Raw genomic sequence first — 57,671 nt, forward strand, 5'->3', positions numbered from 1 at the left:
CATCTGTGTTTGTCAACTATTTTCTGGAGGTGCCGTCCATGAATCAGCAGGATAAAGAATGGAAGGAAGAGCAGTCAAGAATAGATGAGGTACTGCAGGAACTCGGCAAAAAAGAGCGGTTTCTCGAAACATCAGCAGGCGGGTTGAAGCATGATATTATCGGATTAAGAAAAAGCTTTTGGGAGGATGTTACGGTCAATTTTGATGATACCCATGAAGCCGTTGAAACGATGGCTAGCATGAAGCAGCAGGCGGAGCTGCTGTCTGATCGGGAACGGAATCACCGGCGCATGGATCAGCAGCTCAAACGAATTCATCAATTAAAAGCATCACCTTATTTCGGGCGGATTGATTTTATTGAAACCGGCGAAGAACAGGCGGAGCCAATTTATATCGGCTTAGCTTCTTGTATGGATGAGAAGGAAGAACACTTTTTGATATATGACTGGAGGGCGCCGATATCCAGTATGTACTACAATTATTCCCCAGGAAAAGCGGAGTATGAAGTGCCCGGTGAAACGATAGAAGGCGAAATGGTGCTGAAACGACAATTTATCATTAAAAACGGCGCTCTCAAGGCGATGTTTAATACTGATATGACGATTGGTGATGAAATGCTGCAAGAGGTCTTAAGCCATCAATCTGATACCCAAATGAAAAACATCGTGTCTACGATTCAGAAAGAACAAAATCAGATTATCCGTAATGAAAAAAGCAAATTCCTGATCGTGCAGGGAGCGGCCGGCAGCGGGAAAACCTCGGCAGCGCTTCAGCGTGTCGCTTATTTGTTATACAGGCACCGCGGTGTCATTGATGCCGGACAAATCGTTTTATTTTCTCCCAATTTTTTATTTAACAGCTACGTCTCTTCTGTTTTGCCCGAGTTAGGGGAAGAGAATATGGAGCAGGCGACGTTTCAGGAATATATCGAGCGCCGGCTTGGCCGCACGTTCCGATGTGAAAGCCCCTTTGATCAGCTCGAATATTGCCTGGCCAAATCAAAGGAAGGGGGTTTTCTATCAAGGCTTTCGGGAATCACATGGAAGGCGGGCTTATCTTTTCAGCAATTCATTGATGAATATGTCAGCTGGCTGTCCACCGAAGGGATGATCTTTAAAAATATCGTCTTCCGCGGACAAAAACTGATCACTAAGGAACACATTCAGTCCTATTTTTACTCACTGGATCAACGACAATCCATTCCGAACCGGATAGAGCAAACGGCAAAGTGGCTGCTGAGTGAGCTTCATACATTTGAGAAAAAGGAACGGCGCAAAGATTGGGTCATTCAGGAAGCTGAGCTGCTCGACAAAGAGGATTATCTGGACGTGTACAAAAAACTGCAGGAAAGGAAACGGTTCAGTGAGAGCACGTTTAACGATTATCAAAGAGAGCAGCAGCTGCTTGCCGCCATCATTGTGAAAAAGGCGTTTAACCCGCTCAAACAGGCAATCAGGCTCCTCGCATTTCTTGATGTGAAACAGCTGTATCTGCAATTGTTTTCCGGCTGGGGAGGGACATCTCAGCATGAGAAGACGGCGCCAATAGGGGAGCAGACCCGAGCGGCATTTGCGGAAAATCAATTGCTCTATGAGGACGCGGCGCCGTTTCTTTATTTGCAGGATTTGATCGAAGGCAGAAAGAAAAATATGAAAATCAAACACCTTTTTATCGACGAAGCCCAGGACTATTCACCGTTTCAGCTGGCGTATATGAGAAGCATTTTTCCGGCCGCCAGCATGACAGTGCTCGGCGATATCAATCAGTCCATCTACGCCCATACTATACATGGCCCAAAGCGTATGGATGCGAGCTTTGAAGATGAGCCGGCTGAATATGTTCGTTTAAAGAGAACGTACAGATCGACAAGGCAGATTGTCGAGTTAACAAAAGCGATTCTTGAGGATGGAGAGGACATTGAGCCTTTTAACAGAAACGGGGAAATGCCTCTCATTTTTAAAAGCGAAGGGCGTGAAGACCTTTGTCAAAAGCTTACGAAAGAAATGGAGAGGCTTAAGAAGCAAGGGCACGAAACAATAGCCATTATTTGCAAGACTGCGAGGCAATGTATACAGGCGCACGCAAATATAAGCGAATATATAGATGCCAGGCTGATTCATAAAGAAAATCAAACATTTCAAAAGGGAGTTTGTGTTATTCCAGTGTATTTAGCGAAGGGTATTGAGTTTGACGCAGTCCTTGTCTATGATGCTTCAGAAGAACATTATCATACCGAGCACGACCGCAGGCTCTTATACACTGCCTGCACACGGGCGATGCATTCGCTGACGGTGTTTTATACAGGTAAGGCAAGTCCGTTTGTAACGGCTATGCCGCCTCATTTATACCAGGATGCTGAATGAAGAGAAGGGGAGCCTTCTCTTTTTTAGCATGCCGATACCCCCGCGCATTGGTGATCACGTGAAAAAACTCTTCGGGTAAAAACCAGAGCATCCGGCCGAATGCCGCTCTCACCCATCGCCTGCCCCGTTGCTCGTCCTTCCTAAAACTATGTTTAGGGTTTTCTCTGCAATTTGAATGAAACAAAGCGGTTTTATCATTAGGAATCTTAATCGTTATCATCATGTAAATATATTTTACTTAAGCCTAGTATTCCGGTAAAGTTCAATTAGATGCAATTTTCGATCAGTTTATAACTTTGTGAGGTGGATACGTTGCAACTTCAGGTAATGAACAGTCCGTTTAATCAGGAGCAGGCAGAGCTCCTTAACCGCCTTCTGCCAACTTTGACCGAATCTCAGAAAATCTGGCTGAGCGGATATTTATCCGCACAATCTGTTTCCGCACAAGAAACCGAGGGGGCGCCTGCGGCTGCGGTGTCTGCAGAAGCGGCGGCACCGGCCGTTTCAAAAGAAGTGACCGTTCTTTACGGTTCACAGACGGGAAACGCACAGGGACTTGCAGAACATGCCGGCAAGCAGCTTGAGGAGCGCGGATTTCAAGTGACCGTCTCATCTATGAGCGATTTTAAGCCGAATCAGCTGAAGAAAATAAACAATCTTTTGATCGTTGTCAGCACGCACGGTGAAGGCGAGCCGCCTGATAACGCGCTGTCGTTTCATGAATTTCTGCATGGAAGACGGGCGCCTAAGCTTGAAGACCTTCGTTTTTCTGTTTTGGCGCTTGGTGACAGCTCGTACGAATTCTTCTGCCAGACAGGGAAGGAATTTGATCAGCGCTTAGAAGAACTCGGGGGAAAACGTATTTCTCCGCGCGTTGATTGCGATCTTGACTATGATGAGCCGGCAGCTGAATGGCTTGGGAGTGTATGTGAGGGCTTAAGTGAAGCCGGTGGCGGAAGCGCCGCGCCTGCGCCAGGAGCAGCTTCGCCTCAAAGCGGTGAGTCTTCTTACTCCAGAACAAACCCGTTTCGGGCTGAAGTGTTAGAAAACATAAATTTGAACGGCCGAGGATCAAATAAAGAAACACGCCATATCGAGCTATCTCTTGAAGGATCTGGCCTGACATACGAGCCTGGTGACAGCCTCGGCGTCTATCCGGAAAACGATCCGGAGCTTGTTGAGCTGCTGCTGAAGGAAATGAATTGGGACCCCGAAGAAATTGTGACGCTGAATAAGCAAGGTGATGTGCGCCCACTCAAAGAAGCGCTCATTTCTCACTATGAGATTACCGTTCTCACAAAACCGCTTCTTGAACAGGCTGCCCAGCTGTCGGGGAGCGATGAGCTTAGAGAGCTATTAGCCCCGGGAAATGAGGGTAACGTAAAAGCGTATCTTGAAGGACGCGATTTGCTTGATCTCGTTCGTGATTACGGACAGTTCAGCGTATCGGCGCAGGAGTTTGTTTCGATTCTGCGAAAAATGCCGGCCCGTCTCTATTCAATCGCGAGCAGTTTATCAGCAAATCCGGATGAAGTACATGTAACGATTGGCGCAGTCCGCTACGATGCGCACGGCCGTGAACGAAAAGGCGTCTGCTCGATTTTATGCGCGGAGCGTCTGCAGCCGGGAGACACGCTGCCTGTTTATGTCCAGCATAATCAAAACTTTAAGCTTCCGAATGATCCTGAAACACCAATTATCATGGTTGGCCCTGGGACAGGCGTCGCTCCGTTCCGTTCCTTTATGCAGGAGCGTGAGGAGACGGGAGCGGAAGGTAAAGCATGGATGTTCTTTGGCGATCAGCACTTTGTCACGGATTTCCTTTATCAGACAGAGTGGCAGAATTGGATCAAAGACGGCGTTTTGACAAAAATGGATGTGGCGTTCTCACGTGATACGGAAGAAAAAGTATATGTTCAGCACCGCATGCTTGAACAGAGCGCGGAATTGTTCGAATGGATTCAAGCTGGCGCGGCTGTCTACATTTGCGGTGATGAAAAGCACATGGCGCATGACGTCCATCACACATTACTTGATATTATCGAGAAAGAAGGCAATATGAGCCGCGAAGAAGCGGAAGCTTACCTTGCCGACATGCAGCAGCAAAAACGCTATCAGCGTGATGTATACTGATTTGACTTGAAAGGGGTTTTTTCAACATGGTGACCAAAATCTTAAAAGCACCGGACGGCTCTCCAAGTGATGTTGAACGCATAAAACAAGAAAGTGACTATTTGCGCGGGACACTGAAAGAAGTGATGCTGGACCGGATCAGTGCCGGAATTCCGGATGATGACAACCGCCTGATGAAACACCACGGCAGTTATTTGCAGGATGACCGTGACCTTCGCAATGAACGCCAAAAGCAAAAGCTTGAACCGGCATATCAGTTCATGCTGCGCGTGCGTATGCCAGGAGGCGTTTCAACACCGGAACAATGGCTTGTCATGGATGATCTTTCCCAGAAATACGGGAACGGCACATTAAAGCTGACGACCCGTGAAACATTCCAAATGCATGGAATTCTGAAATGGAACATGAAGAAAACCATTCAGACGATCCACTCCGCTCTGTTGGATACAATCGCGGCTTGCGGAGACGTAAACCGCAATGTGATGTGCGCATCGAATCCTTATCAGTCTGACATCCACTCAGAGGTATATGAGTGGTCTAAAAAATTAAGTGACGATCTGCTGCCGCGGACGAGAGCCTATCATGAAATTTGGCTGGACGAGGAGAGAGTGGCCGGCACGCCTGAGGAAGAAGTCGAGCCAATGTACGGCCCGCTCTATCTGCCGCGGAAATTTAAAATCGGTATTGCCGTTCCGCCGTCCAATGATATTGACGTCTTTTCACAAGATCTCGGATTCATTGCGATTGTCGAAGATGGCGAACTGATCGGTTTTAACGTGGCAATCGGCGGCGGTATGGGAATGACGCATGGCGACACAGCAACATATCCGCAATTAGCCAAGGTGATCGGCTTCTGCCGCCCTGAGCAAATGTATGACGTTGCTGAAAAAACGATTACGATTCAGCGTGATTACGGAAACCGTTCTGTCCGCAAAAATGCGCGGTTCAAGTACACCGTTGACCGCCTCGGTTTAGAAACTGTAAAAGAAGAATTGGAAAACCGTCTTGGCTGGAGTCTGGAAGAAGCAAAGCCTTATCATTTCGATCATAACGGCGACCGCTACGGCTGGGTGGAAGGCATTGAGGATAAATGGCATTTTACGCTGTTTGTCGAAGGCGGCCGTATAACGGATTACGATGATTATAAGCTGATGACAGGCTTGCGGGAAATCGCCAAAGTTCATACAGGCGAGTTTCGTCTGACATCTAATCAGAACTTGATTATCGCGAACGTTTCAAGCGATCAAAAAGATGAAATCAGTGCATTAATTGCGCAATACGGACTCACTGACGGCAAGCATCATTCAGCGCTCCGCCGCGGCTCTATGGCATGCGTGGCGCTTCCGACCTGCGGATTGGCAATGGCTGAAGCAGAACGTTATTTGCCGACCCTTTTAGATAAGGTTGAAGAGATCATTGACGAAAACGGCCTTCGTGATCAGGAAATCACCATTCGCATGACAGGGTGCCCGAACGGGTGTGCACGCCATGCACTCGGAGAGATCGGATTTATCGGAAAGGCGCCGGGCAAATACAATATGTATCTTGGCGCCGCATTTGACGGAAGCCGTTTAAGCAAAATGTACCGTGAAAATATCGGTGAAGCAGACATTTTAAGCGAGCTGCGCGTCCTTCTTTCCCGTTATGCGAAAGAACGCGAGGAAGGCGAGCACTTCGGTGACTTTGTCATACGCGCCGGCATTATTAAAGCGACAACGGACGGCACGAATTTTCATCATTGATAAAGAAAGACGAGAGACAGGGACGGCCCCCTGTCTCTTTTTGGTTGTGTTTTGCCCTGTTGCAAAAAAGTTCACTATGAGCATATCGTGAGAAATTATATCCTGAAAAGGGTACTATAAAAGAAGAGAAGTGGAGAGAACTCCTGCGGTATCACCTCTCGGATGTAAGGCCGTCCGAGATTCAGCCTCTTTTAGCCAAGCATTTACCGACGATCTATGGAACACAGCAGACGAAGGAGGTCATGTCTTTGGACATATTTTTAGTTGTTCTCGTTTTATTAACGATTATTGCGATATCCAATATCGTGAATCGGTTTATTCCGTTTATTCCCGTGCCTCTGATTCAAGTGGCGCTGGGGATTCTTGCGGCCTCATTTCAACAGGGGCTTCATTTTGAGTTAAACACCGAATTGTTTTTTGTTCTGTTTATCGCGCCTCTCCTATTTAATGATGGAAAGAGAACGCCGCGGGCGGAGCTTTGGAATTTACGCGCACCGATTTTATTGCTTGCACTCGGCCTTGTATTTGCGACTGTGATTGTAGGCGGATACACGATTCACTGGATGATTCCTGCTATTCCGCTGGCAGCGGCTTTTGGACTTGCGGCCATTCTTTCACCGACTGATGTCGTCGCTGTCAGCGCATTATCAGGAAGAGTGAAAATGCCAAAAGGGATTCTTCGCCTGCTTGAAGGGGAGGGGCTGATGAATGATGCATCAGGTCTGGTGGCCTTTAAGTTTGCGATTGCGGCAGCAGTGACCGGTACATTTTCATTAGCGCAAGCGGCTGTCAGCTTTGTCTTTATTTCTCTTGGGGGCTTGCTGTGCGGAGTTGTCATTTCATTCTTGATTATCCGCTTTCGCCTCTTTTTGCGCCGTCTCGGCATGCAGGATGTCACGATGCATATGCTGATTCAAATTCTGACGCCGTTTGTGATTTATTTGGCAGCGGAAGAAATCGGCGTTTCCGGTATTTTAGCTGTTGTGGCGGGTGGAATCATCCATGCGGTTGAACAGGATCGTCTGGAATCATCAGCGATGGCCAAACTGCAAATCGTCTCCTCGAGTACATGGAACATTATTTTATTTATTTTGAATGGCCTGGTCTTCGTTATCCTCGGGGCACAGATTCCGGACGTCATTTCTGTCATCTTTAATGACACCGCAGTGAGCAACATGCAGGTGATTAGCTATATCCTGGTGATCACATTTACGCTAATGCTGCTAAGATTTCTGTGGGTGCTGTTCTTCTGGAACGGGAAGTGGTTCTTTAATAAGGATCAAAACATTTATAAACCGGGTCTTCGTTCGACACTGTTGCTTTCGATTTCAGGGGTGCGCGGAGCTGTAACGCTTGCGGGTTCTTTCTCTATTCCCTATTTTCTGGAGGATGGCACACCGTTTCCGGAAAGAAATCTGATTCTCTTTTTAGCGGCCGGCGTCATCTTATGCACTTTAGCCATTGCCGCCGTTGTCCTGCCTCTTTTGGCGGAAAAAGAAGAAGAGGATGAGAAACGAAATGAAAAATGGCTGACGGCGAGACGCAAATTAATTAAAATAGCTCTCCAAACGATAAAAGAGGACATGAATGATACAAACAAAACAGCCTCTCTGGCGGTGATAGGGGAATACAATGAAAAGATGAAAAATCTTCGTTTTCAGCAGTATACATCATCCAATCGTATTAAAAAGCTAGAGCGAAAACTCAGGGCGCAAGCCATTATCGCTGAGCAAGAGGCGTTGATGGAAATGCGAGAGCGGGGAGACATTCCGGAAGAAACGGCAAACGTGCTGCAAGATCGGTTTAATGAATTAGAAATTTTGTATGGCAACCCATTTAAAGTCGGGTTATCAAAAACAAGGCTCAAGCGGCTGATGTATTGGATTTTCTTTGGTGAACATAAAAAGCCGGAGATGTCGATTTTAAATGAAGCGGGACTGATACAGGCAACGAGAGTGAAAACGGCGAAGGCAGCAATTGCATATCTTGAAAAACATAAGACGGAAGAACATAAAGAAGTGCTTTTATCTGTCATTGCGTTTTATAAACAGTTAATTTTCAGGCTGGAACACAGCCATCACGACCTGAAATCTAGTGCCCAATTTGAAGCTCAAAAACTGGAAGTGAAGTTGAAGGCTGTCCAGGCGATCAGAAATGAAATTCAAACACTCTTCGAGAAGCGGGAAATTTCCCGGGACATCTCCCACGAGCTTCGCCAATACATTAATGATGTGGAAGCCGCCATGCTTGAAGGCGGCGAATAGATGAAGCAAAAAAGCTGGCGCTAGAGCGTCAGCTTTTTTCTATATTAAGGACGATGGAATTCGACAGTGATGCCATCCCGATCAAACCAGCCTCTAAAGGCCCAGTTGATCCAGCCGCCATCACCTTTGTTTGTAAAGGTTCCATCTTCAAATACCCAAATGCCGTACGTCATGCCGTCGTAAACGGCTGAACCGTAAAATTGCACACCGTTTAAGTGATCTACATATTTCTGGCTCAAATTAAATACCATAACGTTGTATTTCTGGCCGGAAGCGTAGAAGGAAGACTCCATAAGGTTTTTCACAAATCCATCCCGGTTCTGTGCGGATTTAATAGCGTCAGCAATCTGATTGGCAATGCCAAGCACATCAAGGTTTACATGCAAACCGATCTCAGCGGCAGATGTTCCGGCCGTCGTGGTCTTCGGAGCGGGTTTTTTCTTCAGCTGAAGAAAAGGACAAAAGGGCAATTGTCAAAGCGGCACCGAGCGCGAGTGTCATTGGGATACGAATACGTTTCAAGTTGTTTCCTTTGTTTTTTATATGTGTTTACAATAATGGATTCCCACCTCATTCAAATAGGAAAAAATAGTGTGCGGCTGCCCTTGATGTGAGAAAAGAAACAGAAAGAGGATTTTAAGCGTATTATTGGTATCGGCTCGGAGGAGTGTGAGATAATATAGACGCTTATATTTCAATGAAAGGGTGGATGTTCAAGTGGCAACAAGTTTAAAAGATACTGTAAAGTTACATAACGGAGTTGAAATGCCTTGGTTCGGTCTAGGTGTTTTTAAAGTAGAAAACGGAAGTGAAGCGACTGAATCTGTGAAAGCGGCGATTAAAAACGGTTACCGCAGCATTGATACAGCAGCTGTCTACAAAAATGAAGAAGGCGTTGGCATTGGAATTAAAGAATCCGGTGTGGCAAGAGAAGAGCTCTTCATTACATCAAAAGTATGGAATGAAGACCAAGGCTACGAAACAACGCTTGCTGCCTTTGAAAAAAGCCTGGAAAGACTTCAGCTAGATTACTTAGATCTATATTTAATCCACTGGCCTGGCAAGGATAAATATAAAGATACGTGGCGCGCGCTTGAAAAGCTGTACAAGGACGGAAAAATCCGCGCGATCGGCGTCAGCAATTTCCAAGTTCATCATTTAGAAGAATTGCTGAAAGACGCTGAAATCAAACCGATGGTAAACCAAGTGGAATTTCACCCGCGTTTGACGCAAAAAGAATTAAGAGACTATTGTAAACATCAAGGCATCCAGCTGGAAGCATGGTCTCCGCTCATGCAGGGACAGCTTTTGGATAACGAAGTGCTTGCAGAGATTGCTGAAAAACACAATAAATCTGTGGCTCAAGTGATTTTGCGCTGGGATCTGCAGCACGAGGTTGTCACGATTCCGAAATCTATCAAAGAACACCGCATTATCGAAAATGCTGATATCTTTGATTTTGAATTGTCCCAGGAAGACATGGATAAAATCGACGCGTTAAACAAAGATGAGCGTGTCGGCCCAAATCCCGATGAGCTTCTGTTTTAATAAAAAACTCCCCAAGATGGGGAGTTTTTTAGTGTGTTTTTTTCTGCTGAATAAAAAACAGCATCAAAAAGGAAATGACGACAATACAGACGACCCACGCCCAAGCAAGGGTATTGTTGCCGGAATCCAATGCGACATAAATAGCTGTCGGCAATGTTTGCGTAACACCGGGGATGTTTCCTGCAAACATGAGTGTTGCGCCAAACTCTCCGAGCGCCCGTGCAAGGCTGAGGATGCTTCCGGTCAGCAATGAGGGATAGGTGAGCGGGATGGAAATATGGATAAATACCTTCCATCTGCCGGCGCCGTCTACCATTGCAGCTCCCTGTATATCGCGATCAATGTCAGCAAATCCGGTTTTGGCGGATTGATACATAAGCGGAAAGGCCACAACAGCCGAGGCGATTACAGCAGCCCACCAGGTGAAGATGACAGGCTGATGAAAGACCCACTCGATGGCCTGTCCGATAAAACTGTGCTTTCCGAAAATGACGATCAAGATAAAACCGACAACAGTAGGCGGAAGAACGAGCGGAAGCATAAACAATGTTTCGAGCGCCGTTTTTCCGAAAAATGTTGCCCGCGACATCCATGCCCCCGCCAGTGTTCCGAGAATAATGACAGCAATTCCGGCAACTGCCGCGACCTGAAAGGAAAGCACAATAGGTGTGAAAAACGCTGAAGCGCTTATGTTACTTAGCAGTAAAACCATATTTCTCAAATACTTTCATTGCTTCATCGGATTGCAGGTAATCGTAAAATTCCTTCGCTTCCTTACGGTGTTTTGTAGCTTTTACGATCCCTAGCGGATAGACAATCGGGCTGTGGGTATCTGCTTTTGCCTCGTCAATGATGTTGACTTTTTTTGAGATCAGGGCATCTGTTTTATAAACAATGCCTGCGTCCACATTGCCGGTTTCAACATAAGAAAGAACTTGGCGGACGTCTTTTCCGTAAACGATCTTATCCTTTACTTTGTCCCATAGAGACAGCTTTGTCAGTGATTCTTTCCCGTAAGCTCCTGCCGGCACGGATTCCGGCGTCCCGAGGGCGATTTTTTCTGAATTAGCCAGATTGCTGAAACTTGTCACAGGCGAATCTCCGTTTTTCGGCACGACCAGCACGATTTCATTGCCAACTAAATCAGTGCTGTCTTTTTTGGCGATATCGCCGTCATCCACCAGCTTTTGAAATTTATCCTCAGCAGCTGAGAAGAACAGATCTGCCCCTGCTCCTTGAGAAATCTGTTTTTGCAAGGCGCCTGATGAGCCATAGTTATTTTGGATTGTGATGTGTTGATGTTCTTTTTCATAGTTCTGTTGGATTTCCTCAAGCGCATCCTGTGCACTGGCAGCAGCTGAAATGGTTAACGTTACGTTTTTCTCGCTATCCGTTGAAGACTGGTTTGCGGTGCAGCCTGCTGAAAGCAGAATAGCCGTTAAGGCTGCTGTTAACATGAAATATTTTTTAAACATGATTGCACCCCTTATAATTAGTTATATCTAATTATAACTGATTATGTTTGGTTTATGTGGGTTTTTATACATTCGTTGAAAAGGTATAATAAAATAGGGAGGTGATGATAATGAATGAAACCTCTTCCTATACAATAGAAGAAGTTGCAGGTCTGCTGAAGGTATCAAAGCTGACCGTTTATGATTTAATTAAAAAAGGCGTGCTTCCTGCTTACCGTGTCGGAAGGCAGATGCGTGTTGACGAAGAAGATTTAAAGCAATACAAAACGAATATGAGAATGTCTCAGCCCATTGCCGTTGCCGAAGAGCCGAAACAGATGCAGGAGGCGGAACCGGATGGCAGAAAGAATGTCATGATCAGCGGACAGGACATTTCGATGGATCTGCTCAGCAAACATTTGGAGAATGCGATTCAGGAGACGCCGCTTAGGAAATACAAAGGGAGCTTAAACAGCCTGATTGATATGTATCAAGGCAAGTGTGACATTGTCAGCCTGCATTTGTATGATGCGGAAACGGGGCAATATAATGCGCCTTATGCAAAACGGATCTTGTCAGGCGAACCGTTTTGCCTGATCAACGCCGTTCTCCGCAAAGCCGGACTGTATGTGCAAAAAGGGAATCCAAAAAACATTCAAGGCTGGGATGACCTAAGAAGGGCAGATATTCGGATGATCAACAGGGAAAAGGGTTCGGGCGCCAGAGTGCTGCTTGATGAACAGCTTGGCTTACTTGGTGTGAATCCGGCTGACATAAAGGGATACGGCGATATCGTGACCGATCATTACGCAGTCGCTTCACAAGTCTCAAGCGGACAGGCTGACGCGGGAATCGGAGCGCAGCACGCGGCACATATGGGCAGTGTGGATTTTATCCCGCTCATCGACGAACAATATGATATCGTCGTTTTGAAAAAACAGGAGCAGCTGGTGAAAGCTGTGAAGGAGATCTTGAACTCTGAGGACTACAAAGCGAGTCTATCTCATTTAAACGGCTATCAAACGAATCTGACTGGAAAAGTGATGTTTGAAACGTGAAAAATCCCTCTGTAAAGAGGGATTTTGTCATTCAGAAAACCTGAGCAGGTCACCGTTTAAAATTTTATCAGAGAGAGACAGCTCTTCAGTTGCTTTCTCTTTATAAGGGAGGCATGCGTCCTGGTCTTCCAGCACTTTCCCTGTTTGTTGGCTGTAGCACGTGTTTTTTGTATAGATATAGTCGTTCGTAATAAAACTGCCGTTTCGCAGCACGGTGAATGGCGTTCGGTCGTTTGACAGCAAATCATTGCCGAATTGGATATCGCCCTTTGTCTCAATGCCGAGAAGATGCATCAGTGTCGGCCTAACGTCGACCTGTCCTCCGGCATCATGGATGGTTTCCGGCTTTTGATCTGTGATTCCCGGGATATGTATGATAAATGGCACCCGCTGGAGCTGAACGTTGTCATACGGCGTAATTTCATCTTTCCCTAAAAATGCTGCCATCGCCTCATTATGGGCTTCAGAAATGCCATAATGATCTCCCATGAATACAATCATCGAATTTTCGTATAAACCTTCATCCTTCAGTTTTTTGATAAAGTGCTTCAACGCCTCATCTTCATAGCGCACCGTGGTTACATAGCGGTTTAACAGGTCACTGCTTGAATCAAATTCATCTATCAGCTGATCCTTTTCATCAATCTCAAACGGAAAATGATTCGTCAGCGTGATGAAATTGCTGTAAAACGGCTGCGGCAGACTTTTGAGCTTGCCGGCTGACTGTTCTAAAAATTCCTTATCCTTCAGGCCCCAGCTTGTCGATGTCCCGGGAGTGACATGGAAATCATCAACATCAAAAAAGCGGTCAATCCCAAATGTCTCGTACATCACATCTCGGTTCCAAAATGTTTTATGGTTGGCGTGAAAAACAGCTGAGTAATAATCATGTTGTTTCAGCGATTTGTACATCGTGTGAAATTGATGGTCGCTTTTTGTGAAAAAGACGGCGCCGCTAAGGGAAGGATACAGCGAATTAGCGACGATGAATTCTGAATCGGATGTTTTGCCTTGTTCTGTTTGCTGATAGAAATGATCAAAGGAATAGCTTTTTTTGATGAAATCATTCATAAACGGGGTGATTTCTTTTCCATTTACCTTTTCATTCAAAACAAAGCTTTGGGTCGATTCAAGCGTTACAAAGATAACGTTGCGCCCCTTCGCCAGCCCGAATTTGCTTTGGTCAGGCTTGCTGTAATCAGCCTCTGTATAGTTTTTAATCGCAGTCATGCTGTCTTCATTGGCAAATGCCTTCGCGCTTACATTTACAGTCTGAGAAACCGTATCGTATATATGGAATTGAAACAGCCCGATGCTTTTGACGAGCATTTCCCGGTCAAAGGAATGTGACAAAAGCTTCGGCTGCTGTACTTCTGCAAGTGCCAGAGTGCAGAGAATCAAGCCGCAGGAAGCGGCATAGTACCGTTTAATCGTGCGGGGGGCTGCTTTTGTCTGCGGTTTCTTCTCTTTTCGGGCAAGCAGCAGCAAACAAACCATATCCGCAAACAGAGCGATAAACAAAGGGTTGAACAGTTCTTTTACACTGCTGCCCATATCGCTCATGTTACTGGCCTGAAACAAAACCGGGATGGTAATAAAATCGATATAAAAGCCGTAAAAAATCGTATTGGAGATCAAGATGGCAGTCAGAACCAAATTGGCAATCAGCAAAAAGACCCGCTGCTTGATATCTTTCAGGAGCAGGCCAATCCCGAATAAAGGAAGGATAAAGCTGAGCGGATTGATCAGCAGTATTAGCTCCTCCAATAGGGAATCAATCTGCAAATGAAAGCCGAGTTTATAAATCGCATACGTTTTCACCCACATGAATACGATTGAAATACATAAAAACCGCTGATTATGAAAAAAGGTTCCTTTCATTAATATGGCTCCTCACGTTTTCTTGGTCATCTGCATGAAATGCTTCTTATGTAAAATCTACTAAAAACAGCCCGTTAGAACAAGCGTCAGCACTCACGTTTAAATCATGCGTCCATGAAACAGCATATAAAAGTAGTAACATGAAGCAATTGTCAGGCCGGCTAACACAAGCTGCTCAGAAAAACTGCCTGTCTTCATATATAATGGGAGCCTCACGCGAATCGTTGATGGGAATAGCAGTTTAATTCCGTTCACCGTCCAAGCGTCAAGGATCAAGTGGCTCGCCATTCCGATCATCAGTCCGGTTGATATGTTTTGATCTGGAATATATGTGGCTGTGATAAAAAACATGATGAGCAGAAACAGCAGGCTGTGCGTAAACGTCCGATGGCCGAAAACGGAGCTGACGACTTTCGCAAGGATAGGAAATCTTCTCCCGATTTTGCTTTGCGTGTGGCAGATATCGGGAATCAATGCCCCAACCGCGCCGGACGCTGCCATAAGCGCAGGATCAAATCCATAATAATAAGCCGCTGCCGTACAAGAAGCGATGCCTCCCATGATGTGTGTTTTTCCTGTCATTTTCCGCTTCTCCTTTATCTTTTGCAAAAAATCTCTGAATTACAAATATAGCAAGAGAATGTATGTTTGATCAACAGGACTTTGAACGATAAAACATTTCTCGTATAATTTTTTGAGAAAAAGGCATCTTAATCATGTACCTATTTTCTAAAAGAGGTGATTCGAATGGATTTCTTTAATAAAGATAAAGGAAAACGTTCTGAAAAAGAAAAAAACGTCATTCAGGGAGCTCTTGAAGATGCGGGTTCAGCCTTAAAAGATGATCCGCTTCAAGAAGCAGTGCAAAAAAAGAAAAATAATCGATAATCACATGCGGATAGGGCTAGGGCTCTATCCGTATTTCCATCTGTTCCCTTTGACAGATCATCCTTTCTTTGATAACCTTCTGGGAGTAACTGAATCATTAAATCCTCACTCTTTCTCAGTGAGGTAGAGGTTGCGCGGATGATGAGTAGCACATGCCAGGCTGACAGGAGCTGTTTAACATGTGTAAAAGGCATCAGCGCCGAAGTGTGGAGAAAGCCGATCCTTTCTCTATGCTGGGACTGTATCTGAATAAGTGCAGGACTGCCGCGTGCTTTTTCGCGGAGGGCTATCCGGAGATCAAGGGTGTGTGTTTCTTTAAGCATGGACTTTTGTTCAGGCTTTTTTTGCGTTTACATGATCTCGGGGTCTGGTCCGTACAAAGAATCATGGAGGTACTGGAATGGAACAGACGAAAAAATGGGGTTTTTGGTTATTAACGGCGTTTGTCGTTGGAAATATGGTTGGATCGGGAATTTTCTCCTTGCCGAGCTCGCTTGCTTCAATCGCGAGTCCGTTTGGCGCCACGTCCGCTTGGCTTTTGACAGGTGCCGGCGTGCTGATGATTGCACTTGTCTTCGGACACTTGTCCATCCGCAAGCCTGAACTGAAAGCGGGACCGCAGAGTTATGCAAGGGCGCTGTTCTCTGATCCGAAAAAAGGGAACGCGGCCGGTTTCACAATGGTATGGGGCTACTGGGTGGCGAGCTGGATCAGTAACGTGGCGATTATCACAAGTCTCGCAGGTTACTTGACTTCGTTCTTCCCGATCCTGGTTGATAAACGTGAAATGTTTTCGATCGGCGGGCAAGAGGTGACTCTTGGCCAATTGCTGACGTTTGCTGTATGTACGGTCTTGTTATGGGGCACGCACACGATTCTCGTTACTAGCATTAACGGTGCAAGTAAATTGAACTTTGTCACGACGCTTTCTAAAGTATTAGGTTTTGTCTTCTTTATCGTTGCCGGATTGTTTGTGTTTCAAACGGCATTATTCGATCAATTTTATTTCCCGGTTCAAGGAGAAAACGGCACAAGCATTGGAATTGGCGGGCAGGTGCATAACGCCGCGATTTCTACACTGTGGGCGTTTGTCGGCATTGAATCAGCGGTTATTCTGTCAGGCCGTGCGCGCTCTCAGCGTGAGGTGAAACGCGCGACAATTACCGGATTATTGATTGCATTGAGCATTTATATTATTGTGACTTTGATTACCATGGGTGTTCTGCCGCATGATAAGCTTGTCGGTTCTGAAAAACCGTTTGTTGATGTGCTGTATGCGATTGTTGGAAACGCGGGAAGCGTGATTATGGCACTTTTGGCCATCCTTTGTTTATTCGGAACGATGCTCGGCTGGATTTTGCTCGGCTCTGAGGTTCCATATCAAGCGGCTAAAGCGGGAGATTTTCCGGCATTCTTTGCGAAAACGAATAAAAAGGGAAGTCCGGTTATCGCGCTTATCATTACAAATGTCATGTCACAAGTCTTCATTTTCTCGGTTATTTCCCGGACAATAAGTGACGCATTTACGTTTTTAACGACAGCGGCAACGCTTGCCTATTTAATTCCGTATTTAGTATCAGCGATTTACAGCTTGAAGCTTGTCATCAAAGGTGAAACGTATGACCAGCTGAGAGGCTCCCGTGTCAAAGACGGATTGATCGCGATATTAGCGTGCGCGTACTCATTGTTTGTCATCATAACAGGCACAGCGGATTTAACGACATTTATTCTCGGCATCGGTTTATTCTTTGTCGGATTGATCGTTTATCCATTTGTTGTTAAAAAGTTTCAGAAAGCATAAACAAAAGACACCTGATTCGCTTTGTCAGGTGTCTTTTGTTATAAAATCATCATTTCTCCCGTTAGTAATCCGATTGTTAAAACTGCTGACAGGAAAGCAGAAATTGAGAGAAAAATTTTGACTGATAATCGAATATGCAAAAATCGTTTTTTCAGCCTTTCCAGCAAATCAAACAGAACGAGCACTAAGATAAATACAAGAAGCACACTAGAAAAGGGTTTTCCGATATAGAGACCGTTAAAAAAACTGATCGCGATGATGATGAGGCTAAATATGAATTGCGAAAGAAAATATCCGATGTGGTTCAAAATGAGCCGCTCCTTATAGATGTGGCAAAAGAGCCGCGGGCAGGCGGCTCTTTTGTTATTTTGTTAAGCTTTCCGTAATAAATGTCAGCTGCCCTTCTAATGAGATCGGGTCAGAGAAGTAGAAGCCTATCGGGTCCATCTTATAGACATGGCCATGTTTAACGGCGTTTAGATTTTTCCAAATGGAGCTTTCAAATACGCCGCCATCGTCGCCGCCTGCTTGCCATGGACCTGCGAAAATATAATCTCCGGCGAAGTCAGGGAGCTTCTCTAATGAAATACTTGTATATCCCGGCCCTTGATCAATGGCTTTTTCCTTTGACAGCTTTGTGGCTTGCAAACCGAGATCTTTGTAAATGATGCTTCCGCCTCTTCCGAAATCTTTTCCGAATACGTAGATATCTTTTCCGTTCGATTGCATAATGGAGACTGTTTTGTCACCGACGGCTTTTTTGATTTTTGTTTTAGCCGCAGCAACTTTGTTATCCCACTCAGCCAGCCATTTTTCTGCTTTATCTTCAGTTCCCGTCATTTTTGCGAACTCTTTGAGCTGCTCAATATTGTCGAGCTTGTCGTATGTTACCGCGACGGTCGGCGCGATTTTTTCAAGTTTTTTAATATCAGCGCCTTGCGTTGTCCAAACGATAATCAAGTCAGGATTCAAATCAATGACTTTTTCAACGGAAGTACCGTCTCCGATGCTTGTGACACCGTCGGTTTTTCCTTTATAGTAAGGGTTTTTAAATACGTTCTCAGGCGCACCGACGACGTTGATGCCGAGTGTCTTGAAGTAGCCGTAGTAGCCGTCAGCCATGACAACCACCCGTTTAGGATGCTTAGGAATCTTCACATTGCCGTTTTCAGCCTTATATGTAACGGTTTCTCCGGCGTTTGAATCAGAGGAAGATCCTTTGCTTTCAGAGTGATTCCCGCAGGCTGCCAGTGCCGCAATCAATAGCAAGGCAAAAAACGCGGCTCCGAGTTTCTTGTATATATGGTTCATATCTCATACCTTCTTTCCAGAAAATAGATGATAAAGAGAATCATTATCAAATGTGATTATACCATTGCAGGAGCCAGTTGGACACGGTATTTTTTGCAATCATATGCTCATTTTGTTCAGAACGCTCTATTCCATTAGCAGAAAAATTGATATACTGGAACAATAATTGATAATCATTATCAGTATTAGAAAGGAAGTTCGGCTGTTGAGTCAAAGGAAAAATATACAGATGATATCAGAAGAAAACCAATGGACGTCCAGGTCTTTTGGCGCGGTCATTGTCCTTATTGCAGGGATAGGCTTACTATGTCTTGGCGCGCTTTTATCCATATCCCTCGGTGCGGCCGATATTCATTTGCGCACGGTGTGGGACGCCATTTTTCATTTTCAGCCGAAAGAGACCTCCCACCAAATTATACACGACCTTCGCCTGCCGAGAACGGCTGCCGCTGCGCTTGTCGGCGCTTTGTTGGCGGTGTCGGGCGCGATCATGCAGGGGATGACGAGAAACCCTTTGGCAGAACCTTCAATTATGGGGGTGACATCAGGCTCTGCGTTTGCCGTTTCGATTGCATTTGCTTTTTTTCCCGGACTTTCTATGATGGGGCTTGTGCTATGGTCCTTTGCAGGAGCGGGACTCGGGGCATCTACGGTAATGGGGATTGGCATGTTTTCAAGGGGCGGACTTACGCCGGTAAAGCTTGCGCTGGCAGGATCAGCAGTTTCTTATTTTTTTACAGGCATTTCAACCGCTGTTGCCATCCGCTTTGATGTCGCTCAAGATATCAGTTTTTGGTATGCTGGCGGGGTAGCGGGTGTGAAATGGTCAGGTGTCCATCTTTTGCTTCTCGCGGGGGCGGCCGGTTTAACGCTGGCGTTTATCATCGCCCGGTCTGTGACAGTGTTAAGTCTCGGTGACGAGCTGGCGAAAGGGCTTGGACAATATACATCGGCGGTGAAGGTGGTTGGCATGCTTGTCGTTGTGATTTTGACGGGAGCCGCTGTTTCTATTGCCGGCACCATCGCATTCATCGGGCTGATTATACCGCATATTACCCGCTTTTTGGTCGGTGTGGATTATCGATGGATCATTCCTTGTTCGGCGGTGCTTGGCGCCGTTTTGCTCGTGTTTGCTGACATTGCGGCAAGACTTGTAAACGCGCCCTTTGAAACACCTGTCGGCGCGCTGACCTCTCTCATCGGCGTTCCCTTTTTCTTTTACTTGGCACGCCGGGAAAGGAGAGGGCTGTAATGAAAACGAAAACGAAAAAACCGCTCGTTGTGATGGCTGTGACCTTTCTGCTGATCGTAATGGTCTTTTTTATCAGCTTGAATTTGGGTGTCATCAAAATTGCACCGCTTAAAACGCTCCAAGTTTTTTTCGGCCAAGGAACGGCGCGTGATGAACTTGTCTTATTTGAGTTCAGGCTGCCGCGGATCATCCTTTCATTGCTCGTTGGGGCAGGAATCGCTGTTGCCGGCGCCATTTTGCAAAGCGTGTCTCAAAATGATCTGGCTGAGCCCGGCATTCTCGGCATTAACGCCGGCGGCTCGCTTGCTGTTGTGCTTTTTATATACTTTTTTCAAGAATCAGCTTCAAATCTCAGCTTTTTCGGAACATTTATGCTTCCGTTCAGTGCTTTGGCGGGCGCATTCCTCGCCGCGTTTCTCATTTATCTTCTGGCTTGGAAAAAAGGTGTGACACCGATTCGGCTGATTTTAGTCGGTATTGGCGTGAATGCCGGATTTAATGCTCTGCTGCTGATTTTTCAGCTCAAGATGGACCCTCATGATTTTATGCAAGCCGCGGTTTGGATTTCCGGCTCGATCTGGGGGGCCAACTGGAATATGATCTGGGCGATTCTTCCTTGGATTGTGATCTTGCTTCCGTTTACTTTATATAAGGCACGCTATTTGAACATTTTGCAGCTCGGAGATCAATTAGCGACCGGACTGGGCACTGCTGTTGAAAGGGAAAGACGGATTCTCCTTCTGGCAGCGGTCACTCTTGCCGCTTCATGCGTGGCAGCAGCAGGGGGGATCGCGTTTCTCGGATTGATCGCGCCCCACGTGGCGAGAAGGCTTACCGGTCCCCGTCACCAGACGCTGATACCGGTCTCGGCCTTCATCGGCGCATTTCTGTTTTTGCTCGCTGACACGCTGGCGAGAAATGTATTGGCACCGTCAGAAATTCCGGTCGGCCTTGTTATCTCCGTGTTAGGCGCGCCTTATTTTATTTATTTATTGATGAAAACGAATTAGAGGAGGGGGCCGAATATGAATTCATTATCAACGGAACAGCTTGGAATCGGTTATGGTGACAGGGTGATTGTAGAAGATTTAAATATATCGGTTCCTAAAGGGAAAATCACTACCTTAATCGGCCCGAACGGTTGCGGGAAATCAACGATATTAAAAACAATGTCCAGAATTATGCGTTCACATACAGGTGCCGTCTATTTAAACGGTAAAGCGATTCATAAAATGCCTACAAAGGACATTGCGAAAGATATGGCGATTCTGCCGCAGACACCTGAAGCGCCAAGCGGTTTAACGGTGTATGAATTGGTGTCGTACGGCAGGTTTCCGCATCAATCAGGATTTGGCCGATTACATGATGAAGATCGCCGGATCATCAAATGGGCGCTAGAAGAAACAGGAATGGCTGAATACGCTGAACGGCCGATTGAGGCCCTGTCAGGCGGACAGCGTCAGCGCGTCTGGATTGCCATGGCGCTTGCGCAAGGGACGGAACTGTTGCTGTTGGATGAACCGACAACGTATCTTGATCTCGCACACCAGCTAGAAATTCTTCAGCTGCTTGACAGACTCAACAAAGAACAGGGACGGACGATTCTAATGGTCATTCATGACCTGAACCACGCAGCCCGTTTTTCTCATTATATGATCGCGCTCAAAAAAGGCGCGGTCATCAAGGAAGGCACAGCACTGGAGGTCATGACACCGGACATTTTGAAGCAGGTATTTCAAATTGATGCTGAAATCGTCACTGATCCCCGCACCAATAAACCTGTATGCTTGACCTATGATCTGATTAAAAAGGAAAAAACACTTGTTTCTGTGTAAGAAAACTCCCGGTTCAGAGCCGGGAGTTTTTATTTTCGGCCCTGAAAATACAATTTCACCATTTGATTGCTTCATTTTAATAAAAAGATTGCAAGTCTTTTTGAATTAATAGATAATATTGGTTAGAATGTTTCGAAAATATTACATAGTTTACAGAAAGAGGAGATCGTTGTGTCCAAGAAGAAAAAATGGCTTATTACCGGTGCGATATGTGCCGGTGTGCTTGTATTGGCAGGGATCGGCGCCGGCGGTGTTTACGTTTTTACCCACATGAACCAAATTGCCGTATCATCGGAACCCTATGCTGAATCGGTAGCGGTATACATGGGAGGAGACTCAGAATCAGGCCAAACCTTCTCGGGAAAGGTTGAACCTGAGAAACAGCAGAAAGTCTATATCGATTCAGAAAAAGGCAGCATTAAAAAAACATACGTCAAAGAAGGCGATCAGGTCAAAAAGGGCGATAAACTTTTTGAGTATGAGGGCGAGGATCACTCTGACGAAGTGGAGCAAGCCAATTTGCAAATCGAAATGACTAACCTGCAAATCAGCCGTTTGCAAAAATCAATAACGGAAACGGAAAAACAGCTGAAAACAGCCGGAAAAGAAGAGAAATCACAGCTGCAAGATGAGCTTGACCAGGCCAACTTCGATTTAAAAACAAGCCAGCTTGAGTTGAAGCAGCATCAAAAAGAGCTGTCAGCCCTTACGAAAAACAAAGGCTCCAATGTCATAACAAGCAAGCATGACGGGATCGTTCAAAGCGTCAATCAGGATATTGCTGACGGGGCAACGGGCGATCAGGCAGGAGGACCGTATATCCAGATTGTTTCCACGGGCAAATATCTAGTCAAAAGCCAAATCAACGAGCTGTTAATGGACACAATGAAAAAAGGCAGCAAAGTCAAAGTCACGCTGAAAACAGGCGGTGAAGGCGAGTGGAAAGGAAAGGTCACCTCGATCGGCAAGCTTCCAGCGGGAACAGGCGAGGGTGAGGAAGAAAGTTATGCTGAAGAAGAAATGAACCCTCAATCCTCTAACTATCCGTTCACTATTTTATTAGACAGCCATAAAGGTCTCGAAGTCGGCTATCATGTCAACATCGAGGTGATGAGCGATGAGGCTGATGCGGACGCGATTAAACTGCCGTCCGACATGGTCATTCAGGATGACGGCGAACCGTACGTGTGGAAAGCGGATGAGAATCAGAAAGCGGTCAAGCAGCCTGTTGAAATCGGGGACACTGATGAAAATGACATGGTGGAGATTAAGAGCGGCCTGACGCCGGACGATTATGTGATCTATCCTGATCCCGCGGTCAAGGAAGGAAAGCAGGTTACAGTCAATGCTGACACTGAATAATATTTCAAAATCGTACAAGCTGGGAAAAGAAGAAGTTCCGATCTTGAAACATATTAATCTGACGGTCCAAGCCGGCGAGTTTCTGGCGATTATGGGGCCTTCGGGTTCTGGAAAGTCAACGTTAATGAATATCATCGGCTGTTTGGACAGGCCAACCTCGGGAACCTATACGCTTGACCAGATCGATATTTTGAAAGGGAAAGACGGTGCCTTAGCCGAAATCCGCAACGAATCAATCGGGTTTGTGTTTCAAACCTTTCATCTGCTGCCGCGTCTCACCGCGCTGCAAAATGTCGAGCTGCCGATGATCTATAATAAAGTGAAGAAAAAAGATAGAAGGCAGAGAGCTTATGAAGCGCTGGAAAAGGTCGGGCTAAAAAACAGGGTCTCCTACAAGCCTCCGAAGCTGTCAGGCGGGCAAAAGCAACGGGTGGCGATCGCGAGAGCCTTAGTCAATCAGCCGAGATTTATTTTGGCTGATGAACCGACCGGGGCGCTTGATACCAAATCAAGCGAACAAATTTTGGCGCTGTTTTCTGAATTGCATCGGGAAGGCAAGACCATTATTATGATTACCCACGACCCGGATGTTGCCAAAAAAGCTGACAGAACCGTTTTTATCAGAGACGGAGAATTGGTATTAGACGAGAGAGGGGATATCAGCCATGCTTGAGCATATTCGAATCTCCTTTCAATCCATTTTCTCTCATAAATTAAGATCCATTCTGACCATGCTCGGTGTCATTATCGGCATAGCGGCAATTATTGCGATTGTGTCGATGCTGAAGGGACAAAGCGAACAATTAAAGCAAAGCATGATCGGCATGGGAAATAACGCGATCAATGTTGTCTACCAGCCGTCAGGCGGAGAAGAGGAGGGCATCGGCTATCAGGTTTCGTACACGTCCGCGCCGCCTGTCACTGACGAAACAGTAAAGGCAATTAAATCTGATCCTATGGTCAAAGGATTATCCTTATATTACTTGTCTGAAGGTTCGAGCGTCTTTCATTTGACAAACGTTTCGTACCCCCAAGTGTTCGGAGTTGACGGTGACTACTTTGATATGTTCCCAGTCCGTATAACCGAAGGGAGGAAGCTGGCGGAAAATGAATTGAACAGCACACGCCAAGTGGTGATGATCAATGAAGCCGCCAGAGATGAACTGTTTCCAGACGGAGACGCTCTGCATAAAAAGATTGAGATGAATGGTGTGCCGTTTAAGGTTGCCGGTGTTTTTACAGAAAAAAATCAGCAGGAAAGCATGTTTGAAGGTGATTACGCGAACCCGGTTTTGTACGTGCCGAAAAAGGTGTGGCCGCTCATCGAAGGATTTGACGCGCCGACACAGATCGCTGTGCAGGCCGATTCTTCTGAGCATATCCAAGAAGCCGGCGTGATGGCTGCTGATCTTTTAAACCAAGGGCTGTCAGATGCTGAGTTGGCAAAAGCAGAGTATAGTGTGATGGATCTTCAGGAGATCGCACAGGAAGTGGAGTCCTTTAATCAGTCATTTGCACTGCTGCTTGGCGGAATCGCCAGTATTTCACTATTGGTTGGCGGCATCGGCGTTATGAATATCATGCTCGTTTCCGTTACGGAGCGCACGAGGGAAATCGGAATTAAAAAAGCGCTCGGTGCTAAGCGGCGTGTGATTTTATTTCAATTTTTAACCGAGGCGGTCGTGCTGACAAGCATTGGCGGAATACTCGGTGTGCTGGCGGGCTTCGGCATCGCTAAGCTGCTGACGGTCGTTTTTCCAATGCCTTTTATCGTCTCCGTCCCGGCTGTGGTCGGAGCACTCATCTTTTCAATGGCAGTCGGCATTATTTTCGGCTTGCTTCCGTCCATCAAGGCATCGAAGCTTCAGCCTGTAGACGCGCTACGCTATGAATAAAAAGAACGCATCCATTTGGAATGCGTTCTTTTTTTAGCTTGGAAGAGCTGAGTTGCATTTGTCTAAAATCAGAAAAACGGCTGCGACGATCATTTCTTCTGTAGTGGACAGCCAAATGTCGCTCATCAATTGGTCTGTCGTATGGGCAGTCATCCACAAAAACAGCAGCTGTACGATGCCGGCAAGAAGAATGAATAAGCGTTTGTCTGTCTTGAAAAATGTAAAGCTATGTATCATCAGGCGTTCCAATGGTTCTAAGAATAGGCCGAGGACAAGAAACAACACGGTAAAAAGCAGGACATGAGCCGCTGAGCGGCAGCTCGTTCCTGCTATCGAAAACAATATATAGATGACGGCAAAATAGGTCAACACCACTGCCGCCGCGGCCAAACAGTATTTTATAGAGAGCCGCAATAATCGTTTTGAAGACATTTGATGTTTCACGGGTTTATCTCCTTATAAAGGCCTGCAGAGAACGAACGCTCTCTGCAGGCTGGCAGTTTTTTATTCATTGTATTTCTTTTTCACAACCGGATGTTTTTCTTTTGAAAGGATATCGGTAAAGTCCTTGCCTAATTCAAGATGCTGTTGAACAAGTGTCTCAGGAAGCATTGCAAGCCATTGGTTTAAAGATACATCGGCGTAGTGGTCGTCTTTGAAGATCTCTAAAAAGACTAGCGGTTCATCTCCAGTGTTTTCAACGTAATGCCCCATTGCAAACGGAACATACCCGACATCACCGGCTTGGTAGTCAAACGTTCTCGCATGGCCGTCAGATGCAAAAACGGTCATTCTTGCTTGGCCGGAGATGTAGTATTGCCACTCGTGCGTATTCGGATGCCAATGCAGCTCGCGAATGGCACCGGGTTCCACCGTCACGAGCGCGGATGCGATCGTTTTAGACACTTTGAAGTTTGTTGAATCTGCAATGTATACTTTTCCTCCTTCTGATTCAATTGGCTTCTGTTCAAGAAGGCGGTAAGTAAACGGATAAGGCGCTTCACCGTTCGGCCCTTTTACAATGTCATCTTTTAAACTTCCTGGGACTGGTTCTTCAAATATATATTTCTCTTTGCCTGGCAAATTGGCAATCTCTTCTTGTGTGACGCCAAAGTTTGCAGCAATGACTTCTTTAGGCGTGTGGGCAAGCCAGTCTGTCAGCTGGAACGTGCTGTTTTCAGAGAATGAGCCATCGTCAAACACGAGCAGGAACTCGGCTCCTTCATCCAGCGCTTGAATGGAGTGCGGCAGGCCTGACGGGAAGTACCAAAGATCTCCTTCGCCTACATCATCAATAAAGCTGCGGCCCTGTTCATCCACAAGGGTAACTCTTGCACGTCCGTAAATCATATAAGCCCACTCGGCTTCTTTATGCCAATGCAGCTCGCGAATGGCACCTGGTTTCAGCCGCATATTGACAGAAGCAAGGTTTTCTGAAATCGGCAGTTCACGTACGGTAACTTCACGGACATATCCGCCTTTTTCTAATCGGTTGTGAGTATCAGAGAATGAGAACTTCATATTGCTGACGGTGCCGTGATCGGTTTCCGGCGGAACAAGCATATCAGGATTTTGGCGGTCTCTTTCAATATTACGCGGGATTTTTACTGTTGCTCCTTTGTCTCCTCTGATTGGCTGCGGAATGTCGTTTTGTTTTTTCATGAATGTTTCCTCCTTAAAATTGTAATGTGATACTGAAAGAGAAGGTGAAAGGCCTTTCGTTTTCCCTTCTGTCTTGTTAAGTGAAAAAAAACAGTGAAAAGTCAACTTCGATTAAAAATTATTTTTTTGCTTTCTGATCTTTCAGTTCTGTCATCAGTTCGATAAGCTGATCGAACTTTTTCTCAAATCGGGTCAGCAGGTACATTGCAATCAGCGCAGGAAACCCTAGATTGCCAATCTGTTTTACGACTTCTTCTATAAAAACCTGATCCATGGAAAATACCTCCCTTCTTTTTTTGCAGTCATGTATGTAAGTGAAGGAAATCCATGAAAACGTAAACTGCGGCTGGCGTAATGAAGGCAAGCGCTAGTCAGAAAGTAGTAGTTTACTTTTTTTTGCTTTCTTTCATTTAATTTATAGGGAGGCGGTTTGATGGACTATCAAGGTCTTTTGCGATCAAAATGTAAGGAGATAATGAAGCATCCCATCGTGAAGCATTTTTTGAGCAATCCTCAGCATTACCGTTTGTTCAAAAACGTCATGGAAAGCCCGAACGAGAAAGATGCAAAATCATTGGACGAGCAATTCAAGCAATTTTATAAGGAAATCCGCATCGTTAAGTATATGAATTCAATGATTCGCATCTTTTCTATTGATTTTGATAAGCGGGTTCGTAAAAACCAAAAACGGTATCCGCTGACGGTCGATCATCCGGAAGTGGGGGAACGGCTTCCTTCTGAAACGGGAAGCGATGCGTTTGAAGCATTTTTAGACCGGCAGGATGATCTGAGCCAGCACGTCCAGGATTATCAGCTCTACCAAGCGATCCAGAAGCTGACTGACAAACAAAAAAGCGTGTTGACGAAAGTCTATCTTCACGGTGCTACGATGCAGGAGATTGCAGATTCGCTAGGGGAGTCCCGGCAAAACATCTCTAACATTCATAAAAAGGGGCTTGAGAATATCAGAAAGCAGCTAGCGGCGCAAAAAAAGGGGGAAAGTAAGCTGTGAACGGCCAGTTTGATCAAAAGAAACAAAAAGACGACATGTATGACATTGAACATCTGATTGCATGCTTTTCACCGATGATCAGAAAAAAACTCAGCAATACGTCCTTTCAAGAAAGAGAAGATTTAGAGCAAGAGCTGAGGATTAAGATGTTTGAAAAGGCTGATATGCTTTTGTGTCAGGACGTTCCGGGGTTTTGGGAGTTTATTTTGTATATGGTAGACGAGAACTCATAATCATTTATCATCTGAACATACGTAAAACGGGAACTGCCACGTTCCCGTTTTTTATTTGTCCTGCCAGGGCAAGACGACTCTATTCAAAAATGTACCAAAAATAATCGATATAATGATAAGATGAAAAAAACAGTGACAGAAAGGAACATAAAAGTGGAAAATGCATCAATTTTAATCGTAGACGATGAGAAAGCGATTGTGGATATGATCAAACGCGTTCTCGAAAAAGAAGGTTACCGAAATTTACTGGATGCGGCAAGCGCAGAGGAAGCGATTCCGGTTGTGAAGGCCAATAAGGTAGATTTGATCGTGCTGGATGTCATGATGGGCGGAATGTCCGGTTTTGAAGCCTGCACAATGATCAGAGAGTATTCAGAGGCTCCGATTTTTTTCCTGACGGCAAGATCATCTGACGCGGACAAATTGTCGGGCTTTGCGGTTGGGGCTGATGACTATATCACAAAACCATTTAATCCGCTGGAATTAGCGGCGCGGATCAGAGCGCATCTTAAGCGCACATATCAGTCGAAAGAAACGAAATCAAACCAAACCTATACATATGATTATTTTACATTTTCTCCGCAAAATGCCGAGCTGATTGTAGGCGGTGCAGCCGTCGCTTGTTCAGCCCAGCTTTTGCAGCTTTTGCAGTATTTTTGTGAACACCCTAATGTGGTGCTTTCGAAGGATCAAATTTATGAAAAAGTGTGGGGCTACCCTTCCTACGGTGACAACAACACCGTCATGGTTCATATCCGCAAGCTCAGGGAAAAAATTGAGCGTGATCCGAGCAATCCGGAGTATATTGTAACGGTTCGCGGTCTCGGATACCATTTTATCCCGAATCCTGAAGGCAAGCGGTCATGAGGTTAAGATGGAAGTTTTTGTTCCATTTTTTCGGGCAGATGCTGATTGTAATCCTGCTGCTCACGGTTATGCTGGTTGCTTCGTTTTTTTATTTAGATTCGCGATTTAGCGACGCGGAATCCAATTCAGGACTGACGAAGGCAACGACCGACACACTTGAGGCATATCTCGATGTAAGCGAAGACGGAACATGGGAAGTCGATAATTTTCTGAAGAAATCTGTCGATAAACAGGACGGCTGGATGCAAATCATTGATTCCAAAGGAAAGACCGTTTATTCCTACAGTGTGCCGAAAGACGTGCCCAAAACCCATGCCAAGAAAGAGCTTTTATCGATTTATAAAACCAAAAAGCTCAATCATTATAAGGTAAATTATTGGGCCATCAATATTGAAGACAAGTCCTATCTTTTATTATCGGGCTGGAAACTAAAAAGCGAACAGCTGCTGACTTCCATTGGAAAGCGTGAACAAGAAATAGACGCTCCAGCACATTATCAATCAAGTACCATCGACTATATCAAGAAGGAAAAAGGCGCCATTTACCTATTGGACAGCAATGGAAACATTCTGGACAGCGTCAACGGCACAAAAGGCGAAAGAAAAATGATGAACCAGCTGGAGCTGCTCAAATACAGCTCTAAACCATGGAACTATAAGCGGGAAATTTCCGTTAAGATCCTCGATAAAGACAGATGGATGGTCGCTACGGTGCCAAACCCTGTCTATGTCACCGATCAGGAGTTTAACAAATCATTTCTGAAGGTTGTTCTAAAGGCGATGTTCCTGATTATGGCTGTTCTGTTCCTGTATATCATTTGGATGACGGTTTGGTATATGTTCCGCTTCGGGCTGCCGATTTTTCACACCATTAAATGGCTGGTCAATCTATCAAAAGGAAAGCTCGAGGAGCCGAAAAACCGGAAAGGCCTTCCTGTCAGCAAAAACAAAAAGGGGAAAATCAAACAGCCGTACCGCTTCTTCGGTGAGATTTTTGAATCGATGGATCAGCTGACTGAAACGCTGAGACGGGATAAGCGAAATAGAGAAAAAATCCAGGCGACAAGAGAAGAATGGATTGCTGGTTTGTCGCACGATTTAAAAACGCCGCTCAGCAGCATTTACGGCTACAGCATGATGCTTGAATCTAAGCAATATGACTGGTCGCCGGAAGAAGTGAAAGAAATGGGACAGGTTGTCAGAGAAAAATCTGAATACATGTCCAAGCTGATTGAAGATTTAAATTTAACGTATCGGCTGAAAAATGATGCCCTTCCTATCAAGAGAAATCTGACAAGCCTGATCCCGTTTTTTAAAAATGTCATTGAAGATTTCAAGAAAAATCCGTTTTCTGAAGGGTATGATATCTCCTTTGTGTCCAAAGAAGAGCATATTGAATTTGCGCTGGATGAAGCGTGGTTCAGGCGTATATTAGAAAATCTCCTTGGGAATGCGGTAAAGCACAACGACAAAGGAACAGAGATTCAGGTTCTTCTCGAACAAACGAAAAATCATATTTCCTTGAAAGTGAAGGACAATGGGAAGGGAATGGATGAAGAAACGATCACCCATTTGTTTAACCGTTATTACAGGGGGACGAACACAAAAGATTCATCTGCCGGAACGGGCCTCGGACTCGCCATTGCCAAGGAGCTTGTCCATCTGCATAATGGGACGATTCATGTGAACAGCAGAATGAATATGGGAACGGTCATTACCATCCTTTTCGAAAAGCAATAAACATGTGGTTTGGCCGCCTCTTAGCCGGGAATAAGAATATATAGACTGAAGCTAAAGAGGTGTAAAACATGGATGCAGTATTGGAAGCAGACACTCGGGCAGTCATTGGTGAAGGCCCATTATGGGATGAAGAAAACGGACGTTTATATTGGGTTGATATCTTAGGGAGCGAGCTCCACATCTTCGACCCTGAAGAAAAAGTCAACCGGTCGATCAAGTTCAACTCCTTTGTGACGGCGCTTGCGAAATATTCAAAGGATGAACTGATGATGACGATGAAGGATGGGTTTTACCTATACCATCTTCAGGATGACAGCTTGAAGAAATTCAAACAGCCGAAGGACATGCATGAGAGCCTGCGTTTTAATGACGCGAAATGTGATCCGTACGGAAGGCTTTGGGCGGGGACGATGAGCATGGAAGGCGAACAAAAACAGGCCTCGCTATACCGCTTAGATCCAGATGGCAGTCTTGTCAAAATCAAAGGCCAAGTCTCAACCTCGAACGGTTTGGATTGGGATCGCGAGCGGAATTTGATGTATTACATCGACACGCCGACGCAGGAGGTTGTGCGCTACAGCTACGACCCTGAAAGCGGAGATATCTCAAACCCAGAATCCGTCTATCGGTTTGATCAAACGGACGGATTGCCGGACGGCATGACAATCGACAAAAACGGCATGCTGTGGGTGGCACTGTTTGGCGGAAGCCGCGTTGTTCACATTGACCCGTTTCAGCAGAAAGAAATCGATTCAATCAGCGTGCCGGCCAAATACGTCACATGCTGCGCGTTCGGCGGCAGAGACTTAAAAACCCTTTACATCACAACGGCGACTGAACAAATGACAGAGACGGAAAGATACGAGCAGCCTCACGCGGGAGGACTTTTTTCAGCAAAACTGGAAACAGGCGGATACCAGCCGGTTTCCTTCGCTGGAGATGTATAAAAGAACGCATCCGAAATGAAGTGACCCCCTAAAGTTAGACACGGGTTTTCATTAGGCAGTTTTTGAGGCATGAGTTCGGTATTGTACCGGACTCATGCCTTTTAGTTTTGCCTTTATTCGTTTTTGATTGTAGTAGTCAATATATCGTTCAAGTTCTTGCTTTAAGTGTTCGATACTTTCAAATTCTTTTAGGTACAGAAATTCAGACTTTAGGATGCCGAAGAAATTCTCGATCACTGCGTTATCGTAACAGTTGCCTTTTCGGGACATGCTTTGTGTAATCCCGCGTTCTTTTAAGGCTTGCCTATAATGCTTCATTTGGTAATGCCAGCCTTGGTCGGAATGCATAATGGGCTTGTCCCCATCTTTCAAATGCTTGAATGCCTGATCAAGCATCACCGAAACAAGAGAATAAACAGGCCTTAAACCAATCGTATAGGTAATGATCTCACCATTAAACAGATCTAATACGGGCGATACGTACAGCTTCTGCCCAAATAATTTGAACTCCGTCATGTCCGTGACCCATTTTTCATTTGGCTTTTCAGCTTTAAAGTTGCGCGCTAGAATGTTAGGCGCCACTTTGCCGGTTGTTCCTTTATATGAACGATATTTCTTCTTTCGAATCATACATTTTAGTCCGAGGGCTTTCATGATGCGCTGCACCTTCTTGTGATTGACCTTTCGTCCCCGATTCTTTAGTTCATCACGAATACGGCGGTATCCATACCGGCCTTGATGTTCTTTAAAAATAAGCTGAACCATCTTTTTTATGTCGGCATCTCGATCAGGGCGATCAAAATGCTTTACGCAGTAATAGTAGGTGCTGCGTGGGATACCTGCGAGCCTGAGAAGTGCTTTCACCGGATACTTATGCCTTAAATCATAGACTACTTGCGCTTTGTCTTGTTTGGTGATTGTTCCTTGTTTTGAACTAAGGCATTCAACTTTTTTAAATACTCATTCTCCATACGCAACCGTTCGTTTTCCGCCTGTAATGCTTCTATTGATCCTATAGCTGGTGCTTGCTTTCCTGTTTTCTTTTTCATGGACGGACGCCCCTTTTTCTTTGTTTTGAGGGCGTCTGCTCCTTGTGTTTGTACTACGTGCTGCCAGTTCCAAAGCGTTGAGTCAGAAGGCAAATTAAATATCGCAGCTGTTTCTAAGATAGACGTCCCATGTTCATTCATATAGTCAAGTACGTCTAGTTTATATTGGACTGGATAATTTGTATATGACTTTAAGAACGCTTTTTCACTGTGATATTGATATTTTCTCACCCAATATTGGAGTACCCTTTTATGCACTCCAATATGATTTGCGATCCCAAGCAAACTCTCGTTGCCGTTTATATAGCGTAAGACCGCGTTGATTTTTTCTTCGTTTTTAAATTTAGCCAAAAGAAAAAGCACCTCCAAATTTTAGACTGTGTCTAAAATTTGGGGTGCACTTCAAAACACGGATGCGTTTTTTGCATATTACAGAGAACGGATAATGCCGCCTTCTACACGCTGTGCCGTGCCGTTAATGGCGGATGCGGCGTCTGATGCGAGGAAGACGATTGTGTTGGCGACTTCTTCTGCTGTCGCGTATCGCTGAATAAGAGAAGTCGGCTCATTGACGTTAAAATAGTCTTTGATGAATGTATCTGTATCCTGCCCGGCAGCTTGTGCGGCGCCTTCCATGTAGGATGCCACGCCCTCTGTCCAAGTAGGTCCCGGAAGCACTGAGTTGACCGTCACATTCGTGCCTTTTGTCATTTCAGCCATGCCTCTTGAAAGGCTGATCAGCGCCGTTTTTGTCATGGAGTAGGGAATCATTGTTGGAAGCGGTTTGACGCCTGCTTCACTTGCGATATTTAGAATGCGGCCGCTGTTTTTGGCAAGCATTTTTGGAAGGAAGTAGCGGCTTGTCCGCACCGCGCTCATCACATTCACTTCAAAATATTGATTCCACTCTTCATCTGTCACATCGGCAAAGTCTTTTACCTCGAAGAAACCAAGGTTGTTGACAAGGATATCGATATCACCGATTTCATTAACTTTTTCAATAAGTGCCGCTGCTTCATCTGTTTTTGACAAATCGGCAGCCGCCCCGTGCACCGTTCCGTATTCAGAAAGCTCTTCCACCGTTCGATTGACAGTCTCCTGTTTGCGTCCGTTGACAATCACTGCCGCACCCTCTTGCAGAAAGCTTTTTGCCGTTGCTTTCCCGATGCCGGAAGTCGAGCCGGTGATGAAGACGAGTTTGTCTTTTAGTTGTAAATCCATAAGAAATCATTCCTTTTAATAGATGATGGTATTAAGTATACAAGAATAAATTTAGTGTTTACGAGGATTTTGCTTTCATACACATAACGGGGGGAAAGTCATTCAGGACGCATATACAAGCCTGTCAGTCATATAGTATAATTACTCCGAAAAAAGGATACGAATGTCGAATGGGTGCCGGTCCGTGAACAACAGCCGGCTTAATAGGGAAACCGGTAAAAGCCGGTGCGGTCCCGCCACTGTAATTGGCCATACGCCAAGAGCCAGAACACCTGCCTGTTTGATCAGCACGAAGTCTGCGAGGACAGATGATGTGTAAACAATAGGTTTTTTTGTGTTGTTTACAGCATCTTTACCATCGTAGGGATGCTTTTTTTAGTTCACTTAGGAGGAAAGATCATGAAAAAACTAGCTGGATTATGGACTGCGCTTCTGTTGGCTGCCGTTATGATGGCAGGCTGCGGGAATACGGCAGATCAGAAGGATTCCAAGGCAAAGCAACAGACAGAAGCGTTCCCTGTCACCATTGATGATGCGTCAAATCAAGATGTGACCATCAAAAAGGAGCCGGAAAAGATTGTTTCATTAATGCCGAGCAACACAGAAATCACATACGCTCTCGGTCTCGGTGAAAAAGTAGTCGGTGTCACCAAAAACGATACATATCCGAAAGAAGTCCAAAAGGTCGAGAAGGTCGGAGATATGAATGTAAACGTTGAGAAAGTCATTGCTCTTAAGCCGGATCTCGTTCTTGCCCACGAGTCTTCCATGTCAGCGTCAGCGGATGCCATCAAACAGCTGAAGGACGCGGGCATCACCGTGCTGACTGTCAATGATGCGCAATCATTTTCCGAGGTCTACAAATCAATCGAAATGATCGGAGAAGCTTCCGGGGCTGAGAAACAGGCCGATCAGCTCGTAAAAAGCATGAAATCGGATTTGCAGGATATTCAAGAAAAAGCGAAAACCATTTCAAAAGATGAGGAGAAAAGCGTATTTATCGAGGTTTCTCCTGCTCCCGACATTTACACAACAGGGAAAGACACGTTTATGCATGAAATGCTGAATGTCATCCATGCTAAAAACGCAGCGGCAGACCAAACAGGCTGGGTGCAAATGACAGACGAGGCGATCGTAAAACTCAATCCGGATGCTATCGTGACAACAGACGGAGTGGAAGCGAAAGCAGTGGAAAAGCGTGATGGCTGGAGCGAAATCAATGCTGTGAAACATCATCGCGTGTATGATGTGGATCCTGATCTCGTGACACGTTCCGGTCCCCGTCTGATCGAAGGGGTCGAAGAACTTGCGGAAAGCATTTACCCGGATACGTTTAAGGAATAACCGTTTTGCCGCATATATCATCAGTTTTTCATTTTTAGCTGTGAGCATCATGTTAGGCATTTCTTGCGGCAGCCTGCAAATTCCTATTTCCGCTATCCTTCGTGTCTTGTGGCATGAAGGTTTCGGCGGCTCTATCGGCCCTGATGACCCGATGTACACCAATATTATGATGAATATCAGACTGCCGAGAGTTGTGCTGGCCGCCCTTGTGGGGGCGGCTCTTTCTATCGCGGGGGCTGCTTTTCAGGGGCTGTTAAAAAATCCGCTTGCCGACCCATACACGCTCGGTGTATCATCCGGTGCTTCAGTCGGAGCGGTTGTGACCCTGTTCTTCGGCTTGCAGCTTCCTGTCATCGGAGGGTTTACACTCCCGCTTGTGAGTGTAGCCTCGGCACTTGTCACGATGGCGGCGGTTCTTTCCTTCAGCCGCCTCGTTCATGCTTCGATGTCTGTTTCCACCCTCATTTTGACCGGTGTCATCATCAATTCTTTTTTGGGCGCGTTTATTTCTCTTATCATTGCCCTGACAGGAGACAACCTGCTGCCGATTGTGCATTGGCTGCTTGGCAGCGTTTCGATGAGGGGCTGGAGCTATGTTGTTCTGTTCCTCCCGTTTTTTCTTTTGGGAACGATTTTACTGATCATAAACGGAAGGGAGCTGAACGTGATGACATATGGAGAAGACAAAGCAAAACTTCTCGGAGTCAGCGTTCAGCAGAAAAAAATGCAGATTTTAATAGCCGGCTCTCTCTTGACGGGAAGCGCCGTGGCTGTATCTGGCACGATCGGATTTGTCGGTCTTGTCATTCCTCATATCACAAGGCTTTTGTGGGGAACGGACCATCGGCATTTACTGCCGCTGTCCGCCTTGCTCGGAGCTGGTTTTCTCGTTTTAGCCGATCTGCTTTCCAGAACGATCATTGAGCCGGTTGAACTGCCGATCGGGATCATTACGTCCCTGGCGGGGGCGCCTGTTTTTGCCCTTATTTTAATTCGGCAGCATCGCGGAGGGAAAAGCTTATGATGAGAGCAGAAAGGCTGTCGGGAGGATACGGAGACAGGCGGCTGATCAACAATGTCAGCTTAACAGTAGATCAGGGCGAATTTCTCGGTATTCTCGGCCCTAATGGAAGCGGTAAAACGACGCTTCTGCACTTGCTGACAGGCACGCTGCCGGCCAAGGAAGGCAGCGTTTATTTGGCTGGCAAACTGCTGTCGGCCTATAAACCAAAGGAACTGGCGCAAATTATGGCCGTCCTGCCGCAAAAAACGGATCAAGCCTTTACCTTTACCGTTCAAGAAACGGTAGCCTTTGGCAGATACCCATTCCAGACAGGGCTGTTCAAACAGCAGACTGAAAAAGATCAAGCCATTGTACAGGAAGCAATGGAGCAAACAGGAGTGGCCGCTTTTGCGCAACAATCGATTCGTGATCTAAGCGGAGGAGAACAGCAGCGGGTGTATTTGGCCCAAGCTTTGGCACAGCAGCCGCGTATTTTATTTCTGGACGAGCCGACAAATTTTCTCGATCTGGCTTATCAAAAAGACCTGCTGGATCTCATCAAACGCCTGACAAAAGAAAACGGATTGACGGCTGTCAGCGTTTTTCATGATTTGAACACCGCAAGCCTGTACTGTGATGAGCTCTTGTTTATGAAAAACGGTACAGCCGGACCTAAGCAAAAACCGGAATATGCTGTCACAGAACCTCACATCAAGGCGGTGTACGATACAGATGTCACCGCTTTGGTCCATCACAGTTCACCTACACCGATGATTGCGATTCAGCCTGAACAAGACAGGGTGCAGCAGTTGTCTATCCCATTTGAGGCTTTGCTGCAAGCGAGGCGCGATGCCGTTCTGGTGCAAACGGAAATTCCGCTTCGCACCCTGTCCTCCGCGCCTGTCGGTGGAGGGTTTTCATGGAGCAGAACGCTGATCCATAAACGGCTTCCCGTTCAGGCAGATCCTATCGGAGGGCTTACAGCCTTCCTAACGGAAAACGGTTTTCATCTGCCTGAAACCTGTGCGATGGCTTCTTCGGGAAGGCTTGACCGTTTGGTGTATCGAACGTATGAGGATGGGGAGTTATCCGTATTTATTTGCGTCATGACTGGCTTTTCGATCTGGATTTTGGTCAATGGCTATGCGGCAGATCAATTCTTCGTCAAAGCTCTTATGGCTGCTGAAGCAGAACGTGTAAAAGTGTTGGGAGACAGACGGGCAGAGGGGGATATTCTCATCGCTGCGACACAAACTCAGCAATTTAAAAACACAGATCAACTGCTGAATCAATTGATACAGGTCGGCATAGCAGAATGTGTAAAAGAAGCTTCAAAGCTGTTTGAATAAGTCTGTAAAGGAGACATAAGCATGAAATTATATACAAAAACAGGCGATCAGGGCCAAACAAGCTTAGTCGGAGGCAGAACCGGCAAGGACAGCCTACGTGTCGAGAGCTATGGCACGATCGACGAACTGAACAGCTTTGTCGGGCTTGCTTTGGCAGAGCTATCCGGACAGGCCGGCTTTGAGGATTTGACAGCCGAGCTGCTCACCATCCAGCATGAGCTGTTTGACTGCGGTGGCGATCTGGCAATCGTCACAGAAAGAAAAGACTATACATTAACGGAAGAATCCGTTTTCTATTTAGAAACGCGCATTGATGCCTATACTGCAGAAGCGCCGGAACTAAAGAAATTTATTCTCCCGGGCGGAACGAAGGGCGCTGCGCTTCTCCATACGGCGCGCACCATTACGAGGCGGGCGGAACGCCGAGTGGCGGCGCTGATGAAATCGGAGGAGATTCATGAAACAGTGCTGCGTTATCTCAATCGTCTTTCCGATTATTTCTTTGCGGCTGCACGGGTTGTGAATGTGAGAAGCGGCATAGCCGATGTGGAATATGAAAGAAGCGCTATTGTGTTTCGGGATCGAAACAGCAGCGAATCATAAAAAGAGAAAACGGAAGCCGGCGTGTTCGATACATGCCGGTTTTTTTCATTCTGTCAATCTCCCATATTACGACAAAAAATGAACCTTATGAATTATTGACTCAAAAATGGAAAAATGAGATATTGTTAAAAATAGATGTAAAAAATAGGCAGTGGGGGGCTCTGATGGATGGTGAATTTAATTGAAAGTGATAGCATCTGGAAGAGAAATTTTAATTATCTTTTTTTCTCAAGAATAGTCAAGATATCCGGCGATATGTTCGCATTTAATTCGATATTATGGTTCTTAATTTATGGCGGCAAAGGCGCGATCGGAACTGCATTATTGATAGCTGTCACCTTTTTGCCGGAAGCTGTGCTGGCGCCTGTGACGGGTCCTTTCATGAAGCAGAATACGCTGAAATTTTGGATGTACTTTTCAGATCTGACAAGGGCTGCGATTGTCTTGATTATTCCTCTTTGTCATTTTGCGGGCTTTTCTCCGCTGTGGTTTGTCATGACGCTAATGATTGTGCATTCTGCTACAGGGGCTGCCTACAATCCCGCCTCCATAGCTTTAATTCCCCAAATTGTAAATGAACAGGGCATCCAAAAAGCAAATGCTGTGCTGCAGTCCTCCGCTCAGGTTGTCCGGCTCGGAGCTGTCACGTTATGCGGCGCTATTCTTACATTTGTCAGCCCTTCTTATACGATGCTGATCGCACTTGTACTTTATTTGGTTTCTGGCTTTCTCGTCCTTTTTATTAAGTACACTGCGGTTAAATCTCAGTCTGAGTCTGCTGCCGTTGCGCAGAGAGGCACATATATCGGCAGGCTGAAACGCGGTTTTACGCTCGTCAGAAAACATCAGATTTTATATCCGCTCGCCATTTACTGTATCTTTATGAATTTTGCGGCTGCCCCTTGGGAAGCTCTCTCAGCCGTTTACGTGGCGGAAGATTTAAACGGCCAGCCGATCGTTTACTCACTTTTAAAGGCCACCACCGCCGCAGGCGCGTTTTTATTGGGGTTTGTGCTGGCGAAAGTCAAAGTAAACAGGTACGGCCTGCTATTTGTAACTGCCGGCATTGTGGAAGGGATTGCATTCTCTATTACCGGGATGAATACCTTTTTGCCGCTCGTTTTTCTCGCTGCGTTTACCTTTGGCGCCGCAGTCAGTGCTGTTAATGTTCCTGAGTACACGATTATCCAGACATCTGTGGACAGTGAGGATCAGCCGCAAGTCTACGCCGTTATACATATGATCTCAAATATTTCGATTCCTGCCGGAGCTGTCATTTGCGGGTACGCCGCAAACGCTTTTGGTTCAGGACCTGTGATTGCAGCCGGAGGAATTGTCGAAATTATCGCGGGTATCGGCATATTGCTGTTTACAAAGCTGGCCAAAGCAGAACAGGCCGATTTGGTCAAAGAAAGAGAAGCAAGTGTTCATCTATAAAGGATTTTGTCAACAATCTGAACGCCATGCCTCGCGCATGGCGTATTTTTTATATCTATGGGTCCGGCACAAAATACGACTCCGGTCTTATATCAAAATCAATCTCTGATTCGTTTTGCGCAAATGCCAATTTGTTTAAGATGAAGACAAGGAAAACGAAAGGAGGATCTGCATGAAGATAAATATGAAAACGATCGGCGGATTCTTGTTCATTGTATTTGGGATCTCCGTCTTTTTTGGAGGAGGAAGCTTCGGCTTTATCATCCCGCTTGCCATCGGCGCCTTGATGACATACGCAGGAATCAAAAGATTTGCAGCAGGAAAAGCCATCACAGGAATCATTGTGGGCGGTATCGGAGCGATCATGCTCATCTGTTCACTTCCATTTATGGTCGGGCTCGCACTGGCGGCAGCAATGGTGTATTACGGCTGGAAGCTGATGAAAAACGGATCAGCTGATAACGATGCATCATCTTTTGGTTCTGAACCGTCTTCGGCTGCCTACCAATTTCACTTTGATGCCGAGTGGGAAGAATTTTTGAAGAAAAAATAATATCAGTGTATAAGGAGGAATCAGGTATGGTATTCAAAAGAATGAGAGATATGTTTGTTGCGTCAGTTCATGAAGGGCTTGATAAACTGGAGAACCCGAAGGTGATGCTGAATCAATATGTCCGTGATATGGAAAGTGACATTGCAAAAGCAAAACAAACCATTGTAAAACAGCACACGATTGCCTATCAATTTAAGAAAAAATATGAAGAAGCAGCTGAAGTGGCTGGCAAACGCAAAAACCAGGCGCAGCTCGCATTTGACGCAGGTGAAGAAGACCTGGCGAAAAAGGCGCTGACTGAAATGAAATATCTAGAAGGGAAGGCGGCTGAGCATAAAGCGTCGTATGAACAAGCGAACAGTCAGCTTGCTGACCTGAAAGAACAGCTGGCTGCGCTTGAAACTAAGCTGCAGGACGTAAAGGATAAAAAACAGGCGCTGATTGCCCGGGCCAATGCGGCAAAAGCAAAAGACCATATGAATACGACATTTGACAAAATGGATAGCGAAAGCGCGTATCGTGAATTTTTGCGCATTGAAAACCGCATTGAGGAAATGGAGATTCGCGCGAATGATTCAAAGTCAGCTGAAGCCGGCACAGAACTCACGCGCAAAGAATTTGCAGACGAAGTGGAGGCGGAGATTGAACATATGAGGGCGCTCTCACTGCAAAAATCAGATCAGACATCACAAGCAGCAAATGAATAAACAGGACGGGGAAGGATTCGCGGTCAAGTCCTTCCCTTCCGCACGTATCAATTCACAGGCTTTTCCTTTATAATAGAATGAATGAGAAGGATGAAATCGAATGAAAAAAATGCTGGGCAAACTGTTAATCACTGCCGGTATTCTTGTGTTTTTTGGCGTCATCGTAAAAGACGTGTTTGCTGCAGGCTTGGGAATCATAAGCGGCACTGAAGCCGATTCAGCCAGCGCATCGCCGCGGGACATCGATAGCGTGGTCATTGAGTCGGACACCAAGGATGTCCAAATCATAGCGGAAGAACGAAATGACATATCGGCAGGCATTTCAGGAGACTCCGGAAAATTATTTGTCACTGAAAGCAGAAGGAAACTGGAGCTGGACGCAAAGGAAAAAGAGTTTCAATTTTTGAGTGGATTTAACCGTTCTTTTCTTGTCGTCCGGCTTCCTTATGATTATAAAGGGGATCTGACGGTGCGAACCTCAAGCGGGGACATATCAGTGGACGGGAATCAGCGTCTGGCGCTTTCCGGGATGAACGCAGCATCTGCGAGCGGAAATATGAGCGTGACGAACGTCCGCCTTCAAGAGATGAAAGTAAAGGGATCATCCGGTGATGTCACCATGTCAAATACGGTCTCCAACACAGCCCGTATTGACTCAGCTTCCGGAGACGTCAATCTGGCTGATGTCTCCGGCTCTCTTGATGTGAAGCTGACTTCCGGAGACCTGGATGCCGCACTGAAAAAGGTATCGGGTCCTGTATCTGTCACGCTGACAAGCGGTGACGCTGATCTGAGCCTTCCCGAAAGCGGCAGCTTTACAGTCAACGCGAAATCATCGAGTGGTGACGTCAGTTCGCCGTATTCATTTGCTGATACAGCACATAAAGAAGAACATCACATCACAGGCTCGCAAGGAAGCGGCCGGCATCCAATCGATATCAAAACGGACAGCGGGGATCTAACGATACGGTAGCACCAGGCAGAAGAAAGGAGGCGGACACCAGGAATGACAAAAAAACAGCTTCTCGGATTGATCATTGCTTTATTCGGCATCAGCATGTTTTTGCAAATTATCGGAATAGGCGATCTGCTGTTTTGGCCGCTCTTTTTTCTGATTGCCGGCTATTTCTTGAAAAAATATTCCCGTGATTGGCTCGGTTCCGTCATGTACATCTTTGCCGCGTTCTTATTTTTGAAAAACCTCTTCAGCATCACCTTTAATTTATTCGGCTATGCGTTTGCCGCCTTTCTGATTTACGCCGGCTATAGGCTTATCAAAGGAAAACCGATATTTGAACCGAGTGAGAAACGGGTCGATCTCACTAAAAAAGAACGGCACGAGCCGCCAAAAGATGAGAAACATCCCGACATCCGCAGCTTTTTTATCGGGGAGCTGCAAATGATGAAGCAGCCGTTTGACCTGAATGATCTCAATATCTCCGGTTTTATCGGAGATATCAAAATCGACTTGTCTAAAGCGATGATTCCCGAAGGAGAAAGTACAATCGTCATTAGCGGCGTCATTGGAAACGTTGATGTTTATGTGCCATCAGACCTTGAAGTGGCTGTCAGCTCGGCCGTTTTTATCGGTGATATTAATCTGATCGGCTTGAAGAAAAGCGGTTTAAGCACGAAGGTATATGCCGTGTCACCTGATTTCAGCGAATCAAAGCGCCGAGTGAAGGTATCCGTCTCCTTATTTATCGGTGATGTGGATGTGAAGTACGTATGAGAAAAAAACAGCTTGCCAGCCTCCAGTGGCGCGCCATCCGCATGACAACGGGAATCAGCTTGCTCCTTTTTGCCTGCATGATCTCCTTTATGATGGTATATTATCGGCTCGATCCGCTTGTTTTGCTGTCTACAAGCTGGTTTGGAATTCCGTTTATCCTGATATTGCTGCTGATCAGTGTGACGGTTGGTTTTGCCTCGGGGTATATGTACGGCAACAGGCTGAAGACAAGGGTTGATACATTAGTCGAATCGATTTTAACCTATGAAAACGGCAATTTCGCTTATCGAATACCGCCGCTTGGAGATGATGAAATCGGCCTGGCCGCCGATCAGCTGAATGAAATGGCGAAGCGCGTGGAGCTTCAAGTCGCTTCCTTGCAAAAACTTTCCAATGAACGCGCGGAATGGCAGGCGCAAATGAAGAAATCTGTGATATCAGAAGAACGCCAGCGATTGGCAAGAGATCTTCATGACGCGGTCAGCCAGCAGCTCTTTGCGATATCGATGATGACATCGGCTGTATTGGAACACGTCAAGGATGCTGACGATAAAACGGTCAAACGGATCAAGCTGGTCGAGCATATGGCAGGGGAAGCCCAAAATGAAATGAGGGCGCTGCTGCTTCATTTAAGGCCTGTTACCCTGGAAGGAAAAGGATTGAAAGAGGGGCTTACGGAGCTTTTGGACGAGTTCCGGAAGAAACAGCCGCTGGAAATTGAGTGGGATATTCAGGACACGCCGATATCCAAGGGGATGGAAGACCATTTGTTCAGGATCGTTCAGGAGGCCCTTTCAAATGTATTCAGACATTCAAAAGCCTCAAAGGTATCCGTCATTCTGAACGTAAAGAACAGTCAGCTCAGGCTAAAGGTCATTGATAATGGAAAAGGCTTTACAATGGACCAGGTGAAAGCATCCTCATATGGCTTGAACTCTATGAAAGAACGCGCAAGCGAAATCGGCGGGGTTGCCGAAGTCATTTCAGTAGAAGGAAAAGGTACACAAATCGAAGTGAAGGTTCCGATTTTCCCGGAAGAAAAAGGAGAGAACGAACGTGATTCGAGTATTATTGATTGATGATCATGAAATGGTCAGAATGGGGCTAGCGGCTTTTTTAGAGGCGCAGCCTGATATTGAAGTCATCGGTGAAGCGTCTGACGGCCGCGAAGGCGTGCGGCTTGCTGCCGAACTGTCGCCTGATGTCATTTTAATGGATCTTGTTATGGAGGGCATGGATGGAATTGAAGCTACAAAGCAAATTTGCCGGGAGATTCCTGATCCAAAAATTATTGTGCTCACAAGCTTCATAGATGATGACAAAGTGTATCCGATCATTGAAGCGGGCGCGCTCAGCTATTTATTGAAAACCTCAAAAGCGGCGGATATCGCCGATGCGATCCGCGCCGCAAGCAAGGGAGAGCCAAAGCTGGAATCAAAAGTGGCGGGAAAAGTATTGTCCCGGCTGCGCCACTCTGGTGAACACACGCTCCCGCATGAATCACTGACAAAACGGGAGCTCGAAATTCTCCGCCTGATCGCAGAAGGAAAGACAAACAAAGAAATCGGCGAAGAACTGTTTATCACCATTAAAACAGTCAAAACCCATATCACCAATCTACTATCAAAGCTGGATGTCAGTGACCGGACGCAGGCCGCAGTGTACGCCCACCGAAACAATCTCGTCAAATAGGCGAATGCTATTTGGTCGCGCCTTTTGTCCCAAAGTCTCTGATAATGACATTGACGCGATAGTCGATTTCCGCATTGCTGAAATATTCATCGTCCCATTTTCTGGATATTTCTTTCCACTTTTGAGGATAATGAATCCTGACCTCGTTTCCCAGACCGGTTACGTCTGCTTTGATCTCTTTTTGAAGCTTGCCTGTAATAAACGACGTTACGGTTTGATTTAATCGTTTGACGACTGCCTTTTCAATTTCCTTTATATAGGAATCCTTAAACGAATCTTCATTGGGGTTCCAGTCCTCGGATAAACGCCCTTCAATATTGCGTGTCACGATAAATTTGAACTTTCCGTCTTTGTAGATTGTTTTGATCTTGCGATTACTTGAATACACTTCATAAGAAAAGAAGTTGCCTTTGTGCTTCAAGTCGATCACACCGCCTTCGACTGTGCCTGTAAATAAGTTAATATTTTGAACTTCTCCCGGTGTTAAATTTCGCACCCAAAATTTGTTTTTAATGATGGAAGCCCCGTTAATCGCAAGCTTGCCATTTTCCTCACCGACATGCGGGATGAGAAACGAATCATCAGATGTCAAATGCTCCGATACCTCCCCCAATGTAACAGGGTTCATCATTTTAATTGTCACGTTATTATTTCCTGTCAGATCATAAATCACATTAGATGCGGGCTCTCCTCCATCACTCATCTTAAATATATCCTTCGTGCGGCCATCGGTCACAAAGACATACGAGCTTCGCCGGGTCCCGTTGTCTCTGACAAACTGATTAATCAGCGCGTCCATACCGATATTGTCAGAAATGACGTCCTTGGAAAAAAGAATGACTCGCAAATGCTGAGGAAACGTAGGGTTATGCTTTAATGCAGATGTTCTGGTCATTTGATGGACAGTTTCACCCTTTGTGACAGAAAGCTGTGTTGGATCAGGTGGAGAGCCTTCCTGGGTGCTGATCTTTTTCGGCACGAGAATCTGCTGTGTCAGTTCTAAATTTTCATCATCCGGCTTATCTAAGCCCACACCAATCACCAAGCTTAATTCCTCGATGTTCCGGCTGTCCCAGCACCCGGACAGCAAAAGAACGCACATGACTATACTTAAAATCCGGATCTTCATTTTGCTGTAATCCTCCTTTTGAGAGCGACGATGAAAAAGAGAATGAAAGGGAGCACGAACAGGCCGACGAAAATGTACCCGAGATAATCGCTGTACATCATGACTTCGTTTGTGTCACCCGGCCAAAGCGAGAAGTAATAGACAGCTACGCCAATAAGAACCATGCTTTTTTTAGTTGATAGTCCAAACGTCTTCTTGAGCCCATTAGCGGCAAAATAGCCGTAAATGACAAACGTCGTGAAAAATTGAATAATCCAGACGATTAGTAAAAACGATTCAAACCGCTCAATGAATACGCCCTTGAGCTCAAAGGACTGAAAGAGAGAAATGGTCGGCCAGATCAGCGTCTTTACCTCAGGAGCGGTCAAAGCCCCGACAACGATAATATACGTAATGATATATAACACAATAGGAATCAAAAAGCCGAAAGATGCATATCTGAATGTATATTTCTTTTTTTTCATATGTTCGGGAAGAAACAGCATAATTTCCACACCTAAAAACGAGATGGAGACGACAGTAAGTGAATTGGCAATGGGGCCAAGTCCTTCACCTAAAACAGGCCGCAAATTATTAATGTCGAAAATTTTAAAGCTGATCCCGAATACAATCAGCAAAATAATAATCGTAACGGTTAAATAAAAGGGGAATAATCGCGATACATCACTTAATCCCCCGATGATTAAATAGATGCCGCAAGCGATAAACGTCAAAATAATCACCTGAACCGGCGTTCTCTCCAGCAGGAAAAATTTCACCATTTCAGCCATCGCACGACTTTCAAAGCTGGCTACCCCAGTAAAATAACAGCAGATCAAAAGGCTGATGATGCTGCCGAACCATTTCCCGAGCCCTTCCCGCAAATATTCAAACAGAGAAGAATACTGATGTTTTTTCTGAATAAGGGTATTTAAATAAATGAAAAAAATGAATATAACGCCTTCTAAAATGAGCGTAATCCAGCCGTCAGGGGTGTTGGCCTTAGTCGTCAGCGCTCTCGGCAATGTTAATAGACCGGCGCCTAGCATTGTATTCGCGATAATCGAAATTCCCTGGAAAGTATTAAGTTTCAGTGGAGTCTGTTTTTGGCTCATTTGGATTATTCGCCTCTTTTGGTTTGTTTTTAATTGGGAGACGGATAATGGAATCATCCGTATTTTTCAAACTGAAGAACCCGTTTGGAGAAAAATACGGAGATCCAAAGCTTGTTTGTCTCGTTAGGTGTGTATAAATGACAAGCATAAATAAAATGATTCCGTACAGCCCAAGAATAGCGGCGCAAAACATTGAAATAAAACGCAGCACCCGGAAAGACAGGCCCATCCCGTATTGAGGAACGGTAAAGGATGCAAGAGCAATGACACTGACTACGATCACCATAATCGAACTGACGAGACTCGCTTCTACCGCCGCCTGTCCGATAACAACACCCCCGACGAGGCCGATCGTCTGGCCGAGCGGATTGGGGAGGCGGAGCCCGGCTTCTCTTAACAGCTCGATGGTTACTTCCATCAGCAGAGCTTCAAATATCGGAGGGAACGGCACGTTTTCCCTATTTGCCGAAATCGTGACGGCGAGCGCGGTCGGCAGCAGCCCTTGATGGAAGGACACGAGCGCGATATAAATAGATGACAAAAACAAGGTAATGAAGATAGAAGCAAAACGCAGCAATCGGATCAGCGATGCTGATATCCAGCGCTCATAGTAGTCATCCGGGGATTGCATCAGTACGCCGAGAGAAACCGGCACCAGCAGGACAAATGGTGAACTATCGACCAAAATGGCCACCCGGCCGTTAAACAGGGCTGACGATACCTTATCAGGCCTTTCCGTATTTTGAATCTGCGGAAACGGCGAATATTTATTATCTTCAATAAGTTCCTCAAGTGTGCCGCTGTCCTGGATATCCTCCAGCTGGACATTTTTAAGCCGCGCTTTCACTTCTTTTATGACGGACTTTTTTGCTTTCCCCTCTATGTACATAATGGCTGCAGGTTTCAGCTTGTTATCGCCGATCATGATTTTTTTGGTGATTAACTTCGGATGAGGGGTTCTTTGTCTGATCAGCGCGAGATTTGTATTGAGATCTTCTACAAACGCCACTTTTGGGCCGCGAACGACTTTTTCAGTTGTCGGCTCTGCCAGACTTCTCGTTTTTTTCTTTCCTGTAGACAGAATATAGACATTGTCCAATCCGTTGATAAACACAGCGCAATTGCCGCTTAAAATAGATTCAACCGCTTTTTTCGCGGTTTTAACGGGTCTTGCATCTAGCTGGTCAAGTCGTTTTTTGACCTCGTCAAGCGTGAGAGTCTCCTCATCTTTGATTAAGATTTTTATCGATTCTGCAACCTTATGCTGATCATTCAATTCACTAAAATACAGATAGTAAAAAACAAGCCCGTTGGAGAGCATTTTTTTGTTTTTTACGAGATCATCGTTTTCTTTTAATTTAGGAAGCACCAATGCCAAATTATCGTGTATATATTCCTTAAACTCTGTTTGTTCCAACGAGGTCACCTCTTGTCTAAAACCTTAGTAGAGGTTATCTTTTCCTGTTAAAAAAATGATATACTGTGTTACAGTATTTCGTGGCAGAAGTTTTTTATGAAAGCGGAGGATATGAACAGTGGCACAGGTAAGACTTGCAGGAAAACAAGAAGAAATCGAACAGCTCATCAAATCTTTTGAAAAAAATTACGAGGTCTCCTATACATCAAAGGAGTACGGCAGGACGAATCCAAAGTACAAATATTCAAAGGATTCCCGCGTATATCTCGAATTAAAATTAAAATCAGCCAAGATAGAAAAATAAAAAAGGATTTTTTGTGTCACTGGCGAATTATGATCTAGTGAAGCAACCGTTATGGAGGGATACATAAATGGAATACAGAATTGAACGAGACACCATGGGAGAAGTGAAAGTTCCTGCTGATAAATTTTGGGGCGCCCAAACACAGCGAAGCAAGGAGAACTTCAAGATCGGTTCTGAAAAAATGCCGATGCGTGTTGTGAAGGCGTTTGCAATATTAAAACGAAGCACAGCGCTCGCTAATCAACGCCTTGGCAATTTGGATGCGGAAAAAGCGGAGGCGATTGCAGCGGTTTGTGATGATGTGCTCAAAGGCAAATACGATGACAACTTCCCGCTAGTCGTTTGGCAGACTGGAAGCGGCACACAAAGCAATATGAACATGAATGAAGTGGTCGCCAACCGCGCGACTGCCCTATTAAAAGAAAAGAACTCTGATCAAACGATTCATCCAAATGATGACGTGAACCGGAGCCAAAGCTCAAACGACACATTCCCGACTGCGATGCATGTGGCCGCTGTCTTGGCTGTTTACGAGCAGCTTGTGCCGGCGCTTGACCAGCTTCGCCATACATTGGATGAAAAAGCGAAAGCCTACAACGATATTGTTAAAATCGGACGCACGCACCTTCAGGATGCTACGCCTCTGACGCTCGGACAGGAAATCAGCGGATGGGTTTACATGCTGGACCGTTCGAAGGAAATGATTTTGGAAGCGACAGAAAAAATGCGTGCGCTTGCAATCGGCGGGACGGCTGTCGGAACAGGAATTAACGCTCACCCAGAGTTTGGAGAGCTTGTCTCAGAAGAGATCTCAAACCTGACCGGCCAAGCGTTCACCAGCTCGCCGAATAAATTCCACGCGCTGACAAGCCATGACGAAATCACGTATGCACACGGCGCGTTAAAAGCGCTTGCGGCTGACTTAATGAAAATCGCAAACGATGTCAGATGGCTTGCGAGCGGACCTCGCTGCGGCATCGGGGAGATCGCCATCCCTGAAAATGAACCGGGCAGCTCCATTATGCCTGGTAAAGTCAACCCGACACAAAGTGAAGCATTGACAATGATTGCTGCCCAAATCATGGGGAACGATGCGACAATCGGCTTTGCGGCGAGTCAGGGGAACTTTGAGCTGAACGTGTTTAAGCCTGTGATTATTTACAACTTCCTGCAATCTGTGCAGCTGCTGAGCGACGGCATGAATTCCTTCCATGATAAATGTGCGGTCGGCATTGAGCCTGACAAAGAAACCATTCAGGAAAACCTGTCCAATTCATTAATGCTTGTTACAGCGCTGAATCCGCATATCGGATACGAAAACGCGGCGAAAATCGCCAAGCTTGCCCATAAAGAAGGATTGACGCTGAAAGAAGCGGCATTGAAGCTTGAATTGCTGACAGAGGAGCAATTTAACGAAATGGTGAAGCCGGAAGATATGGTAAAACCAAAAGCGTAATAGACAGAAAAAAACGGCTGCTGTTGAAGCAGCCGTTCTTCTAAATATATTGCTGATGTAACAGATATTTCAGCTGCTCCGCATCTTTGGCGAGGGCTTCACACTCCGTCAGATTATGGATCATTCCTTTTATGATCGCCAGCTTCGGTGTTTTTTTCTGTATTTCTGCTTCAAGTATGTCCAAGCTCTCCGATAATTCAAGAGAGGAGTTTGTGTGTAAGCTGTTCAATTTGTCACGAAGGCTTTTCATAATCGATTCAGTCAGCGGATCAGGCCGTCCGTGCGTAAGAGGCCCAAATAAAGAGCTTGCTTCTTCCAACGTGATGAAAGGCTTATCGTTTCGTTCAGCCATGCCTTTTACCATGTCATCAATTCTATTCATCATGATATCAGCTAATTGGTCAGGCTTCACAGTGTAGCCGAGCAGGATTAAGCATTCCAGGTAAATCTGGCTGATGCCCTCTATTAAGAAACAAAGTTCTGCAGTATATGGTTCCGCCTTTTTTCCGTAAATGTTCAGAAGGCTGTCGATATGAAATTGAAGTGAGGACTGCCGGATTTTTTTGGCGTATTGCTCCACCTCCTCTGTGTAAGGCAGAGAGCCTTCCTTCATCTGCATGCTGATAAAATCCTTGTGTTCCAGAATGTTTTCATAGAGCACGGTCAGCTGTTTGCGGTAAGCCGTTCTTGGGCTGTCGCCTTTCGTTTGAATATCTAAAATTCGGGTAAACGTTTTATCGTAATAGTAGTTCAGCATAGACAGAAGAAGCGCTTCTTTCGAAGGAAAATAAATATAAAAAGCGCCTTTGGATATTTTGCATGCTTTTGCGATTTCTTGAACTGATGTTGCATTGTATCCTTTTTGGGCAAATAGTTTTAAGGCTGTTTCAATAATCAGCTTTTCTTTTTCCTTCAATGGTTCCACCCTTTCGGAGCCCGGAGGCCTCATGAGGATATGACCATATAGTCACACCTTCTGTTATAAAATTAACCTTATTGTAACTTGTTTTTTTATGATGTATTATTTATATTGTAAATTGAGATGACCAAACGGTCAAAGCTCAAGCGAAAGGGTGAATCTAAAATGAGAGAATTGGACGAAATGATCAGCCGCTTGCGAAACAGAGGAATTAAAGTGGAGAAAGTCAAATATCCGAAGCAGACATTGTCAGAGAAAAAATGGGTTCATCAGTGCAAACAGCCGCTCAAAACAAATTACAGAGATTTTAACGGCTACTCTTTCACATAAAAAATAGACTGCAAAAACAATTACAGTCTAGTTGGCACTGCTATTCGGTATGTTACACCCGTTTTGTCGTTTTCAATTGAGATAGACGCCTTATGAAGAGTTAAAATTCGTTTTACGATGCTGAGACCAATGCCGAATTCGCCTTTCTTCCCTTTATTAAAAGGCTCATAGAGGCTGGAGAGCATCTCATCTTCAATATGCGGGCCGTCATTTTTAATGGTGATCACAATATTCCGATCATCTTGTTTCATGCTGATTTCTATTTTTGTCTCAGCGTAGCGGATTTGATTTTCCAAAATATTTTCGAGAAGTTTATTCCATTGCTCCGGATCGCCCGGCATCAGAATGTCTTTTTCTACATCAGTTTCCCACGATAACTCTTTTCGAGCCCACTTCAGTCTTTCGATGACGTCTTCTGTCACTTCCACGATACTGAACATATCGTACTGCACTTTTTGCTTCGCTAAATAATCCAGCTTCGTTAAATATAATAAATCCTTTATTTTTTTCTCCAGCTTAAGGGCTTCGCCTTCAATAACATCTACTGTATTTTCAAGATCCCCTTTAGGAAAAATCCCGTCCTTAATCGATTGTGTGTAGCCTCTGATGACCATAACCGGTGTTTTTAAATCGTGAGAGATATTTTGCAAAAGGGTTCTTTCCGTTTCGTCCTTTTGCACAAGCTTTTGGCGCATCTCTTCGATGGTATGGCCCAGCTTGCCGATCTCGTCTTTCCGGTCCACTTTCACTGGGTCATCCCAATCTTGTTCGGAAATCCGTTTGACGTGCTTTTCAAATGACACGAGGGGCCTTGATAAATACTTCGCAAGCCAAATGGCCGGAATCCAGCTTAATAAAATGACAACAGCTATAATAAACAAAAGCTGTTTGAATAGCGTATAGGCCAGATCGTCCCGATAAGAATCAAGCGCATAAGAGAGCATCATAGCTGATTGACCATTAACGGAAAGCCCCTTTTTGATGACAAAAAACACTTTCTCTCCATTGACGTCTGCGCTGTACCGTTTCTTTTCGGCCGCTTGTTTATTGGCCAGCTTGTACACCTTATGGATGAACGAAGACGACAAAATGCTTACATCCTTATCTGAGGAGGCAGCTTCATTTTCAGGCAGGAGCACGTGCTGGACGGAGCGGACGGTTGTCGGCGCCGTGGCTTCCTCGCTGTAATAGCGCCTTTCAATAGAACCTGGCAGGCGGTACTCCGTCAGAACATGCTGTTCATTTTCAATCGTCGCATACGTTTCATTGGTGAAGAAATCGCGCAGCGTGTTTGAAAATAACACAAGCAGCAAAATGGATATCCCTAACAGGATGCCGGATATGACAACCCATATTTGAAACGAAAGCGGCTTGTTTTTCATGATGTCATCATCCTGTAGCCGAATCCGTAAATCGTCTCGACCTTCAATTCAGGCATTTTTTTGCGCAGTCTCCGGACGAGGTCATCAACAACCCGGTCTGTTCCAAAGTAGTCATGCCCCCATACTTTTACGAGAATATCCTCACGCGAGTATGGATGTCCTTTATGATGGATAAATAACAGGAGCAGATCAAATTCTTTCGTTGTCAAATTGATCAACTTTCCGTTTTCATCATAGACCTCGCGGGCGTCTTCAGCGACCCGATACGAGGAGACGGCGATTTCATGTTTTTGTACAGGTGGAGCTTCCTTATAAACGAGCTCAAGCAGCTTTTGGACACGTATGATCAGCTCACGCGGCAGGAATGGCTTTGAAATATAGTCATTGCTGCCAAGCTCTAAACCAAGTACTCTGTCAATATCTGCATCTCGGGCGGAAATAAAAATGACCGGCACGTCAGGGTCTTTCGCTTTGATTTCTTTTATTAATGTATAGCCGTCGGTATCCGGCAGCATGATATCGAGAATCCAGAGGTGGGGAGACGGCGTCATTTTCTTTCGGGCGTCTTCACCTTTCGTAAAAGATGTAATGTTCCAGCCCTCATTTTCTAAATACTTCGTCAGCAGTTCGTTCAGGTTATCCTCATCTTCAACTAGATAAATGGTGTATGACAAGGCTCTTCACATCCTTTCAACGTCATTATAAACTAGTTTTAACATACGGCAGGCCATTTTCATAATTTCACATATTCTTTTCATTTTTATCCCACAATGTTTGTTTATGATGTGTATAAGGGAAGAAAGGAAGAGAAAAAGAGCGAGGAAGATGCAGGATGATCAAACATATTGTATTTTGGTGCTTTGCTTTTCTTCTCATCATTGGGACAATTGAACTTGTACATGCGTTGACGATGTAACGATAAATGAAAAACCGTTAAAGGAGTGTAGGAACATGGATTATCGACGTGATGATCAAAACGACCAACATCAAACAGAATCTTCACATACAGAACATCAGAATTCAGAAAACCGGCAGCAGATTGACCATCCTGAACAGGAATTGCTTGACGCGCCTGTTTCATATGAAGCGGGACGGAAAGAAACGGCTTCCTCTTTAGAAATGGAGAAGAAAGAAACAGCTGTGAAAAAAGAAAAGAAAAGGAAAGCCGCATGGCTGAGCCCGATTTTGGGCGGGATTATCGGCGGCGGCCTGATGCTCGGCATCGCGCCTTATCTGCCGTCAGACCAAGATCAGACGACGGAGACCGCTTCCGCGAATAAACAGGTACAGTCAGATCATTTTACAACGACACCGATCACAAACGCTTCAAACGTCGCTGATATGGTAGAGGATTTAGAGCCGACGATTGTCGGAATCTCAAATATCCAAACCTCGCAAAATAACACTTTCGGCACAGGAGGCGGCTCCAGCTCGGAAAGTGAAAGCGGAACCGGATCAGGCGTCATTTTCAACAAAGACGGTGATAAAGCGTATATCATTACAAATAATCATGTCGTTGAAGGGGCGAATAAGCTGACGGTCACGTTATATAATGGAGAAACGGAAAGTGCCAAGCTTGTCGGCAGCGATGCGATAACCGATTTGGCTGTTCTGGAGATCAGCGGCAAGAACATCAAAAAAGTCGCGAGCTTCGGTGACTCATCACAGCTGCGCACGGGCGAAAAGGTCATCGCCATCGGAAATCCGCTCGGACAGCAGTTTTCCGGTACGGTGACACAAGGCATCATCAGCGGTCTGAACCGGACAATTGATGTCGATACCACACAAGGCAAGGTGGAAATGAACGTGCTGCAAACTGACGCAGCGATCAATCCAGGGAACAGCGGAGGCCCGTTAATCAACGCGAGCGGCCAAGTGATCGGCATCAACAGCTTAAAGGTGAGCGAGAGCGGCGTAGAATCACTTGGATTTGCGATCCCGAGCAATGATGTCGAGCCGATTGTTGACCAGCTGCTTGAAAATGGAAAGGTAGAACGTCCGTTTTTAGGCGTGCAAATGATTGACATGTCACAAGTTCCTCAAACCTATCAGGAAAATACGCTTGGCCTGTTTGGAGATCAATTAGGCAAAGGTGTGTATGTAAAAGAAGTTCAAGGACATTCACCAGCGGCCAAAGCCGGTATCAAATCTGAGGATGTCATTGTCAAACTAAACGGGAAAGACGTGGAAAGCAGCGCGGATATCCGTCAGATCCTTTACAAGGACTTGAAAGTCGGAGACAAAACAACCATACAAGTCCTTCGAAACGGAAAAACCGAAACCTTGAATGTGACTCTGACCAAGCAGACAGAAAGCAGCTCAAGTTAGGAGTAATCAAAAAGCTGAACCCGAAAAGGGTTCAGCTTTTTTTTATCCTAAGTAAGCGGAAAGCATCCACACTTGTTTTTCAACTTCATCAATTAATCCGACAAACAAGTCCGCTGTCGCGTTGTCTTGATTTTCTTCAGCCAGGCCGATTACGAATTTAGATTCGCTGCTGATTTGTTTGTAGTCGTTTACCAATGCTTGTACCATTTCTGATGCTGATGTTTCGTTTCCGCTGTCAGTGATAGATGCATGCTCAGTATATTCCTTCAATGTGGCTACAGGCTGGCCGCCGATTGCCAGCAGGCGCTCAGCGATAGTATCAACTGTTTCCGCCGCATGGTCGTACAATTCTTCAAATTTCTCATGCAATGTGAAGAAATGCGGCCCTTTCACATACCAATGGAAACGGTGGAGCTTAGAGTATAAAAGAAACCAGTTTGATAATTGTGTGTTCATTGAATTCTCAACTAATGTTTGGTTTGTTTTTGCGTTTTCAGTTTTCATAAGATAACGTCCTCCTTGTGATCTGTTAATTTAATTATACCACGTATCAATTAAAAATCAATACTAAATTATAATAATTATAATTTAGATCATCTGAATAGTTTTTTCTTTAGGATAGACTCCCATGCAGACCAAGGAAAAAGCGCTCGGAATAACAAGGTGAGCTTGACGCCTTTTCCGATCGGATATCGCAATTTCTTTATGTGCTGTTTTGTTGCCAATTGATAAATAAGGTCGGCAACTTCTTGGGGATCTCCGCTTTCGTCCGCGTTTTTTTCAACGTAGGAAAGGATCTTTTTATAGTATTGATGATAGGCTGAATCGTCAGCAGGCACCGACATATAATGTGATAAAGAGGTGGACCAGATCGACGTTTTGTATGAGCCGGGCTCGACCAAAGCGGTGTGGATACCGAACGGAAGCAGCTCCACACGCAGGCTCTCAGAAAAACCCTCCAATGCATGCTTGGAGGATGCATAAGGCGACAGTGCGGGAAATCCGGTCAGGCCGCTGATGCTGCTCACGTTTATAATCTTTGCTCCGCCATGCTTTCTTATGTAAGGCAGAATGGTTTTTGTCACATGGATTACTCCGAAGACATTCGTTTCAAATTGTTGTCTGAAATGGTCCATCGGCACATCCTCGACAAATCCTCCATAAGCGGCTCCGGCGTTGTTGACGAGAAGATCAATAGGAGCGTAAGCGCTAATGGCTTTTCCGAATGAGGCTATCGAATGTTCATCGGTGACGTCGAGAGCGGTAATGTGGATAGAGTCAGCTACATGGTGGGCTGCGGCCAACTCCCGAAGCTGTTCAGCTTTCTCAGGCTGTCTTGTTGTGGCAATCACAAAAAATGTCTTGGCGAGCTTTACGGCTGCCAGCTGGCCAAAGCCTTTTGAAGCTCCTGTTACGATCGCGATTTTTTTATTCATTGTATACCTCCTATTTACCTGCTACAGCTATTGTACAATCATGAACGGAAAATGACCCCTATAAAAGAAATTTTTATACAATAATTCAGAATTGTTCTATAATAAGACGAAAGAGGAAAGGGGTTTTGTATAATGGCGCTGCAAGGGATAGACCAAAGATGGGATCTGGATTCGTTTTTTAAGGGCGGGAGCCAATCAGCAGAATTTAAAGGATATATTGAAAAGCTTTCACAAAGTCTGCGTGCATTTCAAGAGATGACTGATGGGTTTCAGGTGCCTGAATCGCCTGAAGACGCTGAAGCGATGATTGCTTTGCTAGATTTATTCGAACAGACTTCTGTCAAACTTCAGCAGGCTGGTGCTTTTGTTGCTTGCCTTCAGGCCCAGAATATCAGTGATCAAAAGGCTGCTGAGCATCAGTCACTCATGAATCGGCTTAACGCAGAATTCCAATCGTCCCTCGTCACCTTAGATCATAAACTGGTGGCCATTGAACAAGATGTGTGGAATGAATTGTTAACAAAACCGGGATTACGTGATGTATCGTACATATTAAATGAAAGAAGACAAAGGGTTGCCGAAAAGCTCAGCCCGGGTAAAGAAAAACTGATTGGAAACCTTGCGGTGGACGGATATCACGCTTGGAGTGACTTATACAATATGGTTGTCGGGAAAATGACCATACCATATGAGGAAAACGGTGAGAATAAGCAATTGTCTGTCGGTCAGGCGGAAAATGTGATGGGGCATCAAGACCGCGCTGTCAGAAAAACAATATATGAACGTTTGCATCAAGCGTGGGAAAGCAAGCAGGATCTATTCAGCAGCACACTCAATCATTTGGCGGGGTTCCGGCTTGAAACCTATAAAGCGCGCGGCTGGGAGAATGTCCTGAAGGAGCCGCTGCAGATCAACAGGATGAAAAAAGAAACATTGGATACGATGTGGCAGGTCATCACTGAAAACAAGCAGCCGTTCGTTCAGTTTTTGAACCGCAAAGCGTCCATGCTCGGCCTTGAAAAGCTCAGCTGGTACGATGTTGAGGCCCCAATCGGATCTGATGGAAAGGTGTATTCATATGATGAAGCCGCAAATGTCATTGTCAGCCAATTTTCCACGTTTGGCAAAAAGCTGTCCGCTTTCACAGAAAAAGCGTTTCGGGACCGTTGGGTTGAGGCGGAAGACAGGAGCGGAAAAAGAGTCGGCGGTTTTTGCACGAGCTTTCCGGACAGCGGGGAATCGCGGATTTTCATGACATTTTCGGGAAGTGCCTCAAATGTATCAACGCTTGCACATGAGCTCGGGCACGCGTTCCATCAGGAAGCGATGCTCAACGTCAGGCCGTTAAACCGGTCCTACGCGATGAACGTAGCGGAAACGGCTTCAACGTTTGCCGAGATGATTGTGGCGGACGCGACTGTTCAGCAGGCGGAGACGAAGGAAGAAAAGCTTGTCCTTCTCGAGGATAAAGTACAAAGAAGCGTTGCGTTCTTCATGAATATCCACGCCAGGTTCCTATTCGAAACGAGATTTTACGAAGAACGAAAGCGGGGAGCCGTCCCGGCCGCCCGTTTGAATGAACTGATGGAAGAGGCGCAAAAAGAGGCATACTGCAACTCATTAGGAGAGTACCATCCGCTCTTTTGGGCGTCGAAGCTCCACTTCCATATTACGAGAGTGCCGTTTTACAATTTTCCTTATACGTTCGGCTACCTGTTTTCTCTCGGCATTTACGCACTGGCGCTTGAAGAAAAAAACGCGTTTGAAGAGAAATATACCGCGCTATTGCGGGATACGGCTTCTATGACCGTGGAGGATTTGGCGATGAAGCATTTGGGCGCTGACATTACGAAGCGAGATTTCTGGGAGAATGCCATCAAGCTGGCCGTGCGGGATGCGGAAGCCTTTTTGGAAATGACTGAATCTTAAAAGCCGTGGC

The 57,671-nt window shown here is 45.6% G+C and carries 54 protein-coding genes, 1 pseudogene and 2 riboswitches; of the genes and pseudogenes, 35 read left to right on the forward strand and 20 right to left on the reverse strand.

Going from position 1 to position 57,671, the window contains the following annotated elements; translation table 11 throughout:
- Window positions 1-38 precede the first annotated feature (38 nt).
- From helD to BV11031_RS00605, 4 genes are all read left to right on the forward strand, one after another.
- Window positions 39-2,363 carry an RNA polymerase recycling motor HelD gene (gene helD / locus BV11031_RS00590; protein WP_010330082.1) on the forward strand — a complete coding sequence of 775 codons (2,325 nt, stop codon included), beginning with the start codon at window positions 39-41 and terminating at the stop codon, window positions 2,361-2,363.
- A gap of 312 nt (window positions 2,364-2,675) precedes the next feature.
- On the forward strand, window positions 2,676-4,496 hold the full coding sequence (locus BV11031_RS00595; RefSeq protein WP_010330081.1) for an assimilatory sulfite reductase (NADPH) flavoprotein subunit: 1,821 nt from the start codon (window positions 2,676-2,678) through the stop codon (window positions 4,494-4,496).
- Between the two features lie 26 nt (window positions 4,497-4,522).
- Window positions 4,523-6,238, forward strand: coding sequence for an assimilatory sulfite reductase (NADPH) hemoprotein subunit (cysI, locus tag BV11031_RS00600; RefSeq protein WP_010330080.1), 1,716 nt, complete (start codon window positions 4,523-4,525; stop codon window positions 6,236-6,238).
- 248 nt (window positions 6,239-6,486) lie between these two features.
- Window positions 6,487-8,502, forward strand: coding sequence for a Na+/H+ antiporter (locus BV11031_RS00605; RefSeq protein ID WP_129550671.1), 2,016 nt, complete (start codon window positions 6,487-6,489; stop codon window positions 8,500-8,502).
- 44 nt (window positions 8,503-8,546) lie between these two features.
- Here BV11031_RS00605 and yvgO read toward each other — a convergent pair.
- A pseudogene (gene yvgO / locus BV11031_RS00610) lies at window positions 8,547-9,024 on the reverse strand (stress response protein YvgO).
- 195 nt (window positions 9,025-9,219) lie between these two features.
- Here yvgO and pgoN point away from each other — a divergent pair.
- On the forward strand, window positions 9,220-10,050 hold the full coding sequence (gene pgoN, locus BV11031_RS00615) for a glyoxal/methylglyoxal reductase (protein WP_010330078.1): 831 nt from the start codon (window positions 9,220-9,222) through the stop codon (window positions 10,048-10,050).
- 28 nt (window positions 10,051-10,078) lie between these two features.
- Here pgoN and modB read toward each other — a convergent pair whose 3' ends face one another.
- Together modB and modA are read right to left on the reverse strand one after the other, a co-directional pair.
- Window positions 10,079-10,771: a molybdate ABC transporter permease subunit gene (modB, locus tag BV11031_RS00620; protein ID WP_128568233.1), complete on the reverse strand. Its 693-nt coding sequence runs from the start codon at window positions 10,769-10,771 to the stop codon at window positions 10,079-10,081.
- Window positions 10,743-11,525 (reverse strand): molybdate ABC transporter substrate-binding protein, encoded by a 783-nt coding sequence (gene modA / locus BV11031_RS00625; RefSeq protein WP_010330076.1) that lies wholly within the window; start codon window positions 11,523-11,525, stop codon window positions 10,743-10,745. The genes modB and modA overlap by 29 nt, the downstream gene beginning before the upstream one ends.
- A gap of 110 nt (window positions 11,526-11,635) precedes the next feature.
- Here modA and BV11031_RS00630 point away from each other — a divergent pair, with 110 nt between their 5' ends.
- Window positions 11,636-12,562, forward strand: a complete 927-nt coding sequence (locus tag BV11031_RS00630; protein WP_010330075.1) for a substrate-binding domain-containing protein — start codon at window positions 11,636-11,638, stop codon at window positions 12,560-12,562.
- 27 nt (window positions 12,563-12,589) lie between these two features.
- On the opposite strand, the gene BV11031_RS00635 is transcribed toward BV11031_RS00630, so the two are convergent.
- Window positions 12,590-14,443 (reverse strand): LTA synthase family protein, encoded by a 1,854-nt coding sequence (locus BV11031_RS00635; protein WP_010330074.1) that lies wholly within the window; start codon window positions 14,441-14,443, stop codon window positions 12,590-12,592.
- A gap of 99 nt (window positions 14,444-14,542) precedes the next feature.
- Entirely contained in the window at window positions 14,543-15,025 is a 483-nt protein-coding gene (locus BV11031_RS00640) for a metal-dependent hydrolase (protein ID WP_010330073.1), read from the reverse strand.
- A 165-nt stretch (window positions 15,026-15,190) separates the two neighbouring features.
- On the opposite strand from BV11031_RS00640, the gene sspJ reads away from it, so the two are divergent.
- Window positions 15,191-15,331 (forward strand): small acid-soluble spore protein SspJ, encoded by a 141-nt coding sequence (gene sspJ / locus BV11031_RS00645; RefSeq protein ID WP_010330072.1) that lies wholly within the window; start codon window positions 15,191-15,193, stop codon window positions 15,329-15,331.
- 116 nt (window positions 15,332-15,447) lie between these two features.
- Window positions 15,448-15,628, forward strand: a riboswitch (Lysine riboswitch).
- A gap of 103 nt (window positions 15,629-15,731) precedes the next feature.
- Window positions 15,732-17,132, forward strand: a complete 1,401-nt coding sequence (locus tag BV11031_RS00655) for an amino acid permease (RefSeq protein ID WP_010330070.1) — start codon at window positions 15,732-15,734, stop codon at window positions 17,130-17,132.
- A 38-nt stretch (window positions 17,133-17,170) separates the two neighbouring features.
- On the opposite strand, the gene BV11031_RS00660 is transcribed toward BV11031_RS00655, so the two are convergent.
- The gene (locus BV11031_RS00660) at window positions 17,171-17,440 is read right to left on the reverse strand and encodes a hypothetical protein (RefSeq protein WP_010330069.1); all 270 of its coding nucleotides are present in this window, start codon (window positions 17,438-17,440) and stop codon (window positions 17,171-17,173) included.
- Between the two features lie 55 nt (window positions 17,441-17,495).
- Window positions 17,496-18,443 carry an iron-hydroxamate ABC transporter substrate-binding protein gene (locus tag BV11031_RS00665; RefSeq protein WP_010330068.1) on the reverse strand — a complete coding sequence of 316 codons (948 nt, stop codon included), beginning with the start codon at window positions 18,441-18,443 and terminating at the stop codon, window positions 17,496-17,498.
- Window positions 18,444-18,648: 205 nt separating this feature from the next.
- Between BV11031_RS00665 and BV11031_RS00670 the strand changes: the two genes are divergently transcribed.
- From BV11031_RS00670 to BV11031_RS00695, 6 genes are all read left to right on the forward strand, one after another.
- Window positions 18,649-19,695: a FecCD family ABC transporter permease gene (locus BV11031_RS00670; protein WP_026014510.1), complete on the forward strand. Its 1,047-nt coding sequence runs from the start codon at window positions 18,649-18,651 to the stop codon at window positions 19,693-19,695.
- A complete protein-coding gene (locus tag BV11031_RS00675; RefSeq protein WP_010330066.1) occupies window positions 19,695-20,705 on the forward strand; it encodes a FecCD family ABC transporter permease in 1,011 nt (336 codons plus the stop codon). The genes BV11031_RS00670 and BV11031_RS00675 overlap by 1 nt, the downstream gene beginning before the upstream one ends.
- Before the next feature lie 15 nt (window positions 20,706-20,720).
- Entirely contained in the window at window positions 20,721-21,530 is an 810-nt protein-coding gene (locus BV11031_RS00680; RefSeq protein WP_010330065.1) for an ABC transporter ATP-binding protein, read from the forward strand.
- 171 nt (window positions 21,531-21,701) lie between these two features.
- Window positions 21,702-22,892, forward strand: a complete 1,191-nt coding sequence (locus tag BV11031_RS00685; RefSeq protein ID WP_010330064.1) for an efflux RND transporter periplasmic adaptor subunit — start codon at window positions 21,702-21,704, stop codon at window positions 22,890-22,892.
- A complete protein-coding gene (locus BV11031_RS00690) occupies window positions 22,876-23,565 on the forward strand; it encodes an ABC transporter ATP-binding protein (RefSeq protein ID WP_010330063.1) in 690 nt (229 codons plus the stop codon). Before BV11031_RS00685 ends, BV11031_RS00690 begins: the two co-directional genes overlap by 17 nt.
- A complete protein-coding gene (locus BV11031_RS00695) occupies window positions 23,558-24,787 on the forward strand; it encodes an ABC transporter permease (protein ID WP_010330062.1) in 1,230 nt (409 codons plus the stop codon). The genes BV11031_RS00690 and BV11031_RS00695 overlap by 8 nt, the downstream gene beginning before the upstream one ends.
- A gap of 33 nt (window positions 24,788-24,820) precedes the next feature.
- Here the strand turns inward: BV11031_RS00695 and BV11031_RS00700 are convergent, their stop codons facing one another.
- From BV11031_RS00700 to BV11031_RS00710, 3 genes are all read right to left on the reverse strand, one after another.
- Window positions 24,821-25,231: an acid stress-sensitive anti sigma factor RsiO gene (locus BV11031_RS00700; RefSeq protein WP_010330061.1), complete on the reverse strand. Its 411-nt coding sequence runs from the start codon at window positions 25,229-25,231 to the stop codon at window positions 24,821-24,823.
- A gap of 60 nt (window positions 25,232-25,291) precedes the next feature.
- Window positions 25,292-26,449, reverse strand: coding sequence for an oxalate decarboxylase (oxdC, locus tag BV11031_RS00705; protein WP_010330060.1), 1,158 nt, complete (start codon window positions 26,447-26,449; stop codon window positions 25,292-25,294).
- A 118-nt stretch (window positions 26,450-26,567) separates the two neighbouring features.
- On the reverse strand, window positions 26,568-26,723 hold the full coding sequence (locus tag BV11031_RS00710) for a YvrJ family protein (RefSeq protein WP_010330059.1): 156 nt from the start codon (window positions 26,721-26,723) through the stop codon (window positions 26,568-26,570).
- 201 nt (window positions 26,724-26,924) lie between these two features.
- Between BV11031_RS00710 and sigO the strand changes: the two genes are divergently transcribed.
- The 5 genes from sigO (at window position 26,925) to BV11031_RS00735 (ending at window position 31,247) form a co-directional block, all read left to right on the forward strand.
- Window positions 26,925-27,461 carry an RNA polymerase sigma factor SigO gene (gene sigO, locus BV11031_RS00715; RefSeq protein WP_082246362.1) on the forward strand — a complete coding sequence of 179 codons (537 nt, stop codon included), beginning with the start codon at window positions 26,925-26,927 and terminating at the stop codon, window positions 27,459-27,461.
- Window positions 27,458-27,694 (forward strand): sigma-O factor regulator RsoA, encoded by a 237-nt coding sequence (gene rsoA, locus BV11031_RS00720; RefSeq protein WP_010330057.1) that lies wholly within the window; start codon window positions 27,458-27,460, stop codon window positions 27,692-27,694. Before sigO ends, rsoA begins: the two co-directional genes overlap by 4 nt.
- Window positions 27,695-27,847: 153 nt before the next feature.
- Window positions 27,848-28,561, forward strand: a complete 714-nt coding sequence (gene yvrH, locus BV11031_RS00725; protein WP_010330056.1) for a two-component system response regulator YvrH — start codon at window positions 27,848-27,850, stop codon at window positions 28,559-28,561.
- Window positions 28,558-30,300 carry a two-component system sensor histidine kinase YvrG gene (gene yvrG / locus BV11031_RS00730; protein WP_010330055.1) on the forward strand — a complete coding sequence of 581 codons (1,743 nt, stop codon included), beginning with the start codon at window positions 28,558-28,560 and terminating at the stop codon, window positions 30,298-30,300. Before yvrH ends, yvrG begins: the two co-directional genes overlap by 4 nt.
- Window positions 30,301-30,368: 68 nt before the next feature.
- Complete coding sequence (locus BV11031_RS00735; RefSeq protein ID WP_010330054.1) at window positions 30,369-31,247, forward strand: SMP-30/gluconolactonase/LRE family protein; 879 nt, start codon at window positions 30,369-30,371, stop codon at window positions 31,245-31,247.
- Between the two features lie 51 nt (window positions 31,248-31,298).
- Here the strand turns inward: BV11031_RS00735 and BV11031_RS00740 are convergent.
- Together BV11031_RS00740 and BV11031_RS00745 are read right to left on the reverse strand one after the other, a co-directional pair.
- Window positions 31,299-32,647 (reverse strand): IS3 family transposase gene (locus tag BV11031_RS00740; RefSeq protein ID WP_128568231.1). Its coding sequence is split into 2 segments (ribosomal slippage): window positions 31,299-32,203 and window positions 32,203-32,647, totalling 1,350 coding nucleotides; the frame shifts between segments, so codons are not numbered across the junction.
- Window positions 32,648-32,725: 78 nt separating this feature from the next.
- Window positions 32,726-33,517 (reverse strand): SDR family NAD(P)-dependent oxidoreductase, encoded by a 792-nt coding sequence (locus BV11031_RS00745; protein ID WP_010330051.1) that lies wholly within the window; start codon window positions 33,515-33,517, stop codon window positions 32,726-32,728.
- Between the two features lie 155 nt (window positions 33,518-33,672).
- Window positions 33,673-33,811: riboswitch (cobalamin riboswitch) on the forward strand.
- A 105-nt stretch (window positions 33,812-33,916) separates the two neighbouring features.
- Here BV11031_RS00745 and BV11031_RS00750 point away from each other — a divergent pair.
- From BV11031_RS00750 to liaR, 11 genes are all read left to right on the forward strand, one after another.
- Window positions 33,917-34,861, forward strand: a complete 945-nt coding sequence (locus BV11031_RS00750) for an ABC transporter substrate-binding protein (RefSeq protein ID WP_010330050.1) — start codon at window positions 33,917-33,919, stop codon at window positions 34,859-34,861.
- Complete coding sequence (locus BV11031_RS00755) at window positions 34,824-35,885, forward strand: FecCD family ABC transporter permease (RefSeq protein WP_010330049.1); 1,062 nt, start codon at window positions 34,824-34,826, stop codon at window positions 35,883-35,885. The genes BV11031_RS00750 and BV11031_RS00755 overlap by 38 nt, the downstream gene beginning before the upstream one ends.
- On the forward strand, window positions 35,885-37,213 hold the full coding sequence (locus tag BV11031_RS00760) for an ABC transporter ATP-binding protein (protein ID WP_082246361.1): 1,329 nt from the start codon (window positions 35,885-35,887) through the stop codon (window positions 37,211-37,213). The genes BV11031_RS00755 and BV11031_RS00760 overlap by 1 nt, the downstream gene beginning before the upstream one ends.
- A 21-nt stretch (window positions 37,214-37,234) precedes the next feature.
- On the forward strand, window positions 37,235-37,816 hold the full coding sequence (locus BV11031_RS00765) for a cob(I)yrinic acid a,c-diamide adenosyltransferase (RefSeq protein ID WP_010330047.1): 582 nt from the start codon (window positions 37,235-37,237) through the stop codon (window positions 37,814-37,816).
- Between the two features lie 168 nt (window positions 37,817-37,984).
- Window positions 37,985-39,253 (forward strand): MFS transporter, encoded by a 1,269-nt coding sequence (locus BV11031_RS00770; RefSeq protein WP_010330045.1) that lies wholly within the window; start codon window positions 37,985-37,987, stop codon window positions 39,251-39,253.
- A 172-nt stretch (window positions 39,254-39,425) separates the two neighbouring features.
- Window positions 39,426-39,806: a cell envelope stress-induced membrane anchor protein LiaI gene (gene liaI / locus BV11031_RS00775; RefSeq protein WP_010330044.1), complete on the forward strand. Its 381-nt coding sequence runs from the start codon at window positions 39,426-39,428 to the stop codon at window positions 39,804-39,806.
- Window positions 39,807-39,832: 26 nt separating this feature from the next.
- On the forward strand, window positions 39,833-40,513 hold the full coding sequence (liaH, locus tag BV11031_RS00780; RefSeq protein WP_010330043.1) for a stress responsive protein LiaH: 681 nt from the start codon (window positions 39,833-39,835) through the stop codon (window positions 40,511-40,513).
- A gap of 100 nt (window positions 40,514-40,613) precedes the next feature.
- Window positions 40,614-41,486, forward strand: a complete 873-nt coding sequence (gene liaG, locus BV11031_RS00785) for a LiaG family protein (protein WP_010330042.1) — start codon at window positions 40,614-40,616, stop codon at window positions 41,484-41,486.
- 33 nt (window positions 41,487-41,519) lie between these two features.
- On the forward strand, window positions 41,520-42,245 hold the full coding sequence (gene liaF / locus BV11031_RS00790; RefSeq protein ID WP_010330041.1) for a cell wall-active antibiotics response protein LiaF: 726 nt from the start codon (window positions 41,520-41,522) through the stop codon (window positions 42,243-42,245).
- On the forward strand, window positions 42,242-43,324 hold the full coding sequence (gene liaS / locus BV11031_RS00795) for a two-component system sensor histidine kinase LiaS (protein WP_010330040.1): 1,083 nt from the start codon (window positions 42,242-42,244) through the stop codon (window positions 43,322-43,324). Before liaF ends, liaS begins: the two co-directional genes overlap by 4 nt.
- Entirely contained in the window at window positions 43,302-43,937 is a 636-nt protein-coding gene (gene liaR / locus BV11031_RS00800; RefSeq protein ID WP_010330039.1) for a two-component system response regulator LiaR, read from the forward strand. The genes liaS and liaR overlap by 23 nt, the downstream gene beginning before the upstream one ends.
- Before the next feature lie 7 nt (window positions 43,938-43,944).
- Here liaR and gerAC read toward each other — a convergent pair whose 3' ends face one another.
- Genes gerAC through gerAA form a run of 3 tightly spaced genes read right to left on the reverse strand, consistent with a single transcriptional unit; the run spans window position 43,945 to window position 47,577 of the window.
- Complete coding sequence (gene gerAC, locus BV11031_RS00805; protein ID WP_010330038.1) at window positions 43,945-45,066, reverse strand: spore germination receptor protein GerAC; 1,122 nt, start codon at window positions 45,064-45,066, stop codon at window positions 43,945-43,947.
- Window positions 45,063-46,160: a spore germination receptor protein GerAB gene (gene gerAB / locus BV11031_RS00810; protein ID WP_010330037.1), complete on the reverse strand. Its 1,098-nt coding sequence runs from the start codon at window positions 46,158-46,160 to the stop codon at window positions 45,063-45,065. Before gerAB ends, gerAC begins: the two co-directional genes overlap by 4 nt.
- Window positions 46,129-47,577 carry a spore germination receptor protein GerAA gene (gerAA, locus tag BV11031_RS00815; RefSeq protein ID WP_010330036.1) on the reverse strand — a complete coding sequence of 483 codons (1,449 nt, stop codon included), beginning with the start codon at window positions 47,575-47,577 and terminating at the stop codon, window positions 46,129-46,131. The genes gerAB and gerAA overlap by 32 nt, the downstream gene beginning before the upstream one ends.
- A gap of 118 nt (window positions 47,578-47,695) precedes the next feature.
- On the opposite strand from gerAA, the gene BV11031_RS00820 reads away from it, so the two are divergent.
- Window positions 47,696-47,881 carry a YvzF family protein gene (locus BV11031_RS00820; protein ID WP_010330035.1) on the forward strand — a complete coding sequence of 62 codons (186 nt, stop codon included), beginning with the start codon at window positions 47,696-47,698 and terminating at the stop codon, window positions 47,879-47,881.
- Window positions 47,882-47,948: 67 nt separating this feature from the next.
- The gene (gene fumC, locus BV11031_RS00825; RefSeq protein ID WP_010330034.1) at window positions 47,949-49,337 is read left to right on the forward strand and encodes a class II fumarate hydratase; all 1,389 of its coding nucleotides are present in this window, start codon (window positions 47,949-47,951) and stop codon (window positions 49,335-49,337) included.
- A 40-nt stretch (window positions 49,338-49,377) separates the two neighbouring features.
- On the opposite strand, the gene BV11031_RS00830 is transcribed toward fumC, so the two are convergent.
- Window positions 49,378-50,253: a TetR/AcrR family transcriptional regulator gene (locus BV11031_RS00830; protein WP_010330033.1), complete on the reverse strand. Its 876-nt coding sequence runs from the start codon at window positions 50,251-50,253 to the stop codon at window positions 49,378-49,380.
- A gap of 168 nt (window positions 50,254-50,421) precedes the next feature.
- On the opposite strand from BV11031_RS00830, the gene spxO reads away from it, so the two are divergent.
- Entirely contained in the window at window positions 50,422-50,586 is a 165-nt protein-coding gene (spxO, locus tag BV11031_RS00835; protein ID WP_003221681.1) for an anti-adapter protein SpxO, read from the forward strand.
- A gap of 20 nt (window positions 50,587-50,606) precedes the next feature.
- On the opposite strand, the gene cssS is transcribed toward spxO, so the two are convergent.
- Both cssS and cssR read right to left on the reverse strand, forming a co-directional pair.
- Entirely contained in the window at window positions 50,607-51,968 is a 1,362-nt protein-coding gene (gene cssS / locus BV11031_RS00840; RefSeq protein ID WP_010330032.1) for a two-component system sensor histidine kinase CssS, read from the reverse strand.
- Window positions 51,965-52,642, reverse strand: a complete 678-nt coding sequence (cssR, locus tag BV11031_RS00845) for a two-component system response regulator CssR (protein ID WP_010330031.1) — start codon at window positions 52,640-52,642, stop codon at window positions 51,965-51,967. Before cssR ends, cssS begins: the two co-directional genes overlap by 4 nt.
- Before the next feature lie 277 nt (window positions 52,643-52,919).
- Here cssR and BV11031_RS00850 point away from each other — a divergent pair, with 277 nt between their 5' ends.
- Window positions 52,920-54,296, forward strand: a complete 1,377-nt coding sequence (locus BV11031_RS00850) for a S1C family serine protease (protein WP_010330030.1) — start codon at window positions 52,920-52,922, stop codon at window positions 54,294-54,296.
- Window positions 54,297-54,338: 42 nt separating this feature from the next.
- On the opposite strand, the gene mrgA is transcribed toward BV11031_RS00850, so the two are convergent.
- Together mrgA and BV11031_RS00860 are read right to left on the reverse strand one after the other, a co-directional pair.
- Window positions 54,339-54,800 (reverse strand): metalloregulation DNA-binding stress protein MgrA, encoded by a 462-nt coding sequence (mrgA, locus tag BV11031_RS00855; protein ID WP_010330029.1) that lies wholly within the window; start codon window positions 54,798-54,800, stop codon window positions 54,339-54,341.
- A gap of 89 nt (window positions 54,801-54,889) precedes the next feature.
- Complete coding sequence (locus BV11031_RS00860; protein ID WP_010330028.1) at window positions 54,890-55,732, reverse strand: oxidoreductase; 843 nt, start codon at window positions 55,730-55,732, stop codon at window positions 54,890-54,892.
- A gap of 132 nt (window positions 55,733-55,864) precedes the next feature.
- Here BV11031_RS00860 and BV11031_RS00865 point away from each other — a divergent pair, with 132 nt between their 5' ends.
- Window positions 55,865-57,661: a M3 family oligoendopeptidase gene (locus BV11031_RS00865; protein ID WP_010330027.1), complete on the forward strand. Its 1,797-nt coding sequence runs from the start codon at window positions 55,865-55,867 to the stop codon at window positions 57,659-57,661.
- Window positions 57,662-57,671: the final 10 nt, after the last annotated feature.

Origin of the sequence: Bacillus vallismortis (assembly GCF_004116955.1) — a bacterium.
Taxonomy (GTDB): domain Bacteria; phylum Bacillota; class Bacilli; order Bacillales; family Bacillaceae; genus Bacillus; species Bacillus vallismortis.

Bases quoted from the DNA above. Each gene is read 5' to 3' on its own strand.
- helD (WP_010330082.1), top strand. From the start codon at position 39: ATGAATCAGCAGGATAAAGAATGGAAGGAAGAGCAGTCAAGAATAGAT.
- cysI (WP_010330080.1), top strand. From the start codon at position 4,523: ATGGTGACCAAAATCTTAAAAGCACCGGACGGCTCTCCAAGTGATGTT.
- modA (WP_010330076.1), bottom strand. From the start codon at position 11,525: ATGTTTAAAAAATATTTCATGTTAACAGCAGCCTTAACGGCTATTCTG.
- BV11031_RS00630 (WP_010330075.1), top strand. From the start codon at position 11,636: ATGAATGAAACCTCTTCCTATACAATAGAAGAAGTTGCAGGTCTGCTG.
- BV11031_RS00635 (WP_010330074.1), bottom strand. From the start codon at position 14,443: ATGAAAGGAACCTTTTTTCATAATCAGCGGTTTTTATGTATTTCAATC.
- BV11031_RS00640 (WP_010330073.1), bottom strand. From the start codon at position 15,025: ATGACAGGAAAAACACACATCATGGGAGGCATCGCTTCTTGTACGGCA.
- sspJ (WP_010330072.1), top strand. From the start codon at position 15,191: ATGGATTTCTTTAATAAAGATAAAGGAAAACGTTCTGAAAAAGAAAAA.
- BV11031_RS00655 (WP_010330070.1), top strand. From the start codon at position 15,732: ATGGAACAGACGAAAAAATGGGGTTTTTGGTTATTAACGGCGTTTGTC.
- BV11031_RS00665 (WP_010330068.1), bottom strand. From the start codon at position 18,443: ATGAACCATATATACAAGAAACTCGGAGCCGCGTTTTTTGCCTTGCTA.
- BV11031_RS00675 (WP_010330066.1), top strand. From the start codon at position 19,695: ATGAAAACGAAAACGAAAAAACCGCTCGTTGTGATGGCTGTGACCTTT.
- BV11031_RS00680 (WP_010330065.1), top strand. From the start codon at position 20,721: ATGAATTCATTATCAACGGAACAGCTTGGAATCGGTTATGGTGACAGG.
- BV11031_RS00690 (WP_010330063.1), top strand. From the start codon at position 22,876: ATGCTGACACTGAATAATATTTCAAAATCGTACAAGCTGGGAAAAGAA.
- BV11031_RS00695 (WP_010330062.1), top strand. From the start codon at position 23,558: ATGCTTGAGCATATTCGAATCTCCTTTCAATCCATTTTCTCTCATAAA.
- oxdC (WP_010330060.1), bottom strand. From the start codon at position 26,449: ATGAAAAAACAAAACGACATTCCGCAGCCAATCAGAGGAGACAAAGGA.
- BV11031_RS00710 (WP_010330059.1), bottom strand. From the start codon at position 26,723: ATGGATCAGGTTTTTATAGAAGAAGTCGTAAAACAGATTGGCAATCTA.
- sigO (WP_082246362.1), top strand. From the start codon at position 26,925: ATGAAGCATCCCATCGTGAAGCATTTTTTGAGCAATCCTCAGCATTAC.
- yvrG (WP_010330055.1), top strand. From the start codon at position 28,558: ATGAGGTTAAGATGGAAGTTTTTGTTCCATTTTTTCGGGCAGATGCTG.
- BV11031_RS00735 (WP_010330054.1), top strand. From the start codon at position 30,369: ATGGATGCAGTATTGGAAGCAGACACTCGGGCAGTCATTGGTGAAGGC.
- BV11031_RS00745 (WP_010330051.1), bottom strand. From the start codon at position 33,517: ATGGATTTACAACTAAAAGACAAACTCGTCTTCATCACCGGCTCGACT.
- BV11031_RS00750 (WP_010330050.1), top strand. From the start codon at position 33,917: ATGAAAAAACTAGCTGGATTATGGACTGCGCTTCTGTTGGCTGCCGTT.
- BV11031_RS00760 (WP_082246361.1), top strand. From the start codon at position 35,885: ATGAGAGCAGAAAGGCTGTCGGGAGGATACGGAGACAGGCGGCTGATC.
- BV11031_RS00765 (WP_010330047.1), top strand. From the start codon at position 37,235: ATGAAATTATATACAAAAACAGGCGATCAGGGCCAAACAAGCTTAGTC.
- BV11031_RS00770 (WP_010330045.1), top strand. From the start codon at position 37,985: ATGGTGAATTTAATTGAAAGTGATAGCATCTGGAAGAGAAATTTTAAT.
- liaI (WP_010330044.1), top strand. From the start codon at position 39,426: ATGAAGATAAATATGAAAACGATCGGCGGATTCTTGTTCATTGTATTT.
- liaH (WP_010330043.1), top strand. From the start codon at position 39,833: ATGGTATTCAAAAGAATGAGAGATATGTTTGTTGCGTCAGTTCATGAA.
- liaG (WP_010330042.1), top strand. From the start codon at position 40,614: ATGAAAAAAATGCTGGGCAAACTGTTAATCACTGCCGGTATTCTTGTG.
- liaF (WP_010330041.1), top strand. From the start codon at position 41,520: ATGACAAAAAAACAGCTTCTCGGATTGATCATTGCTTTATTCGGCATC.
- liaS (WP_010330040.1), top strand. From the start codon at position 42,242: ATGAGAAAAAAACAGCTTGCCAGCCTCCAGTGGCGCGCCATCCGCATG.
- gerAC (WP_010330038.1), bottom strand. From the start codon at position 45,066: ATGAAGATCCGGATTTTAAGTATAGTCATGTGCGTTCTTTTGCTGTCC.
- gerAB (WP_010330037.1), bottom strand. From the start codon at position 46,160: ATGAGCCAAAAACAGACTCCACTGAAACTTAATACTTTCCAGGGAATT.
- fumC (WP_010330034.1), top strand. From the start codon at position 47,949: ATGGAATACAGAATTGAACGAGACACCATGGGAGAAGTGAAAGTTCCT.
- spxO (WP_003221681.1), top strand. From the start codon at position 50,422: ATGAGAGAATTGGACGAAATGATCAGCCGCTTGCGAAACAGAGGAATT.
- cssS (WP_010330032.1), bottom strand. From the start codon at position 51,968: ATGAAAAACAAGCCGCTTTCGTTTCAAATATGGGTTGTCATATCCGGC.
- BV11031_RS00850 (WP_010330030.1), top strand. From the start codon at position 52,920: ATGGATTATCGACGTGATGATCAAAACGACCAACATCAAACAGAATCT.
- mrgA (WP_010330029.1), bottom strand. From the start codon at position 54,800: ATGAAAACTGAAAACGCAAAAACAAACCAAACATTAGTTGAGAATTCA.
- BV11031_RS00860 (WP_010330028.1), bottom strand. From the start codon at position 55,732: ATGAATAAAAAAATCGCGATCGTAACAGGAGCTTCAAAAGGCTTTGGC.
- BV11031_RS00865 (WP_010330027.1), top strand. From the start codon at position 55,865: ATGGCGCTGCAAGGGATAGACCAAAGATGGGATCTGGATTCGTTTTTT.